Genomic DNA, 57,671 nt, shown 5'->3' with positions numbered 1-57,671 from the left:
TCTTTGATGATCGCAGGGTTCGTACACAAGAGGTCGTCACCGACGAGCTCGACGCGATCGCCTAGTCGAGCTGTAAGTTGTTCCCATCCGCTCCAATCGGATTCGGCAAGTCCATCCTCTAGAAGCCATACCGGATAGGTCGAAATAATCTCCTCGTACCGATCGATCATCTCGGTACTCGAGAGCGACTCGCCGGCAATTTTATAGAATCCATCACGGTAAAATTCACTGGATGCCGGATCGAGAGCGATAGCTACTCCATCGCGACCGGGTCGGTACCCTGCTTCGTTGATAGCCTGGACTAAAAGCGCAAGAACGTCTTCTGGGCGGTCGATCTGCGGGGCAAAGCCGCCTTCGTCGCCTAGGCCTGTTGCGAACCCCTTGCTAGCAAGCAATTGCTTAAGTTTGGTATATATCTCTGATCCTGCTCTAACCGCCTCGGCGATTGATGGTGCGCCAATCGGCGCTATCATGAATTCCTGAAAGTCGAGGTTGTTGGGTGCATGCACGCCTCCATTTACGACATTGAAGTGCGGCACTGGAAGTCTTGCGTTGACTCCGGCCGGTTGTAGATATTCCCAAAGTGCCAGCCCTTCGGAGTTAGCGAATGCCCGGGCGGCAGCGATGGAGACTCCGACAATCGCGTTGGCTCCCAATCGTGACTTATTCGTTGTTGCATCCAGGTCAATCAGCGCTTGGTCAACTTCGGCGAGGTTGGCGAACGCTCTAGCTGCCAATGCAGCGTTGATCTCGCCGTTCACATGTGCTACGGCATCAAGTACACCGCCTCCATTGAATCGACTTAAATCTCCATCGCGGGCTTCGACAGCCTCGCGCGAACCAGTCGAAGCCCCCGAAGGAACTCCTGCACGTGCTGAGGTTCCATCGCTCAAGGTGACAGTTGTCGCCAAAGTTGGTCGGCTACGAGAATCAAGTATTTGGACTGCTGAGACTTTGGATACCGTTTTTACCATCTGGATCTCCTTTAGGCTTTTGTGTCAAGCTAACATGTTTTGGCGAGTCTCTCCAATTTGTGGGTGTTAACTATCTCGAGCAAATGGTATAGCTTTGTCGAATTGCCTTTCGGATTCAGCAATCTCTGAACTACATATCGATCTATTTTCCATAATTCGGCGTGATTTATAGACTTTAAACCGATGCATGCAATCAAGCCTTCCCATCGAGATGCAGGAGATGTAAATGACTCTTTGAACAGGTTGGTTTTTCCATAAAAACGATTCTGGCGTATCTCTTTGGCAATCGATACTAAAAACAGGTGAGACGATCCGCGCTTCAAGGATAAAAAATACAAGGTACCATCGCGAGGCGTGTTAGGTCGTATCCACTGGGTCGAACGGATGGGAGCAGACCTCTTGCTCTCACATAAAGCTGCTCTCACATAAAAGCTACTCTCACATAAAATTTATTGGGGGGGCCAGACAAGCTGTTTATGACCCTTGCGATTGCAAGTTTGCCAATTGTCCAAATGGCTCGAATGAACTTCATCTTACTGATCACCTGAATGAATTTTATCTGTCGTGTCATTTGACGACTTGAACAACTTGTCACCATAGTTCATAAAGATTTATATAAGAATGTTGCTGCTACCAGGTAGTAAGCTAGCGGCAAGTATCCGGCTTTATCGAAGGTGAAATTGAATCGCATTGGCAAATATATTCGTTTCGGCCAAGGCGACCCTATGCCCGTCGGTTGATTTGGGACCTACCCCTATCTTGGCATCATTGCAGATTCGAGGGGGATCGGCTATCATTATAGATGTCGGATGATGCTCCGGCGGACCGTAGTCCGAACTGCTTTCATGGCTAATGGCTTCTACCTGTCAATTGACGGCTTTAAGGAGAAGACAATGAAAGCTGAGATTAGAACCAAGAGTTACTCGCGTTCGCGACGGGAAATTTTAGAAACTACATCTCTTCTAATCGATGGCCTCGATTCGTGTTTTGGAGCTACCGTAGCGCCTTCTAAGGTGGATCCAAAAATCTGTAGGTGCGGGAAATGACGACCTTCGGCCGACTGGATGCTCCAGTTGATAACATAGATCCCTCATCTGCCATGGCAAGACAAACCTGCAGCATCCTTTATTCGAAGCCCAAAGAGGCTATGGCTGACGGTGGTGAATCTGAGCCGAACTGTTTTCATGACCTCTTACTTGATCAGGTCTTTTCGTCAATAAATAAGGACCGAAACGACTATCAACTTCTACCCTTTTTTTATGATCACCTTCATGACGCAGATGAAATTCGTTTTCGGTACGAGGTGTGGCGCGACCTTGAGAACCAGGCTCTTACCAGCAGTATCAGAACGTTCGAAAGTCAGATGCTCGAGGTCCGCCAAAGGCTAGCTTGGTCCGCCAAGTCGTCCTTCGTGCAGCATCGTCGCGCCCTTCACTTAGATGCTGCCCATCGCTACTGCAACGCTGTAGCGAGTCTTGTTAGGGTGCTAAAGGAGACCGAGATCAACTCTGCCGCTTTGATGGGTTTTCGAGAATCTCTAAACGCTTATGCTTCATCGAGTCCTTTTGAGCAGCTCGCTAGCGCTACGAGTTTGCTGAAAGATCAACTCTCCCAAGTTCGCTATTGCATCAATCTCAAAGGACTTCATGTTCGAGTTGTCAAGTACGAGGGTGAAGAAGATTACGGCGCTGAGATCATAAAGACCTTCGAGAGATTTCAGCAAAGTACCGTCAAAGACTACCGCCGATCTATTTCAGACTGGCCCAATATGAATCACGTGGAGGCGATGATCGTCGACCGCGTGGCGCTTCTCTTTAGTGATCTTTTCTCATCCATTGAGTCATTCTGCGAACAAGAGAGCGATTTCCTAAATCAAACGGTCACTCTTTTTGAACGTGAGATTCAGTTCTATCTCTCCTATCTCGACTTTATTGCACCACTAAAAGCACAAGGCCTTTCATTTTGCATCCCGGAGATCCTAGAAACTTCGAAAGAGATTTCAGCGGTTGAGACCTTCGACCTCGCCCTGGCTCATAAATTGGAACTTCAGAGAATGGTGGTTGTGCGCAATGATTTACATCTCGAGGGTATTGAGAGAATTATTGTAGTCTCAGGTCCAAATCAAGGAGGAAAGACCACTTTTGCTAGGACTTTTGGGCAGATCCACTACTTAGCCAGCATCGGATGTCTGGTTCCCGGCCAACAAGCCCAACTATACCTCTATGATCAGCTATATACTCACTTTGGTAAAGAGGAGGACCCTACCTACCAAAGTGGAAAATTAGAGGAAGACCTAATTCGGATTCGTGCCGTTTTGAATCAAGCTACCTCAAACAGCATCATTATTATGAACGAGATCTTCGCTTCAACCACTGCTTTGGATGCTCTTGGTTTAGGTCTGAAAGTAATTGATAAGATCCAAAACCTCGATGCGCTGTGCGTAGTGGTTACCTTTATCGACGAATTGAGTCGAATAGGCCCTTGGGTCGTAAGTATGACAAGCACTGTCAATCCCACGAATCCTGCCGATCGCACTTTCAAAATAGTTCGACAGCCAGCAGATGGCCTTGCATACGCCTTAGCAATTGCACAGAAGCACCAACTAACCTACGATGACATTAGGGGGCGACTCAAGTCATGAAGGCACATTTGATGTTCCGCGATAAGGATTTCAATCTTCTCCAACCGCTACCCCCTAATGAGCACTACCTCGTACACGACCTCGACCTTGACACCCTTTTGGGAGCTATGGCTGGAGGTGATGAGTTCTTACTCAAAGTTTCACGAGTCGCGCTTTTGAATGGATTGACTAATCCCACAGAGATTGCCTATCGCCAGTCGGTCTTAGATGACTGCTCGTCTCATTCTGAGATTGTACGTCAAATCTATGAAATTGCAGTTAAAGCTCTTTTTGACAAGCACAAGATGTTCTGGTTTACGCGCCAGGACAGTCCAACTGGAATGATGGCGCAGTCCCCTCAAGTAATTGGCATGTTTATGGGTTACCTAAAACAGCTACGCAAAATTGTCGACGAGCACGGAGAAACCTTTAGCTCTGAAGGCTGGACTACCCTCTTTAGAGTACTAAAAGAAGAGCTCAGTGACGACTATTTTTCTGTAGTTGACGATAACCTCAACCAACTAAAATTTCGAGATGGTACCCTAATCAGTGCGAAACTAACCTTTGGGAACACAGGCATGGATTACGTATTGCGTGATTCGCGCAATACCAAACAATCCCTGAAGGAGCGCCTCGGAGTTGGAGGTAGAAAATCCTACTCTTTTGACATCAACTCGCGCGATGAAGCTGGTATGAATGCACTGAATGTTATCATGAGCAAGGGTATGAACTCAGCCGCAAACTCCTTGACGCAAGCGGCTGACCACCTTACCAATTTCTTTGCCATGCTCCGTACTGAGCTGGCATTCTTCGTGGCCGCCCTCAACTTGAAGGAGATATTATCGGCTAAGAATGAACCAACATGTAATGCCGTCGCCAAACCTTGGAGTCCGCCACTCCTAAATTTCATAGGGCTCTACGATGTCTGTCTTTCATTGCGCAGCCAAACGTCTGTCATCGGTAATGATGCTAACGCCGACGACAACTCCCTAGTTGTTATCACTGGAGCGAATTCCGGTGGTAAATCGACTTTCTTGCGTAGCGTTGGAGTTGCTTTGGTAATGATGCGCTCTGGAATGTTTGTTCCAGCCAAGTCATTTACTGCAAGCGTTTGCGAAGGCCTCTTTACACATTTCGTTAGAGAAGAAGACTCGTCCATGACAAGTGGAAAACTAGACGAGGAATTGGCCCGAATGAGCGAAGTGGTCGACGCAATCACGCCAAAGTGCATAGTTCTCCTCAATGAGTCGTTTTCAGCTACGAATGAGCGAGAGGGATCCGAAATTGCCTATCAAGTAATTAGGGCGTTGATCGATTCCGACGTGCGAACGATCGTCGTTACCCACCTAAGTGAATTGGCTTTGAGGTTTTACCAAAACGATGCGAGTTCAGCCTTATTTCTTCAAGCAGGACGGCAAGGTACGGCGGGGCGAAACTTTAAGCTAACACCGGGCGAACCACTTTCTACAAGCTACGGCGAGGACGTATACAACCGCATTGGTGGTTGGTAACATCCTGTTTTATTGCATTAGGCCAGCTCAGAAAGATAAGGAAGGAAGGAAGGAGCCTATAGATCCCATAGTAGTGCTAGACCAGGTTGGGCTGTTAGTTTGGCCTGCGCGTTTGCTTGCAGCTGCGCGTTTGGTTGAAACACCATCTAAATTAGTCTGACCAAGCTAAACTTGAAATGGAGAACAAAATCTATCGGCTTAGATCTCTTTTTCAGATCGATCGCTAGTTTTCAGATCGATCGCTAGGGAGATATTGGCGGTCAGCGCTAGATATCATATATGGCCTCCACCACTGCATAATTAGGTCTTGACCAAAGCCCAGCACCGTACAATTCAGTACAGTCCCAGACATAAATCACGATTATCACCGCAGTGCGATCACGCATATAGGAGCTACCTAATCTGAGCTATCGCGGTTGAGCTACCTAATCTGAGCTATCGCGGTTGAGCTACCTAATCTGAGCTATCGCGGTTGAGCTATCTAATCTGAGCTATCTAATTTGAGTTATCATCCCGTCATTGAGCTAGCAATGCCCTATATCACCACTAGCTCAACAACGAGAAATCATACGACCGAAACTTCTAGGTGCTTAATTCCATTGATAAAAGATGACGTCAATCTAGAGGGAGGAGATACAGGATGAAGATTAGGAATTCTTCCAAAGATCTCCTTGAAGATCAAGGTTATCTCTCGACGAGCTAGATGAGCTCCCAAACAATAGTGGGGGCCATATCCACCGAATCCAACATGCTTGTTATTCATCCGGTCAACCCTAAAGTCATAGGGATCCTCAAACTCTTCATGGTCCTTGTTGGCAGAACCATACATCAAAATAACTTTGTCATCCTTTGCCAAGGTGACGCCAGAGAGCTCATAGGGCTGCGTGAGGGTGCGACGCATGAAGATAACTGGAGAAGCAAATCGCACGATCTCTTCGATTGCACTTGGGGTAAAGCGATCAAAATCGCTCATCCAAAGCTCTTTTTGACGTGGATATTGAGAGAGCAGCTCCACTCCCCAGGTAATTGCATTTCGCGTCGTCTCATTCCCGGCCACTACTAAAAGAATAAAAAATGATGCGAGTTCATCTGGTGTCAGGGCCTCGCCATCGACCTCTGCATTGACCAGAGCAGAGGTAATATCGTCCATTGGGTCATCGATCCTCTCTTGTGCAAGGTTCTTCATCAATTCGGAGAGTTCAAAGCCTGCAGTGAGCAGCGTCATGCCAATATCTTCGCCCTCAGGTACGAATTCAGGATCGCCGACCCCCAAAATCACGTTCGATTTCTCCAAAACCTCCTGACGCTTCGAGAGTGGAATCCCCATCATCTCGCAGATAATCGTCAAGGGAAGTTGAGAGGCGACCTCAGCAACCAGGTCAAAGGTGCCAAGTTCTATCGCTTTATCTGCTAGTTGAGAGGCGACAGTTGCTATTTGAGCCTCGATAGCATCAAGTCTCCTAGGCGTAAAGGCTCTCAAAACAATTCGTCTCAGCCTGGCATGACGTGGATCATCAACATTGATCATTCCACCGAAATACTCGAGAAACGGGGTTGGAAGATCAGGGATACTCGTAGCACCCTTAGCTGAAGAAAATATATCTGGCCTTCTAGATGCCTCAACCACATCACGATAGGTTGAGACTGCATAATAACCAGGCCCTGCTGGCAAAAACCCGTAATCCATCTCCTCCATAAAGGCGACGGGACGTTCTCTACGTAGAGTTTCAAAGGCAGCCTCACGCACCTCGAGAGGTTCTCTCCAAAAGTCAAGATCTGATAGATTTATCTCATCGATCGAAAAGACAACCTTGGGTTTCACTTCTAGTTTCTCCTACACCATTGACAAAGTACAACAAGTACCGACAGATGAAATTAGAGATAGACCAAAAGCAATTGCTAACCCCATTATTGTCTAAGAAACCTTGGGAGATATCCTGCATATCTTAGATCCGAGACGGCTCAGTATTGCTTTCGATTATATCGCCATTAGGTGATGCTATCACAATTGTTTGACTCTAAACGAGAATTTACAACTATCCAAGATACACCTTCAACCCCAGCGATTGACAACTACTGAGATGCCAATTTAAAAGCCATGGTCCACTTGAAACACTTCGTAGCAGCTACAAAAACAAATGGCAATCAATTTCCAAGTCGGAAATCGAGAATCGGTTGAAATGATTCAAGGCAAATATTGAGAATCTCTCTGATGCTGTTTCATTTGATAGCGCGAGTGCTACTTCTTAGATAAGAAAGACCCTTACGCTCAATCTCTCTTCCTGCAAAGAGCAACAACTCCTCGCTACCCATGGGAGCAATTACCTGAAGTGAAACCGGAACTGGCATATCTATCTGACCGCCCTGAATACTTACTTTGGATCCGGTCACCTCAGAGGAAAAGTCAATCGACAAAGGAATTGCCAATGCTGGATTCCCCGAGAAATTAAAGGGAATTGTATTTGTGTTGAGAACCTTCGAATAAGCATTGGAAAGCTTTGGAATATCAAACGGTATAGTTGCATTTATCAAAAGATCATATCTTTCGAACTCCGTATCAAGGAGATGGGCAAAGCTATGCCTATAGCGAAGAGCCCGAACGTACTCAGAGTCGGCGATCTCATCCGCTCCGAGAAGTCGTGACCGAACCACTGGGTCAACCCGATGAAGTTCGTTGAACAGTTTTGAGTTCGAACGGGCGGCTTCGGAGACCAAGATGACAGAAGCCGCTTCATGTGCCAACCGAAGATCGAGTTCTTTCACCTCGCCCAACTCCCATCCGACTTCTCGAACGAGGCTTCGAAAGAGACTATTGAAGGACTCATCTTGAGAATTTGAAATCAACCCTACCCTTAGGGGCCGATCAGAAACGGCAAGGTCTGTGATTTTGGACAATAGGCCAAACCCATAGGCAAGGCCGTCCATATCGTTGGCGATCGGCCCAATGGAATCCAAGGAAGGCGCCAGAGGCCACACACCCTCATTGGACACTCTCGACCAGGTGGTCTTGAGCCCATATGCGCCACAGGCAGCACTTGGGATGCGAATACTACCGCCGCTATCGCTACCAAGAGCAATATTAGCAAAGCCGCCAGTTACCGCGACAACAGATCCACTAGATGATCCTCCTGGAATCAACGATGGATCGATAGGATTGGGCGGTGTTCCCCACCAATGATTGATTCCCGTCGTACCAAAGGCGAGTTCGGTTAAATTTGTCTTGCCAACGATGGTCAGACGCTCATCTCGAACACGGACCAAGCAATTTGCGTCCTTGGTCGCTTTGCGCGCCCTAGAGGCTACAAGGCGCGATCCTGCGGTAGTCACAACCCCTTGGAGATCAATAAGGTCCTTTATGGCGATAGTTATTCCGCCGAAGTCCTGCCCTCGATAGTCCCCAATCCTCCAGTTATAATTATCTGTCGCTGTGCCCACTCTACAAACTCCCAACGCCCACCTAGCCAATCCTTACACAGAATCGATCCCTACAAGCCTCATTAGGAAAACTCGGCCCGCCAAAATAGCCTGCTCTTCCATGTCACTTTGCCATAGACCTGCCAAACATTTGGCTTTTTTGCTTGTGGGTCGGTGATTCACAAGCAAAAATCCAAATGTTGCAACAACCCTCATTGCCACCAGAAATCACCCTGTTTCTAGTAATCACACTGTTTCTAGTAATCACACTGTTTCTAGTAATCACACTGTTTCTAGTAATCGCACTGGCAGCGCTACACATTATGCAACGCTTAATCCGATCTCTAATTTCAAATTTGATAAAATCGAACAGGGTGCGAACGCAGATCAAGCAAAGCCCGACGAAAAACTATCTGCGACTCCAAGGCCAACAAAATTTAAATTTGACCAAGAAGATTTTATGAATGCCAAATTATAAAAAATCGATCAGCCTGATTGGAAGGTTGCAACTCCGGGAACGTTACCAGTAATAGCCATCTTGTTGATTTCGCCAGATAATCCATTCACATATCCATTGATAAAAGAGGCTGAAACCGATGCAGTTATAGATAGAAATTGCCCTGGAGTTGTATATGGCGCCAAATGATCTGCTCCAATTAGGTGAAGATAGTACTTTGGCGAGGGCGCTCCTGCAAAGATCTGATCGGACGCACTGGGCAAGTTTATGGTATCTGCGGTACCTTGCACTACCAAAAGTGGAATCGACAAGCCCGAAGGGAAGTAGGTTCCTGGGAATGTCGGCAGCTCTGCACCGGAATAGATTATCGCGGCCTTTATTCGTGAATCACGGCAACATGTGTTGTATGCAGTTGCCAAAGCAACGTTACCACCATCGGATTGACCTGCCACCACGATCTTATTGGGATTTATCAGTTGATACAGTGGCGAAGTTTGAGTCTGATTCGACTGTAGCGCCCAATTAATGACCGCTGTCATATCCCCAGGTTCATTTAAAATGTCTGCTTCATCTGGACCGCCAGGAGAACTGGGGTCATTCAGTGGAAAATTCACTCCCACTACCACGAAACCCGAGGTCACTAGAGCCTCGATCAAGGGAGCATAGGCACTATAGTACTGATCGTACCCCGGCGCGAAGACGACAAGGGGCAGTGGGTCGCTCCCGCGATATGGAACGATATTAGAGCCCGATGATAGCGCCGGGTAATAGACTCCGAGTTGAAGCGTTCGAAGACCACAAGTTGTAAGAGCAGCGCCAGCAGGTGATGTTCCGTTCGGCACACACAACTTCGTGCCAGTTTCAGCGACAGCTACTTGATAACTTGCATAGGTGTATGCCGTTCTACCCCTAGCTGATCCCGGCGGTATAAATACCGAAGCGGGCCCGATAGTGGGCAGTACTGTTACCTTTGTGTGTGTAGATGTGTTAGATGCAAACTTAGTGATGCCATAGATTCCGCCGCCGACCAAAATCAAAAAGATCATAAGCGACCTAATCAGTCTGGCGCGTCTTCCAAGACGATAGGAGCTTTTATTTCCTTGACTATTTGAAGACAATTGCTATCTTACTTCCCGTGTGCAACTGCCTCAAATAAAGCCTCTTCGTGCTCCAATTCGGCGACTTGATCGATTCTACTTTGATGACGTCCACCTTCAAATGGGGTAGTCAGGAAGACGTCCAAAATAGCAACCGCATAGGCGGGGGCCACTACCCGAGCGCCCATAGAGATGACATTGGCATTGTTATGGGCTCTGGCCAACCGAGCTGTAAATTCATCCGGGCACAGAGCTGCACGAACACCATGAATCTTATTTGCGGCTATCTGCTCGCCTTGGCCACTTCCACCAAGGACTATGCCAAAGTCGACCTCGCCGCCACGAACTCGCCTAGCCACGCTGGCACAAATCTCTGGATAATCGATCGGATCAATCGAATGAGTACCCAAATCCTCAACCTTGTAATCCAGGCCCACGAGGTGATCTATCAAATCCTTCTTGAGCAAAAAGCCCGCATGGTCGCTTCCAATAGCTATCTTCACGACGTCACCCTCTACATCAACTTGTTTCGGCTCAAACCTATTTGAATAGCCTAATTTGGTAAAAATCTAACGAGATCACGACTTGACAGGCGAAATTATTTACCACAGAAAATCACCAATTCAGGCTCGAGCAGAAACGGCACACCCTTTACCCCGAATCAAATCATCACTATAAAAACTCTCCGCTATAAAATCAAAATCGGCTCTTTGTTTTCCTTAGTCAATCCTTAGCCATTTAGCTCAACTGATCCCTAAAATCGCCTTTGTGGATGCCTAGGAGAATCAAAAACTACAAAGCTCTCGAATCGCTTGGATTAAAGGCCATTTATCCTAATAGCCTTAGTCAAAGTTTTCCAAAGATAGCATTGCTTCCATGGGCGGCTCAACCAATAGAAAGAACGCCCGAGCAATGTCTATAGGCCGATTTGACTAAAGATAAGTACCTGGTCGATGAGCATCCTCAGTACCAGCAGGCAGTCCACGCCTTCGCATTTCTTCTAATTGGGATCTCGCTTGAGCTTGTTGAGCGAACAACATCGCTTGAATTCCATGGAAAAGTCCCTCAAGCCACCCTACGAGTTGAGCTTGGGCTAACCGCAACTCAGAGTCAGATGGTGCATCTACTTCAACGAATGGAAGTGAAAGTCGGTCCAATTCTGAGGCCAAATCAGGGGAAAGGCCACTTTTGAGTTCCACGATTGAAGTCGTATAGATATCTTTTAGACGTGCTCGAGTAGAATCGTCGAGACTAGATTGACGAACCTCTTCCAAAAGGGTCTTTATCATAGTTCCGATTCTTAGAACTTTAGATGGCGACGAAACGGTTTCAGTCTCACCCTCTGGGTCATTCTCGCCCTCTTGCGTAGCGGTCAACGGATCGCTGGACTCTGGCAAGAATAGAATCTGGTTTGGATGCTCAATTTGTTCTTCAGTCATTACCACACAATTTAGGCGAAATTTGAAAAAAACACCACGCTGATATCTCGACTCGCAAAAAGCAATCTCAACAAGAGGCTAACTTTGCAAGCGATCACCGATCTCTAAGCTCAAGTCAAGTAGCTAAAAGCCCAATGAGAGGAACATCCATCTCCTCCTTGGTGAGCGAACCATGACGACAGATAAGTTCCATTGGACCCGCATCTGTTGGATCATAAAATGCCACTGGCTCCCTTGAAACAAGGGCCAAGTCGCCAAGTCGCCCCAATACGGAGGCCCGCGATGAATCAAAGTGACCAAAGAGGCCTGACTCTATTACCTCTTGCTTGGTGAGCACCCAAGCCAAATCCCCATAGAGTTCACTTGCCTTCTCCTGGCACCTCTGTAGCGAGCCTGGCTGCAAATGCAGCCATCGAAAACGCCCTTCGCCACTCATTTGAGTCACATATTTATCAATTCCAGAGTCCAAGACAATGGGCGGCCCTACGACCTCCACTTGACCATGGTCAGCGGTTAGAACTAACGACGCTCCACTTGGCAAGAGGTCGATCAAAAGGCCTAAAAAATAGTCGACGACCCGGAGTTCAGCCTCGTAGTATCCACCAAAGCCATATTCGTGAGCTACGGAATCAAGGCCCTCGTAGTAACAATAGACAAATGGAGCACCTTCTGCGAGCAAGCCACCAACCTCCGCAATCATAGTTGATGGAAACCTAAACCCAATGGATTTGGAGTCGCCTAAATATGCTCGGGTAAATCCAGTGTTGGCGTAGGCCGACTTGGAGACGATCGACGCATCCAGACCAAAAAATGGCTCATTGGTTACCACAGTCCGTGGATCCGGTGAAAACCCTTCTGGAGCATTTCTACCAGTCCAGGTAAGAGAATTCAAGATTATACCAGGTTCCAGTCGCATGCGATATCCAACGATCCCATGTTGGATTGGTGAAAGGCCAGAAGCAATCGATGTGAGTGCCGTAGCGGTAGTAGTTGGTGCCACAGAAGAGATTGTCGTTCCCAGGAGTCTCGAGAAATTCGGCAGATCCTTGGCATATCGTTCTAATTGATGGCTCCCCAAACCATCCACCACAAACAGAACAGTCTGATTTGCCGATTGAATCGCCTTTGGGAACCAGTCGCTCGCATCTAGGTCCATCTCGGAGGCACTAGAGTCCAATTTTGAATATATACGATCCGGACTTGGCCACCTATCACCGTCACGGTTTTTAGCCAACGAGATGGCTATAGCGCCTACGACGTTAGATATACACGCGCCCGAGTACGTTGGAATTGGAGTCGACATCGTCTCCTGAACCATTTTCACCTGACCACGAAACTTCCCATAACCTGAACCTCCATATTATCACAACTTCGAAATCAAATAGATTCCCCCGGCCTCTTGGGTCTAGCGATGGTACCAGCTATCGCAAATCGGCACTGGTGAAAACGGTGGCTCCAGTGCTCCACTTTGTGACCGAGATAAACTTTGTGACCGAGATAATTAGAAAAAGCGTCAAACACCTAAAGAACGACTTCGACACCATCGAAGGCACCCTTTACGTGCAATCACAACTTTGGCCAGACGTAGGTACTTTGGATGGCCGACGCTACGATTGAATGCGTGAGAGTATCGACCCGAGGCGACTATGCATCAAGAGCATTACTGTCACTCGCATTACATTCAGATGAACCGGGGCCTACCTCGGTCCAAGAGGTTGCCAAACGAACTGGCCTACCTCAACCGTACTTAGAACAGATTTTGCTTGCACTCAAAGGTGCTGGCCTTGTGCGATCCAAACGAGGCGTCGGTGGCGGCTACATTTTGGCGCGCTCTCCAGAAACCATTACTCTAGGTCAAATAGTGAGTGCAGTGGACGGACCTATCGTAGCGGGAGACTTTGGTCTGCCTCATGAAAATGGCGCGTGCGAGCATGAGGGCCAATGCGTTCTCTTGAGCGTATGGGACGAAGTTGGCCAACATATGCGAGAGCACCTCAATTCTTTTACACTTGCAAATATGGTCAAGAGGGCTCGAGGCGAGAGCGTTGAATCTATCAAAACTCCAGATCACCATTTATCATAGAATCCCTGAATAAAAGCTGTAGAATCGCCTATAGAGCGTACTTACCAATTCGCGATCCAAATTAGGTAGGTCAACTTCATCCAAGATTCTCAGATAGGAGCCCAGTGTTAGATACAGGTTCAGATCCCCGGCCATTTTCTTACCCGTTCAAATGGGAGACTGACACAGTCCTATCTGATGGAGGAACGGTAGCCATTAGGCCCATCAAATCAGGAGATGCGCCACGAATCGAGGCAATGCACTCACGGCTTTCGCCCGAGACGATCTACTTTCGGTTTTTCACGCCACTTCCCCGGCTCAGCGAAGCAATGCTTTCAAGATTTGTCAACGTTGACTATATAGATCGAATGGCCCTTGTCGCCCTATTGGGGGACGACATAATTGCGGTCGCTAGATACGATAGGCTACCTGGCCACTCCACTGCTGAAGTCGCATTTTTAGTAGACGATGCACATCAAGGTCGTGGTTTAGCAACAATCATGTTGGAGTTCTTGGTTGAAGCTGCCAAGGAAGCAGGTATCCACACCTTCATCGCAGACACGCTACCTGAAAATTCACGGATGCTTAGAGTCTTTAGGGATGCAGGTTTCAAAGATACACGATCGTTCCAAGATGGTGTAATTAGAGTTCGATTTGAGATAAACCCAACCCTACAGTCGGTCAAGCGAATGCAAGCTCGCGAGCAGAGGGCCGTTGCTCGCTCGATAGCACGAATCTTAGCTCCTCGTTCGATTGCGGTCGTAGGCGCTTCGCGCGATCCCTATTCAGTGGGCAATGTAATTTTTCGAAACATTCTAGAAAGCAGCTTCGCGGGTCCGGTCTATCCTGTCAACACCTCGACCACCTACGTCTCCTCAGTCAAGGCATACTCTTGCATCTCAGAGATCCCCGACGAAATCGATCTCGCGATAGTGGTAATTCCTGCAAGTGAAATTCGCAGTTTCATTTCAGAGGCCGCCGACAAGCAAGTTGGCGGACTGGTCATCATCTCATCTGGCTTTTCCGACACCGACGAAGAAGGAGCGCTAGCAGAACGAGAGATCATTCGCGCAGCCCGTCGAAACGGGATGCGCGTGGTGGGTCCCGCTTCTATGGGAGTCGCAAATACAGATCCAGCAGTCTCACTAAATGCCACAGTTGCACCATTTGGGATAGAACCAGGTCGTGCGGCACTGATCTCACACTCGGGTGCTCTTGGCCTCGCGATAGTCGAAGAGGCTAGGCGGCGCGGAATTGGCCTATCGAGCTTTGTATCATCGGGGAACAGAGCAGACGTATCCGGCAACGACCTACTTCACTATTGGGAGCTAGATCCCAATACCGATGTCATACTTCTATATCTAGAGACCTTTGGAAATCCACGAACTTTCGCTCGTGTCGCCCGACGAGTAGCGCGCAATAAGCCGATAATCGCGGTAAAGGCGCGGAAATACACCGCAGGTAAAACGCCTTCTGCTAGGAACCTCTCAGAAAAAACACCTTCTGAAGGGCAGGCACTTTCCCCGTCTGGAAAGATCGTAAAATCGATCTCTGTCGACATTGCCGTGGATGCTCTAATGAAATATACCGGCGTCATAAGGGTCGATTCGCTGGAGCAACTCTTTGAATTAGGCCATGGGATGGTAGCCCAACCCCTTCCTAGGGGTCGGCGCGTGGCGATCTTGTCCAATCGAGGAGGACCAGCTCCACTAGCCCAAGACGCCTGTGAAAATGGCGGATTGGTTATGGCCAAACTAACATCAACTTCAAAAGAGGCATTGAGCGCACTAATCTCCAACAAACGAATCTCAAACCCTATTGAACTCGGCCCAGAAGTTGATCCAAGTACCTATGGGAAAGTTCTAGAGGTTCTCTTGAACGATGAAAACGTTGATTCGGTTCTCGTTCTCTATGTACCAACGATCACGGGTCGAATGACCGGGAAGAGCAATCTGAGAGAGGCCAGCTTCTTCTCCAATGGCAGGGGAACAACTGAACTTCCCGCAATTACAGCGGCAAAGGGGGTTGCAGCAGCAATATCCAAGGCAGCACAACAAGAAAATAGCTCCCAGCCAAAACCAGTTCTGGCCAACTTTCTAGCACTTCCTGGAATCGAAGTCGAACTTAGGCGCCACCCAAGAGAAATACCTAGCTTCGACTTCCCGGAGATGGCGGCAACCGTACTATCTCGAATGGCCGACCACTCCGCTTGGAAGTCACAGGACGATGGAGAGGTCCCCGAATTTAATGAGGTCGACGCAGACGGAGCAGCGCTGATAATTCGAAATTCGCTAGACAAGTCGCGAGTCCAAATGGAAGACGGCCAACCAGGTGGTCCAGCAACAGCCTGGATCGTTGGTCAAGAGGGGCTGCAGTTGTTAGAAAAATACGGCATCACAGCCAAGGATCACGTTGAGGTCATAGGGTATCTAAGCTTCGAGGTTGCTACTCAATTTGAAGTTTCAATAGTCCACGATCGACTCTTTGGTCCAATCCTTTCCATGGGAGTTGCAGGCGAGCTTTCAGAATATCTAGATTCAAAGGCATATGCCACATTGCCCTTATATACCTCAGATATAGAACCCTTTATCGACTCGATTCCCGCAATAGGGCTCATCAAAGGTAGCTCAAAAAGAATGGCACACGACTTGACATCAATCTATGACCTGATCGCTCGACTCGGATCACTCATCGATGACCATTATGCAATATCAAACCTGGAAGCTACTTTGGTCTCCACCCCCACTGGTGCCTATATAAAGGATGTAGAGATTCTTGTTAACGACTGGTCACCAATGGCTAGCGCACTGACCAGATCGTTAAATTGACCGGATTGACATGTACACTTCAAAGACCCACCAAGTAGTTCGCCTAATTCATCAAAGGTCCCTAGCGCTCTCTAGATGGATTACTTGGACCGGAGAAGGACCTCTCCTTCTCTCCTCTATCTCTCTTTTTCCCCGGCCCAACTCAAGGATCCGCCATGTCAATTTCGGCATCCCCAGACCGTCTTGAAAAGATGTCTAAGGAGACTAGATCGTCGATTTGGGACTTCGGATTCAACGGTAGCAAGTTAGCTTCTGAATCAGATTAAGTCTCTGGCTTTGGGCCATAGAGATTTGTATTGACTCGTCTAATGGCTCCTTGGGCGACGAGTCATAACCCAATCGAGATCTTTAAAAGTCATTATGTAGGTGTTTGGGTTCGTCATTGACGAACCCAAACACCTACCTGAACATCTATCCCACCTGATGAATCTACGACTATAGGAAAAAATTGAAATATAACCGCCATTGGTGGGCATCAGATCGATGGAAACGACACGATATAAGCGCCAACTTGAACCAAATCCCTCTGTCGCGACGATAAGGTGCGACGGATCGCATCGCAATAGCCCCTGGGTCCTAATACAACAAAATACAGATCCGCACTAGGAGCTCTATTACCAAGATTGACTAACCCTGTGGCAAATTGCTAGGAAAATAGTCAGAATGAGCAGTAAGCAAGGCTTTAGGCTTATTCCAATGACCTTCGACCACGGGGAACTGTAACTAGTAGCTAGTAGCTAGACAAGATCAACTTAATAAGGCTATGAATTTCTATTTGCCACGCTGAAGATTAACGAAATACCACCGTCACTGTTTCTAAAAGGTCCCAGTTGACCTTGCCGCCATCAAGAAGTCTTCGAATACGTAAAGTTATAGAAGTTAGTCACAAAAAAGGCGACACGCTTTCTCACCCTAACCTAGCTGTTCATAGCTTGGTTAGGCCCTTTGGTAACATTGCAAGAGTGCCAGGCTTAGATCTCATCATCCTAGAAGGTATGAGTTCTCCCAAGGAGTACACCACCCCTAACACCTAGAGATCACAGCCAAGTTCCCTATCTGCACAAGAAGCGCTACGATGCTCGGATGTAGCGACACGGTTCGCCCATCTACCTGCCCGATCACTTAGACGAAGACGGCCTTGTAGGCATTTGATATTGAGCTATTCATGGATCAACATCGCTAAAAGACGGTTGGGGCATTGTGAATCTGCACATAGCCATCTGTGCTTAGAGCAAAAAAATGACGCTACGACCAAAAACCGGTTGGCACTTAAGCTCAACAACACTTAGGCCATTATGGTGAACTTCGCATCCACATGTTGGACATTGTTTTAGCGAATTAGAACACTCAATGTGAATATGCAAAGGCTCACCGTCATTATCTTCGAGGCCTATAACATTAATATCGTCTAGGCCAAACAAGATCTTGGCAATTGCTTTATAGCCTTTTTCCACAGGGCTCTCCAATGGAGTCTTGTTCAATCCTATTCTGACAGAACCCCTATGTCGCATCGTAAGCGATTTCATAAAAATGGAACTTCAACCTCTAGCCACAGTTAAATGCGAGTTGTCGTTAATGTGAGTTGGTTTATGCACTTAAAGCGATAGTATCGACGCAATGTTATTTAGAAATTTAGGCAATAGCGCTCTAGAGGTATCGCGGATATGTTTGGGTTGTATGGCCTTTGCGGATCCCACAAGAGGAAATCAACCATGGACCCTCGGCGAAGAGGAAGCTCGTCCAATCCTAAAGCGTGCCATTGAAGCTGGCATAAACTTCTTCGACACTGCCAACATCTATTCAGATGGCGCCAGCGAAGAGTTAACCGGTCGCCTTATCAAAGAGTTCGCCAAGCGCGAAGAGGTAGTCATCGCCACAAAGGTGGGTCGACGAATAAAAGACGGCCCAAACAATAGCGGCCTCTCTAGAAAAGCAATAATGACCGAAATAGACAAAAGTCTCAAGCGACTAGGTACCGACTATGTGGATCTCTACCAAATCCATCGAGCAGATCCAACCACCCCCATAGAAGAGACTCTCGAAGCGCTCACCGATATCGTAAAAGCGGGTAAAGCTCGGTATTTAGGAGCCTCTTCTATGTATGCGTGGGAATTCTCAAAGATGCTAAATCTAGCGGAGGCAAATGGGTGGACTAAGTTTATATCGATGCAAAACCACTACAATCTCCTTTATCGAGAGGAAGAACGGGAGATGCATCCCCTATGCGACCAGAGTGGTATTGGGGTCATTCCATGGAGTCCTCTCGGTGGAGGACGCCTTGCTCGAGGGTGGGATGAGAGCACAAGGCGGGGCCAGCTAGAGGCCATATCGGCTCGTCATAGCCGCGATGTGACCATGAAATTGTCGATGAAGTCGGAAAGATCTCACTCGAACGAGAGATCTCACGGGCGCAGGTGGCAACGGCATGGATCCTATCCAAGGAAATTATCACAGCACCAATCATTGGCGTTACATCTATGGCACAATTGGGCGAAGCGATTGACGCGACATCGATAAGCCTGACCCATACCGAGATAGAAAGACTACAGGCACCATATCTGCCACATCCGGTCGCTGGAATTTAAATCAGAATTACAACAGTTCAACGATTAGCCAAACCAAAGAGTCGATAACTTACTGATTGGATTCGATTCGACAAATGTACTTGTATTCAAGCCTATGTTGAAACATATAGCGCTATCTACAAGGAACAGACAGCACCACAACCGCACAGAAGCAATCGAGCTCCTTTGGGCACTCACCAACCCGCAGTTCTAATAGACCATGGTGAGCAAATCCACGATAACCACCAAGTAAATTGACCCTATATGACTCATGTATGGCTGGTTGGCTCATGGAATGGCTGGCTAATGTCGAATCTTCCATTTTTCGCTAAGCAATCACAAAAATCCAACCATTGGCAACATTTCTACAGAGAATTCACAAAATGCGCCAGTAGTGATTCCAAAGGTGACCAAAATCGCATCTTGGACTGGTCCAAAGAAGGGATCAATTGATTTTAAAAGACTCCAAATTGAGTTAAAGAAAACTTTCTCAGATGGGATTTCACTGGCCATCTCGGGTTCGCCATCTAATCGTAGACGTTAAATAAAAGTCCATCTCATGCCAGCCAAAAAGCTAGCCTGAGATGGACAAATATCTAAAACCTACCCGCCTTTAATTAAGTTAGGCGCGGTGGTTGATAGCTACATATTTTAGGTCTAGGTACTCTTCGATTCCTTCGAAGCCACCCTCGCGACCAAAACCTGAACTCTTTACGCCACCAAATGGCGCGCCGGCGTTGGATACCATTCCCTGATTGAGGCCAACCATTCCAGTTTGAAGGGACTCCGAGACACGTAATGCACGAGAGACGTTAGATGTAAAGATGTAAGCAACGAGCCCATATTCAGTTGAATTAGCTAAACGAACGGCCTCTTCCTCGTTAGCAAAGGTAACTATTGGTGCCACTGGACCAAAGATTTCATTAGTAGAGATAGCTGCGTTTGAAGGTACGTCTACAAGAACTGTAGGCTTGTAAAAGTATCCATCTCCCGCAACAGCCTCACCACCCGTCAAAACCTTAGCTCCTAGAGCAATAGCGTCTCCTACTAGTCTCTGAACTTTAGCAATGGCATCGAGATCGATAAGAGGACCAACGTTACTGTCCGCCTCGGTCCCTCGTCCAAGCTTGAGAGCACCCATGCGACTAGCAAGCTTCTGCGCGAATTCGTCGGCGACCGACGCGGCCACTAAAAACCTATTCGCCGAGGTGCACGCCTCGCCCATATTGCGCATCTTGGCAATCATCGCCTGATCCACCGCAAGGTCGATATTTGCATCGTCAAAGACGATAAATGGTGCATTCCCGCCTAGCTCCATTGAGACTCGCAAGAGCTTGTTGGCGCTTCGCCCAGCCAACATCCGACCTACATCAGTTGAACCGGTAAAGGACAACTTACGCAGTCTTGGATCTTCTAACAAGACGTCGGTAACCGCGGCTGGATCGCTCGTGGGAATCACATTCAAGACGCCACTGGGTAGTCCTGCCTCGACCATGATCGACATGAGAGCAAGAGAACAAAGCGGCGTTTGCTCAGCCGGCTTTAGAATAACAGTACACCCCGCCGCGAGAGCTGGGCCGATCTTCCTGGTTCCCATAGCAAGGGGAAAATTCCAAGGGGTGATCATATAGGCCACGCCCACCGGTTGCTTGAGCGTCAATACTCGCGAATTACCATCTGGCGCAACGTAATAGCGTCCGTCGATACGGACTGCCTCCTCTGAAAACCAACGAAAGAAGTCGGCAGCATATGCAACCTCACCTCTGGCTTCAGGAAGGGGCTTTCCCATCTCAAGAGTCATCAAAAGAGCCAACTCTTCTTGTTTCTGCATGATCAGTTCATAGGCTCGGCGTATTATCTCAGCCCGATAGCGAGGAGCCGTCTGTGACCATTCGCCAAAGGCGGAATGCGCAGCATCTAAGGCTGATAGAGCGTCGCTAGGTGTGGCGTCAGCAACCTTGGCAATCGTCGCTCCCGTTGCAGGATCTTCAACGTCAAAAGTAGCATTTCCTTTAGCTTCGATCCATTCGCCACCAATATAGAGCCGCTTCTCTATAGATGCAAGTACTTTACTTTCCTCATCACGCATGTAAAACGTCCTCTTTCACAAAATTCATATGCTCTAAAGTTACCCCAATAAGGTACCCAAAAACAAGACCTTATCAACAACAGGTCGGAGTTTTCGGTTGTAGGAAAACACAACAAAACCCTAAATAGTTAGAGGAAGTCTAACTATTGGCACCAAGTCCAAAACAATCTAGAACTAAAATAAAAGACCTCTCGACTCCTAGGGGTAATTAAGAGGTGATATCCTTTGTCGAGAATCTCGCCCACGCTATCGAAAACGCAAGAGCCATCCACCCTAGCTGCTCCAAGAAGTCCTTATAGATCCCGCTAAAGATGACTGGGTTCCTAAACAGATCCGTCCCCGCACCCCAATAGTTGGGAAGCATTATAGGAGCAAAGTGAATCAGCTGCGGAATCGTATTGAGGATCTCGACAATTACAACAAATCCAAACGAGATTGCAGATGCACCAATTGCGGAGTCAGTAAGAGTAGACGCCATAACTCCAATGGCAACGACCGAAAAAACTGAGATACCCTCAAAAAACCCCAATCCAAGCACTCGGATAATCCCTTGACTAAGAGGAATCTGCGAACCAGAGAGGGTTGTTACGGCTCCTATTGGGAACAATAGTGCACCCACTATCAGACCAATTACAACCATAAAGAGGCTCGCCAATAGTGCGTACGTCAAAATTGCCGAAGACTTGATAATAAGGATGCGAGAACGACGAATTGGAGAGATGAGAAGATACCTAAGCGTCCCAGATGCCGCTTCGCTAGCAAAAGCTTCACCAGCAACTATTGAGATTATCAGGGGTATGATCACAAACTGCGAGGTGGTAATTGCGGTAATCGAGAGAAATACGCCGTTATGGGTGATTTGATCGATAAATGGATTCGGTCCATTTCCACCATTGCCGACACCAAAGGTAGCAACGACTAGCCCTAAAATAATTGGAATTGCGGCCAATACGATAAAGCTTATTAACGTACGTCGACGGAATAATATAAAGCGAAGTTCTTCAATAAACATCAGAAGTTACCCCCGTCAGGTGCACAAATGCCTCTTCGAGGGTTGATTTATCCTCGGCGATTCTAAATAGACCATAGTTTTCTTGAACTAAATCTTTCACGATCTGTTCGATTGGGATTTCACCGCGCGAAACCGAAAAGAGGCCCCCACTCACATCTTGAAATTCGAAGGAGTATTTTGCCAAGAGCAGAGCCTTTGCCTCTTCTACCTCCCGAACTCCAATTACCAACTTCGTAGGAAGTTGGCTCTGCAGCTCGCTCAATTCGCCCTGAAATAACAATTCTCCGTGTTGAATCACTCCAACGTGGCTACAGAGCTGCTCTATCTCAGAGAGAATGTGTGAGGAGATAAAGACAGTAGTTCCCGAGCTTGAGAGTTCCATAATCAGATCACGCATCTCGACGATGCCTTGAGGATCCATCCCATTTGTAGGTTCATCTAAGATCAGTAGTCGTCTAGGAAATAAAAGCGCATTTGCAAGTGCCAGGCGCTGTTTCATGCCTAGGCTCAGCGCCTTGGAGCGCCGTTGAGCCACCTTGGACAAGCCGACTCGATCTAAAGCAGCTGCGATATCAGTCTCAAGGGCAGCCAGCTCTGGAGAAGCTTTTGCTGCGGCTTTACGGATTGCTTTAGAGTTGTTCGCCATGCGCTCTAAGTATCTACTCGGCGATAACGACGGATATAGACCGGGTCCTTCTACCACTGCTCCTAGATGAGGAAGGACTTGATCTAAGTATTTTGGCATCGACCTCCCCAAAACCTTCATCTCTCCTGAAGTAGGGAAGATCAAACCAAGAAGCATTCGAATCGTAGTTGTCTTGCCAGATCCATTTGGCCCCAAAAATCCATAAATTGAACCCTCGGGCACGACAAGATCTAATGAATTAACCACCTTACGCCCACCATACTCTTTGGTAAGGGCTGTGGTTTGAATCAAATATTCCAAAAGAAAACCTAACTGAACAAAGCGCTACCCCTATCAAGGAAGAGGTAGCGCATTACAAACGTCCGTATTTACAAATCAGAAAGCCAAAATTTCAAATGATAAAGTTCTGATTCCTTATCGATTCAAGTAAAAATGACAAATATCGCATTGAAATCTCATTAGGTAAGGTTCAAAGTCGAACAGAACCCTCAAAAATTCATAAGCTCAACTATCTAGACATGCGCCATGCTTTAGCCTAGGTCGTTCAACAGCACCGAACCTGGCACTGCTCCAAAGGCTACCGTTCCATTTTGAGAGATGAACGCAGAGCCAAAGTTCAACGTGATCAGATATCCGCTACCCAACGAAGTCGTCTTAGGAACCCCTATTGCCTTTAGCATTGCCAAGGCTTTAGATGTTGAAGTACCAGTGGACGAAGCTGAGCCAGCGGGCCCACTCAAAACAACTACCTCAGAAAAGCCACTGCCGATAACCCTATGGGTTAGAGAAGGCGCTTTAGTACCAGGAGCTGTTGAAGAGATCATCGGGGGATGTGTCATACTTGTACCACCAAGAACTGTCGTCTTAAGAGTCGTGCCCGGTGCTGGCGAATAACTAAAGACGGAACTTGCCGGCTTTTGATAAGAAAGCGACTGATACGCCAAAGAAAAGACCGTCGAAGAAGAGGACGAATCGATATAGACACCCAAGGTATCCCCGGTAGTGGCATCGATTGAGAATCTTACATCTTTTATCAACGAATTTGGATCATTGCTATGAACGGTCAAAGTGTAGGTAGCTTGACCTGCAACGTATGACGAACTATCTACCGAAGTGGTGGATCCTGCAGGCAAAGAAGCGAGAATTTTGGAGGCAATAGCTGCTGGAGTGACCACATTTGATTTGGCAAGAGCCGAAGTTGGAGAGGTCGGTTGGCTTTGTCCGCTAACGATCTTGGTCGCACTATTGTTGGTCGAGTTGTAGAGCCATGTCACGCCATTAGTCGAATATAGATCCGACTCTCCAGTTGCATTTGGGATTTGAACCCTCAAGCTTCCAGTTCCATTAACCCAGTAGTTCGCCGACACCGAGGAGGTGAGCGCTTGGGTCAAAAGCGTGGTAAGTGGATTCGAAGACGCCTTGCCACCTAAAGCTGATATCGCTTGGGAAGGGATCCCGCTATTGCCAGTCTCAATTATCGAGCCCGAATAGATAGGTGCCTTTGCACTTAGTGCCTTGGTGATCAAGGCTGATGCGCTAATCGGAGAAAGGTTGGGTACAGATGCAGAGACTACACCGGGATAAAAACCAGCTACTGCTACTACTCCGACTCCCAAAACTGAAGGTATAGCCAGACGAGAGATGTAACGCCGTCGATTTCGATCTCGAAAGGAGCTATTGGCCTTTGAGCCATCATTTGTAGTATTGCCGGTATTCAAATTCATCTTGAAACCATCCATTTCGTCTCTTGTATATCGTTTAACGCAAAATCACTGTTTTATATTCATTTTATTACATCAGAAATATTAACTTTGGCTGAATGTTTGATGACTCTCAGTTCATAGAGCCCAGCTTGACCTACCTCACAGAATAGACAACTACCGCTCCAATGACCAACCTTTCCTTGTCAACCAATTTAAGCTTCTAGATGGCGGGGAGCATGACCGAAACGACGATCCTATGATTGAAAATTAGAAATGCTGGATTAGGGATTGCAAGCCTTCAAGTGGTCTCGCCAAGTAACTACAGAAAACACTCAATTTCACCAAAGATTAGACCAAACAAGACAACATGCAATGCGCCATGTTTTCAAAGTAAACTTGGACTTGATCTGGGAAAATCCACAACCAAAGTCATCAAATTCGAGAATAGGTACACGCGAGATCTCGATGTTCTAGATCAAGTGACCCGCATCTTCCAGGTCCGTCCCGTCTTTCAGGGCCAACTAACCAAATGGTCGCAGCCTTACGTGATCTCTCATAGGCACAGAGTGATTCGTTATAGCGAAAAAACACCAGCCTTGGGGCGATCACACAGAGTGCTCAAGGCGAAATAAAGCAGTACCTCATCTTCTAGCGTCGTCATCTAATCGGCACTTAATCTAATCGGCACTTACCAAACGCCTAACTAACTAGTTTGTACTAACCATGTCGTAATTACCCAGAATCTACCCGGCAGCAGGACTGGTTCCAGGCAATGGCAAGATTTGGCATCCAGATCCACAATCTCCAGATCGATACTCTATTGCGCAAGCTAACCTTGGATTCAAGACTTCCTAATCACCATTCAAAGGTCTTCAGATTCAAAAGTTCACAAGAGCCGGTTCGCTGACACTATCAGGACAAATTGATTGTTAGAGAAAGCAAATGAAAAGATCGATCTCGCATTTGATAGATTCAAGATATCGAATAAGGCCAACAGGCCCATCTGCCTCAACATCCGATCAGCGATCATAAATCACACCAATACTCTTGCGCCTTTGCAACCACCGTGACCCGATGGGTTGCCCTACCCAAGTCGACACACCGAGAAGATTCATGCGTCGTCTAGTTGGCCAATTGGCACTCTAGATCTCTAGCTACTTGAGGCTACGCTCAAATTGATGAGCTGGATAGCAAAAGATAAGCAAGGTCGAGACGCCAGCAATACAACTTGGGAGCCACTCTCGCGCAGATAATGAGAATGTACTCTCGTCCTAATAGGCAAATATGATCATCCGCCTATAGCCCAGCTGAACTAAATTGCCTAAATCTCTAAGACGCCTAAGAGAAAAACAACCAACAATGGACTCTCTGGCACTTGCATAATGGCCAACTTTATGGCATAATTGAAAGTTCTAGGTTTTATGCCAGCTGAAGTAGCCGCAACAGATTCGGAGAGTGCATCGGTTCAATCGTTAGATAAATAGTATCGTTTACGAAATTAGTCGCTAATAAAGTTTGTTCCATAAAACAGGTGAAACTAAGGATACGGTGGTCGCGCATCTGCTACTTTAGGTCAACCAGATTGTCCAAACAGTTAAAGGCGGCACTTCGATTATGACGAACTCATTTGTAGAACTTAGTTTCATTCCAATGAAAGTGCGGCCAAATTTTGGCAAAATCTACGAGACGTCAAGCAAAGGCGATAAAACGTCGAAGTGAAGTTTGGCGCAAAGTTTGTGTACGTGACATAGCTACATTAAGATAGAATGTAGCGTTCAAAATTTATTAAGGCATTTAAAATTATGACGAAGACGACAGTGACGACACGCAAGAAAGTTGAGAAGGAAAAAGTAGACCCGGCATTAAAGGCTCCTCGCAAGAGGCGATCGAAAAATGACGCAGCGACGGTTGATGCGATATTAAATATCTCAGGTTTAGGCGCAGATGCAGTACGTCTTTTCCTAGATGACTTAGCACGTCACCCTCTACCCTCTCCAGCAGAACAAGTGGAACTAGCTAAGCGCGTACGTGCCGGAGATGAGACGGCTAAGTCTGAGATGGTGGCCGCAAACCTTCGCCTAGTAGTCCACTGGGCACGCCGATATCAAGATCGCGGAGTCGAACTCTCAGACCTAATTCAAGAAGGCACCTTCGGACTGATTCGTGCTGTCGAAAAATTTGACTGGAGAAGAGGCTTCAAATTCTCTACCTATGCCACCTGGTGGGTTAGGCAATCCCTGCAGCGTGCAGTTCATAACCACGGCCAAGCCATTCGCCTTCCAATGGAGGCCGCAGAGAGATCACGTCGAGTTGATAATGTAACTCGAGAGCTGCAAAATGAGAACCAACGTAATCCAACGGAGTTAGAGATAGCAAAGAGTGCGAATCTTTCACCTGCCCAATTGGCAGATGTGAGGCATGCAGCTAGAGTTGTAGCCTCTCTTGATCAAGCAGTTGGCCCCGAAGGAGAGACAAGCCTCGGCGACCTGGTAATCGGTAGCGAAAACACGTTTGAGGATGAGGTAGACGAAGCGCTCACGCGCGATCAACTTCGAAAGGCACTCGAAGAGCTAGATCCCCTAGAGCGTGCCGTAGTTATTCTGCGATTCGGCCTTGATGGCAACAGACCTGCTTCATTAGAAGCGACTGCCAAACATCTTGGAATTGGACCTCGACGAGCGCGTCGTCTCGAAGCCGCGGCTTTAGATCGACTCGCTGAGCATCCCGGCCTCAAAGCTCCAGCTGCTTAAGATAATCAGACAAAAAATTCTAAAACACCACTACCGATGGCATTCTACTTAGTTGCGGAGTCTCATTAGCAGTGGTGTTTTATTTTATGGATCCATACTTTATTGATCTCTGCTTTATCTAGCTTTACCGGCGAAAATTGCGCCAATTCACCAATTGCAAAAATCATCTGGGACAAAATTCAAAGGTCGCTACAATGCCAGATGAAACAGTCAACCCCACGGGTCCTTCAAAGATCCCAGGCCGACGAGCTAGCCGAGGCGTTAGCCATAGATGATGGCGTAGATCGAGGTGACAAAAGTACTACCTAAACTCAAGAATAATAGAGTAATTAAGGTCCGATTATCCCCGACAAAGATGATCTGAGATCTCCAAGGTCAATGCTCCCCGCCAAAAAAGGATTAGTCCAACTTAGATCTATTACCGATGGCTGTGGCTGATCAAATTAGCGCAATCGAGCCATATAATCGGATGAATGCCAGTTCGAAACGACAAGATCCAGATCAATGTGAAATCAACATCTATGGACGCAGAACTTTTTAGCGATCCTTCATGGGACCCCTCGATCAAGCGCCCTGGAGTGGTTCTAATCCATGAGATCTTTGGACTAAACGAAGATATCCGAAGGATTGCGGGAGAGATCGTCGCTGAGGGATACGTCGTACTTGCGGTAGATCTCTTTTCAAACCAGACTAAGGCCATATGCATGGCTCGGATCTTCTCTAAAATGCTGACAAGCTCGACAGACCATTTCGCCATCGACCAATTGAAGCAAGCCTTGACCGACCTAGCCAAGCTTGAATATGTAGATGAAGCCCGCCTTGGCGCGGTTGGCTTTTGCCTTGGTGGATCCTTGGCGCTGGCATGGTCCACATCAGACAACAGACTTAGGGCGATAGCCCCGTTCTACAGCTTCAATCCAAGGCCAAAAGAGGCGCTTAGCCGCGCTTGTCCGATAGTAGGATCCTTCCCCGCTTCAGATGTAACTGCCAAGTCTGGGCGTGCACTGGAGGCGACTTTGGCGCAATATGAAATTGCACACGATATCAAGATCTATCAAGGGGCCAAACACTCCTTTTTCAACTCGCCATCCTCCAAGAACTACAACGCACAAGCTACTGAGGATTCTTGGTCACGGCTACTGGTCTTCTTCGCCCAACACTTAGCTTCTAAAACAAACGAGTAATTGAGACGAAGGCGCACTAGGCTTCCACCAGTCCACAACTTTTAGACGGTCCCGACAACTTGTTGCGGTCCTTGATTTATTTTAGGTGATACCCCTTGGGCTGCCCAAGCGATGGTGAAATTCGAAGATGCTCAAATTCAGTCGCCCTGAAGAAGGCGAGCTGTAGCAACGGGCCACTTTGTAGATCTCTCATATCCGATAAAACAATTTAACCATTGTGCAACGAGGCTTTAACTATTTAAAGATAGATTCATCTCCAGATAGTTAGGTTCTTAAAAAACTATATAAAGGGCAACCCAACCATGAAAAAACCAAAAGTCATACGGACAATTACACTCTCACTCTCACTCGGTGCTTTGATTGGCGCAATCGACTCTCCGCTAAACATCTCTAAGGTCTCTACCCCGGTTTCATATTCAACGCCTGGAATGGTCGGCTTTGGAGCCGTGCCTTCGGCGCCAATGCCCCAAATCACGCCAACCTCGGTCGTAATTGGAGCAGCGACAACCCATAGCGGCGCTGGAGATTGGTACGCAACTGCAAATGGACAGGTAATTACGACCGGCGATGCCAATAGTTACGGCGATCTCTCACAGACCGCTTTGAATTCGCCTATAATCGCATTTGTGCCAACTCCAGATCAGAGAGGTTACTGGATGGCGGCCTCAGATGGAGCAGTCTATGCCTTTGGGGATGCCAAGAACTACGGCGATCTCTCACAGACCAAACTAAATGGACCAATAGTCGCCATGCTTTCGACACCGTCAGGCGGAGGATACTGGCTAGTAGCAACCGATGGAGGGGTCTTTACCTTTGGTGATGCCCGCTTTTATGGCTCCATGGGAGGGCAACATCTAAATGCTGCCGTAGTAGGAGCCGGCGCGACTCCATCAGGACTCGGTTACTGGCTTGCTGCAAGCGATGGGGGGGTCTTTACCTTTGGGGATGCTCCATTTTATGGCTCCATGGGCGGACAGAGTCTAAATGCTCAGGTTATGGCTATGGCCCCTACCTCTGATGGCAAAGGCTATTGGTTGGTGGCCAACGATGGAGGGGTCTTTACCTTTGGGGATGCCCGCTTTTATGGCTCACTTGGATCAGCTCTACCTAATACACCAATCAGTTCGATCATTCCTTCTCCAAACAATCTCGGCTACTGGCTACTGTCACCTGACTCCTTCAAATACAGCTTTTCCATCATCGCAAATGAAAGAACCTTCAGTAACTCTTCCGCAATCGTGGCAGCAGCTCAATCTCAAGTAGGACCAGTCACTAGTGGAGGATTTTGCAACCCTTATGGACCTTGTGAAGAGTGGTGCGCCTTATTTAGCTCCTGGGTCTGGAATCGAGGTGGCGTACCCAGCGTGTCAGATGGCTTTACTGGCGACCTCTATAATTGGGCTGCCACCCACACGAATGTTATTAGCGGCACCTCCACGCCAGCCGCTGGAGACATAGCATTCTACGGAACAAGTCCAGCCAATACCGCAACGTCGGTCCACGCTGGCGTTGTTGTCCAAGTATGGCCCGATGGATCTATTATTACCGTAGAAGGCGACTCAGGGCCAGGCCCGGATGGATACCTTGGAGTCACGATCAATGGTCCATTTCAAGCTGGTCGTTCCACAGAGGTGGATGGCGACCCTATCTATGGCTATGGCGAGCCCCAATAACCTCAGACATAAGACTATAAAGAGTTGAAAGACGCATCAAAGGGTCGCAGATGACCGGTTAGTGCATTTGCCATCCTCCACTGAATCTCAGCCACGGATATATATATATATATATATATATCAAAAAAACCAACTGTCAACGGCCATTTGGAATGGATGAATATGAACACGAAAAATACATATCGGATGACCGCCTAGCGTGACGGCCCACTCTCGGTTCCCCTGGACCCTAGAGTGGGCACGCAAAATCCCTCTGGCTATCACTTCTTGAGAAAAAAGAAGAATGAAAGCCATTATCTCGCGCCATTATGGATTTACACACGGTCCTAATGCCGAGGCTGGGCCCCAAATAAAAGATAACAAAGAATCCATGGAAATCATTGAAGCTTTGGTTGGTTTTGGATATAAAACTAAACCTTCGCAAGTTCGTTGGGGTTTTCCCAATGACCGCCCGAGAAGTTTTCAGGGCAATCTGGCCGAGCATCGTAAATGTTGCTTTATCCATCTTGGCACTTGAGAAGGACAGCTGATCACGATGGTCTCCCGTAAAGCAAGAATCTGGCCCTCACCGGCTAATGGCGATACTTTTAACGCAAAAGATAACAGTATCGTTTACTTCTGACACCTTCAGTGTTATACAACTTCTTGACTAGAAAGTTGGCATACTGTGTTACAATCCTAGAAATCCGTGTTCATAACTTCAAATTTAGGGTTCAAGAAGTTCTGCACGTTTCATTCAATTCTTGCAAACACCCAAAAGTTGTTATCACAGGAACAACAGATCGGTTTTAGGGTCTTGCTGACCCACATTAGTGTTAGGAGCGTCATTTTTACTCATTATAGATCTGAGTCAGCTAACTTTTTTAATTGATAACTCTCGGTTAGACCATATATGAATCGACTAAAACCGTTACATTCACATGATACCCTAGAATCGGCTGAAAAAAAGACTGAAATATAGTAGAAATGGCGAAAGCAGTAGAGGTAGCCAGGTAGCCAGGTGCATATTAGAAAAGCAAGGCGAAATGCCCGCACTTCCTTTGGTATCCGCATTTTTTAAGACACCAAAGAAAGTTAATCAGACGAAAAATCAGTTGGTCCGAATATTTCGGCGAGGTAGTCCAAAAATTATGGAATCAACGTTCAAAGATAACAGAAAAGTCATCCAAGGGCCCAAAAAAAACGAGCGACTTAAATGCCATTCTCCCCTATGGCAAGGGTGGGAAGAGACCAATATCTAGACCTCTACGAGTCCCCTTGGTCAATGCAATAAACTTAAGTAGCAACTGGAACCCTCTAGAATCTACTTTACAAGTCACAAAAAGCCGACTAATATGGTCAACAATATATATTGTAAGTCATGACCTCAAATTACAAGGGCTTTGAAACCCGCCAAATTCATGCTGGAGCAACGTCAGATCCAACAACAGGAGCACGTGCCGTTCCGATCTATCAGACCACGTCTTATGAATTTAGAGACTCCGATCACGCCGCTGCGCTCTTTGGACTGACAGAAGTCGGCAATATCTACACGCGAATCATGAACCCAACGCAGGCAGTTATGGAGGAGCGCATAGCCAGCCTCGAAGGTGGCGTAGCCGCATTAGCAACCTCTTCGGGACAAGCAGCTGAAACCTTGGCTATCTTGAACTTGGCCGGTGCTAACGACCACATAGTAGCCTCATCGTCACTATATGGTGGCACCTACTCCCTGTTTCGTTACACCTTCGAAAAGCTAGGCATCTCGGTAAGCTTTGTATCCAATCCTGACGATCTCAAGGAGTGGGAAGCTCTAATTCAGCCAAACACCAAAGCACTCTATGGCGAAATGATCGGCAACCCACGCGGTGATGTCCTTGACGTCCCTGGAATAGCCGGCGTAGCACATCGGAATTCTTTGCCACTGATCGTCGACAACACACTTGCCTCACCATACCTAGCCCGTCCACTAGAGCATGGAGCCGACATCGTAGTTCACTCGGCAACTAAATTCATTGGCGGCCACGGCACCTCTGTCGCTGGCGTCATCGTCGATGGCGGAACATTCAACTTCGGTGAGAGCCCACGTCACCCTGGATTTTCCGAGCCAGACCCATCCTATCATGGCCTCAAATTCTGGGAGGCACTAGGTCCAGGCGCCTATGCAGCTAAAGCTCGCCTCCAAGGCCTTCGAGACCTCGGGGCAGCTATCTCTCCATTCAATGCATTTCTAATCATCCAAGGCCTTGAGACCCTTTCGCTGCGAATGGAACGACATGTTCAAAATGCACAGGCAGTTGCAGAGTTCCTAGAGTCGCGATCAGAGGTAGGCTGGGTCAACTATCCAGGCCTAAAGTCCTCAAAGTGGAACGCACGAGCAAGCCAACTTCTACCTCGTGGGGCAGGAGCAGTCCTAAGCTTTGGGATAGAAGGCGGCCTAAAAGCCGGAAAGACATTCGTAGACTCGCTTGAACTTCACACAAACCTTGCTAACGTAGGAGATGTGCGTTCACTCGTTATACATCCGGCATCGACAACACATTCGCAACTAACTCCCCAGGAACAACTGGCCTCGGGCGTAAGTGAGGATCTGATTCGTATCTCAGTCGGACTAGAGAGTATTGACGATATCATCGCCGACCTTGAAGCCGGATTCCGGGCTGCAAAGTAGAAGTGGCTGACCATGGCGAACCGACCGAGCTGCACGGTCTCATAAGCAGGCAAATTCATTTACCTGAATCTGATCCCGGTCACAAGCGGTTCGCCACCCTATTTTCTGACACTCCCCTCCACCTCGAATACGGAGGGGAGCTCAGGGGTACTATTGTCGCCTATGAGACATGGGGAGAGCTAAAGGCTGACAAGTCAAATGCGATTCTTGTTTTACATGCCTTAACTGGTGACTCTCATGCCGTAGGAAATGCGGGTCCAGGTCACCCTACACCGGGTTGGTGGGATGGCCAGATAGGACCAGGCATGGCTATTGATACCAACCGCTACTACGTGGTCTGCCCAAATGTTCTTGGCGGATGCCAAGGAACTACTGGCCCATCCTCAATCGATTCTTCCTCCATGTTGCCCTTTGGCTCACGCTTTCCCAAAATTACAATTCGTGACCAAGCAAGGCTCGAAATAGAACTCTCACGTTACCTTGGAATTGAGAGATGGCAGGCGGTCATCGGGGGCTCCATGGGAGGGATGAGGGCACTTGAACACGCCGTCTTAGAGCCCGATTCAACTGAAAGATTGATAGTACTAGCTACAACCGCATCGGCATCCGCCGAGCAGATTGCCCTTTGCTCAATCCAAATCGAAGCTATCGAATTAGACTCTAACTTTCATGGCGGCGACTATTACAGCGTGGGTGACGGCCAAGGACCAACCGCAGGGATGATGATCGCTAGAAAATTGGCGATGTTGAGTTATCGAAGCGATTTAGAATTTGGCGATCGGTTTGGTCGCACATTGGTAAAAGGCAAGGAACCTCTAGACCCACGTGCATTTGAGGTTGAAAGCTACCTCCATTACCACGGTGAGAAGCTCAATCGACGCTTCGACCCAAATACCTATATAGCCCTGTCACGAGCTATGAACAGCCACGATCTTGGACGTGATCGTGGGGGTGTAGACCGAGCATTGGGTCAAATCAAAGCCCGGACTTTCGTGGCTGGCATCGAATCGGATCGCCTCTATCCCCTCTATCAACAAAAAGAGATTGCCAGCTCCATAAGGGCAACCGAATCATTTGTCGGTATCGAATCATCCTATGGACACGATGGTTTTCTGATTGAAGAGAGCGCAGTCGCCACTTTCATAAACAAGGCGCTGGCCTAGTTCAATCCATCCTGGCCTAGTTCAATCTTTTAGGAAGATCCCCCTGGATAGTTTTTAGAAATGACAAATCTCATCTCGATTCGCCCATAACTCAATCTCTAATGAAAATCCAGAGTCGACCACACACCCATCTTCAACCAGTGAGGCCTTCGAACGCTCCAGAGTTGGAGCCATTTTGGTCTAGCGTTTCCAAAAAAGGCGCGCTCGACTCTTAGAAAGATCGTTACTAGCTGCATCGCTAATAGTTGTATGGTTATTAGACATAGAGCTACTGGGCCAAAGCCTAACTAGCAAAACCAACCGGGCAAAGCTCCATGGTAGATCCTTAGGTCGATCTAGAAGTGCTCTGGGAGTAAATAGAACACGCTCACCTTAACCACTAAGGAGTGCCATTGAGGAAGATCCCTCAATTGAAATAGTCGATTGTCCCTTCGACAATGGTCATTTGACTGATCAGTTCCTGCAAATCGAGAGGTGCTGGAGCACTAAATCGAACTTCCTCATTAGTTCGAGGATGCAAAAAACTCAGTTCGTAGGCGTGTAAAAAGACTCGAGGGCCAAAGTCGTACTTTGATCCATAGACCACATCCCCCACGATCGGAAATCCATGAGAAGATAGGTGAACCCGAATCTGATGGGTCCGCCCAGTCTCCAGCGAACAGTCCACCAAAGAGTAGATCTCATCACCTAGGCTTAGGATGGCCAAACGGCTATAGTGAGTCCGTGCCCACTTACCTTGGGCACTAACAGACATGATTCCGAAACCACGAGTTGACTTTCCAATTGGCCCTTCCAAAAGTGCACTCGGAGGTAGTATTACTCCGTGTACCAGGGCCAGATAACGGCGTTCAACGCTGTGGTTGCTGAGTTGACCAACGAGCAGGTCATAGGCTAAAGCCGAACGAGCCACCACCATCAACCCTGTTGTGGGACGATCAAGGCGATGCACAATTCCTGGCCGCAAAGGAGAACCTATACCAACAATCTCTGGATATCTAAATAACAATCCAGAGGCGAGAGTCCCTGAGGGATTTCCAACTCCAGGATGGACAACTAAGTTAGCAGGCTTATCGATAACTATGATGTCCTCATCTGCATAGATCACATCGAAGTCAACGCTCCCATCAGCCTCAATAGGGATATCCTCGACGCCCTCTAGTAATGTGGCTGGAAAGGTAATTACGTTGGCGCTAGAAAGCTTTGTAGAGCGAGACGTTGCCAACTTGCCGTCGATTCCAACTTGACCGTTGTCAATAGTTGAACCCGCGAGCGCCCTTGAGCAACCCGTAAGGGTCGACAACGCCCGATCAAGCCTCAGTCCTACACACGACTCCGGCACATCATAAGATACCAAGGTGTCGTCGTCACTAGGTTCATCGATTCGGATCACATTGCTCAAATTTACCTGCAGTCTTCTAGTCCGAACTTCTTTCTACTTCGAACAAAAAAGTTGAAGCAGAAACAGTACCTATAAGCCTAGCGACCTTAACGATTTGATGACGATGATACCTGTCGCTGACGAGAACCAACCATAATAACAATCAGTCCCACCACTACACCCATATCAGCCAGGTTGAATGTCTGCCAAAATCCTGAATGGATAAAGTCAATTACCGCGCCCCCATTGTGACGAAAGAGGCGATCCACCACATTGCCCAAGGCACCCCCCAAGACGAGGCCAATTCCTAGGGCAATCGTCCTACGTGAAGTACGCCATAGGGCGAAGATTAAGCCTGCTGATACGATAAGGCCAAAGATAGTGATGATTGCCGAAGAGCCCGAGGCGATGCCAAAAGCAAACCCAGAGTTATAGATCAACTCGAAGCCAACATGTCCAAATAAGAAACGAGGATGACCCATTAAATTACTCTGAGCCCAGGTCTTTGATATCTGATCTAGAACTATCCAGATTCCCGCGACAAGCAATCCAAGAAATCGGAGCCTCAAAAGTCGAGCCGTCAATAATCTTCCTTTACAAAAAGTCAAAGGGTCTATCTGAGTCTACAAGGCAGGAAGATAAAACCCGCCTCTTCATCTTTAGGTAGGCACCTACCAAAAGATGATAGCTAGGATCAACGCCTTATTATCGATCCACTCTTGCAGTGAACACAAAGTCGCGCATACGGCAGAGCCCTTAGACGAATTCTCGGAATCTCACTATGGCAGTTCGCACACTTACCATAGGCGGCCTTAGCAATCTTTTCAATCGCCTCGTCAATCTCAGAGACCGTTGCCATATGCGAGGCAAGCAATGCTAGATCGCGCTCGCGCTCCATAGTCGAATTGCCACCTTCACCAGACTCTTCATCGAATTGAACGTCGCCGGGCTCGGACTCTCTTGCTAAGGTTGCAGCCTCTTCTTTGAACATCTCAGCCTGTGTGAGATAGACCGACTTCTCTGCCTCAAGGAGAATTACTTGAGCTGCCATGAAATCTTCGTGGCTCAAAGAATCATACTCGTCGTCGCTAAGAGCATCGATCTCTTCTTTGGTCAATGTTGCCATCACAGCCTCCTGATTGCCTTTGACATCTCCTCGGTCGTCCATTATTGAATCGGCCGATATGGCGTTACTTTTTATACCTGCGGGTCGTTTATTCATTGGTGAAACTACCTTAGCAACATTCTTTTTTTCTGTCATCAACCTTCAAATCTTGTAAACCTAAGATCACATTCGCCGTTAGAGATCAAACGACGAGCCTTTCAAACTTATGCCCGTATACAGATTGAGTCAATTTTTCGAGATCGACTCATAATCGACTGACACAATATCTGCAAACTTCCAATTGGCTGCTAAATCGACGATGGCAAAACAAAGAAATCATGCGAATTAGCCTCGGGATGCTGGAGTTAACCATCCACCTTCAAACCATTACGAAGACAAAATACCTTATCACTTTTCTAGTGCTCTAATGTTTTCGAAGATTATACACTATCCGAGAATTACCTAGGCCCTGTAGCTCACCGCCAGCTTGTATCCCAATCGCATTGCTCTAGACGGATTCGATTGCCACTAAAACCGCCTAATTTGGTTAAATGGCCTTTAATCACCCAAACGAGAACAACGATAAAACGCAATATCCAAAGTTGACCCCTGGATTACGTCTTCCACAAATTGAAGAATCGATTCTCGACTTCTGGAAGATAGACGACACATTTAAAGCGTCGATAGAAAATCGTCGCCAAGGTGACAAAGAGTTCGTCTTTTATGACGGCCCCCCATTCGCCAATGGCCTCCCACATTACGGCCATCTATTGACCGGATTCGTAAAAGATGCTGTCCCACGATATCAGACGATGAAAGGGTTTCGAGTCGAGAGGCGCTTCGGATGGGACTGCCACGGTCTGCCCGCAGAGATGGCGACAGAAAAAGAGCTGGGAGTCACCGGACGAAATGAAGTCATCAACTTTGGAATAGACAAGTTCAATGACCATTGTCGAGGTCTAGTTCAGCGCACTACTGACGAGTGGCATCGATACGTCAGTAGGCAAGCACGATGGGTCGATTTCGTAAACGACTACAAGACGATGGATATCGACTTTATGGAATCGGTGATTTGGGCATTCGCAAAACTTCATCGCCAAGGACTGATATATGAAGGCAGAAGAGTTCTGCCTTACTGCTGGGAGTGTGAAACCCCTCTATCCAACTTTGAAACTCGACAGGACGACTCCTATCGACCCAGAGTCGATCCTTCGGTTACTGTTGGTTTTCGCCTCATAGAGGATGCAAATGAGACCAATCCCCTTCTTGGTGGAGAGATCGAGATTTGGGCGTGGACGACGACGCCCTGGACCCTGCCGTCCAATCTTGGAATAGCACTGGGCTCTGAGATCTCCTACAGCGTCTTTGACCACCCCCTAAGGGGTCGTAAGGTCCTTCTGGCAGCCGCTTGCGCTTCAAACTATGCCCAAGAGCTTGAAGGAGCAACCTACCTAGGTGAAGTTCTGGGCCGTGAAGTCGAAGGGCGCAGATTCAAGCCGATCTTTGACTACTTTAGCGATGCTCCCAATGCATTCTTAGTAATGGTCGGAGACTTTGTAGCCACAGAAGAAGGTACTGGCGCAGTCCAAATGGCTCCTGGCTTTGGCGAGGATGACCAGAAGTTGTGTGAGAGTTACGGAATCGAAGTCGTCTGCCCAGTCGACTCAAGAGCTCGATTCATAGATCCGGTCGTGGACTATGTAGGACTTCAGGTCTTTGAAGCAAACCCAGAGATCGTAAAATACCTAACCGAACACCAATTCTTGATCTCCCTTTTGAACTATGAACACTCCTACCCGCACTGCTGGCGTACCGATACCCCACTTATATACAAGGCTGAAAGCTCATGGTTCGTAAGCGTTTCAGCTATCAAAGATCGCCTGCTCGCCAAAAATCAAATGATCAACTGGACGCCAAGCCACATAAAAGATGGATCGTTCGGGAAGTGGCTCGAAGGATCGCGAGACTGGACGCTCACGCGAAATCGATTCTGGGGTGCTCCGATTCCAATCTGGAAGAGCGACAACCCCCAATACCCCCGTGTCGACGTCTATGGCTCATTGGATGAACTTGAGGCAGACTTTGGAGTTAGGCCCAAGGATCTTCATAGGCCCTATATAGATGAGCTTACGCGACCAAACCCAGACGATCCCAGCGGACAATCCAAAATGGTCCGAGTTACTGACGTTCTAGATTGTTGGTTTGAATCTGGGTCAATGCCATATGCGCAATTGCACTATCCCTTTGAAAATCGCGAAAACTTCGAAGAACACTTCCCTGCTGACTTTATTGTGGAATACATTGGCCAAACTAGGGGCTGGTTCTACACCCTCCATGTCCTTGGCGTTGCCCTTTTTGATCGACCGCCATTTAAAAACTGTATGGCCCACGGCATCCTATTGGGACAAGATGGACGAAAGCTCTCAAAGAGATTGGGCAACTACCCCGACCCATGGGAAGTCTTCGAAGAAATTGGCGCCGATGCCATGCGTTGGTTCCTTCTGTCGTCACCGGTTCTAAGGGGACAAGACGCTATTGTCGATCGCGAATCGATAGTTGACGCTCTAAAGCGAGTCATAAACCCAATCTGGAACGCTTATTACTTCCTAAGCCTCTATGGCAACGCAGATGGAATCAAAGGTACCCTAGATTCCTCGTCCACGAATCTAATCGATAGATATATCCTCGCAAAGACGTCGGCATTGATTGAGTCCACTACCAATGCTCTCGATGAATACGACCTATACGGTGCTGCAACTGGGATAGAAGACTACCTAGAGGCTCTTACGAACTGGTATATCCGTCGCTCAAGAGATCGGTTCTGGCGCGAGACTCCTAAAAAGGTCACCGACGACCAAGATAAGTTAGATGCATACAATACCCTCCACACCGCCTTGGTCTACCTATGCAAAATAGTGGCGCCAATGCTTCCTATGGTCTCGGAATATGTCTATAAAGGTCTCACAGATGAGAGAAGTGTTCACCTAGTTGACTGGCCCACAACACAAGGACTACCCTTAGATAACGACCTAGTTTCGCAGATGGATCTAGTGCGTGAAGCCTGTTCGCAGGCCCACTCGATTAGAAAAGCACGAGGGCTCAGGGCCCGCCTCCCTCTAGCCAGCCTGACGATAGCCACTAAAGGCGCCCTTAGTCTGACACCATTTATCGACCTAATCGCCTCAGAGACCAACGTAAAAGAGGTGATACTCCTCGAAGATACGTCCGTCCTAGCTAAAGAGACCCTTGCGATAGTACCCCGCAAGCTAGGACCTCGCCTTGGTGGAGCAACTCAAACGGTAATTGACGCGGCAAAAACAAACAACTGGATAAAAACACCGGAGGGAATGGTCACAGCTGGTGGCTATGAGCTTCTAGAAGGCGAATTCCAACTCACAGTGGATGTGATCTCAAAAGAGGCGTCTCGGCCCCTCTTTGAACAGACCGGGGTAGTGGTACTTGACATTGAGCCCGGAGAAGAATTGATCGCTGAAGGTGTAGCCCGAGACTTCGTTCGCCAGGTTCAAAATCTTCGAAAAGAAGCTGATCTAAACATAACAGACCGCATTAATATTACGGTATCCGTAAGGGAAGATGCTAACTTAATTGGAGCACTAAGAAAGTGGATCGACTACATCCTTACTCAAACCTTAGCAGACTCGCTCTCTATGGATGAAGCAAGTACATCCAGCGAAAACTGGACAATTGAGGTAGAAAAGGCCTAGCCCAGGAAAAACCTGACCAGGAGTTGTAGCAAATTAACTGCTTACAAAGAACCATGATTGTCGACCATATTCAATTGCCGTGGTAAAGGCATTAATTACAGATAGCTATTGCTTACAGCTACCAGTACAACTATCTATGAGGGCGATTTAGAATAATAATTCGCCCTCATAGATCTTTTTACTTCGCACATAATAGATAGCACTGAGCACACAACTATCTGGTTATAGTAGCCGCAATAAGATGAAATCCCTAGTCGGGTAGGCATGCTAGCCGATGAATCCATTGACAATACGACCGGAAGTTCTATCGCTACCTAGTGCTAAATATAGCCAAATCGAATATCTCAAGATCCGATGAATTCGACCAAATAGCTAGATCGCCCTTATAAGACGTCATCAACAATCCTCGTAAGGGCGATCTTAAAAGGACCAATATTCGATATATCTCCACTTATTGGAATCAACATTACAAGTTTTTAGCAGCTTCTAAGAATGCAACTCCAGCTCAAAAAGACCAGTTTAACTGATCCCTTCGGACGCTTAATGGGTGATTTAATGAGAAGTAGACCTCGATTCAATTGAGTCAGTCTAAGGCCATCCTGAAACCTATAGATCCCGAAATGACCTCTCATTCAATTCCAACACCTGGCTTATTTAGCGGAATTGATCCCATCGAACCATAAAACGTTGCATCTCCAAAAGAGAAGATGCCTCCATCGGCTGCAACTAACCAATAGCCTTTTCCATCTGGTGTGGAGGCGATTCCAACTATTGGTTGGTTTAGATTATGGTTAGCCAGTGAACCATAAAACGTTGCATCTCCAAAAGAGAAGATGCCTCCATCGGCTGCAACTAACCAATAGCCTTTTCCATCAGGTGTGGAGGCGATTCCAACTATTGGTTGGTTTAGATGGCTATTAGCCAACGAGCCGTAGAATGCCGCTGATCCGTAGTCAAAGACTCCCCCGTCTCCAGCTGTGAATCTATATCCCTCCGAGATCGCAGATGGAGATAGAGCCGGGGTCAAAGTGGACGGAGATAGCGCCGAAGTTGTAGCCGAAAGCTCATTTGAGCTTTGAGAGAAGCCCGCTTGGTTAAGTGCCTTTACGTAAAAATAATACGTTGTTGCTTCTTTTAGGTTTGTTATCACATAGGAAGTTCCCACAATCGGAGATGAATTGACCGCGACGGCTGACTCCGATCCCGCAGAGGTACCTTCGTAGATGTAATATCCACTCACCACGGAGCCACCGTCGTTAGCTGGAGGATTCCAATTAAGAGTTACAGATGCTGGCGACGAGCTAGGAGATGGCGCTGTCGGCGAGCCCAACGAGGAGGTAGCTGAAGTTAGAGTTGGGGGAGTTGGCACTGTTATGGCAGCAACTATTGGTTGGTATTGAAATGAACCTATAGAACAATAACTAGATCCACCAGTTGGACGAGGAAATCCTCGCTGATCACTTGAAGGTATCACAGCACCGCTTGGAACAAAGCTAGTTGAAGTTGCAGGCGGACCACAAAGTCCACTTGAAACCGGCACAACATCATAAGCAGGCGAACCTGGCACAATGGCCATCGTTAGAGTTGGTCCAGAGTTATCGACCAGAGATCCAAGGTTGGGAGCAGTGGTACTTAGCGAAAATGTCGAGGTAAATCCACATGAGCTATCGCTTGAAAGGTTGTAGCCGAAGTCAAAAAAACTACTAGTCGCACTTTTTTCAGCACAGTTGGCCGTAATTGCAGCAGTTGCGGGCGGTGATCCAGTGGTGGACGCTGCACCGGAGGTGGAATTAGCGAGAATATCCCCAGCAAGTGTGGTTTTTGCAGCGGATGAATCATAGATTGCTCCACCTCCTCTAGTTGGGGCGCTGTTACCAGAGAAGGTCGAATTCGTTACAGTTGCTGAATTGTCATTATAGAATCCGCCGCCCGACTTCTTTGCCAAATCACCGGAGAATGTCGTATTGGTCAGGGTAACCGAACCCGCACTATAGAATCCGCCGCCCGACTTCTTTGCCAAATTACCGGAGAATGTCGTATTCGTCAGGGTAACCGAACCCGCATTATAGAATCCGCCGCCAGACCAGGCACTATTATTAGAGATTTCGTCATCATTCAATTGGCCGCCAACATAACTGAATATTCCACCCCCAAGGCTATGACCTCCCTTGGCGCTATTGTTCTCTATCTGATCCATAGATGACTTAAAAGTGCCAAACCAGTTGCAGATAGCCCCGCCGTAACCAGATTTACCACCGCCGTTTTTACCAACACGATTATTCGATATAATGTCGTAACTAGAGTTCACTGTGCCTTTGAGGATATAGATTCCACCGCCTTGTCCCCGTGCACCGGAGACATTATGGGTGATTGAATCGTTGGACAGACTAATTTTGGCCGAACTCGAACCATTTATGGCCAATCCACCACCACCGCTGAGCGCCCCTGGTGTTGCGTTGTAGCTAAATATATCATTGGTTGCAACCAGGCTCTTACTGCCAGAAAAATAGAGTCCGCCACCCTCGCCATCTTGTCCGCGAGCATGGTTGTGTGAGATCTTATCGCCTATAAGTTTTGCCTTTCCATCGATAGAAATTCCACCTCCCAAACCGCCCTTGGAGGATTTGGCTCGATTGTAGGAAATCACATCATTTGTCGCCAGTAATATACCCGATGCGCCACTGTAGATTCCACCGCCACCGAGAGAGCTATGTAAAGCCACATTGTGCGAGATAGTGTCATTGAAAAGAGTTAGATTACCTTTGTTGTAGATTCCCCCACCGCCATTGTGAGACGGATGAGTCTTGTGGATACCATTGCCATATTGAATGGTCAAACCCGATATTGAAACAGTCGTATTCTTTTTTATTCTAAACACAGGGCCTAGAACCCTTTTATTCTTTGCAGTTCCACCTACAAAAGTTGTCGAGGAACCCGCCCCAAGAATCTTTATATCTTTACCTATGACGATAGTTCCACTTGCTGATGTATTATAGTTCCCTGCCAAAACATCAATAGTATCATCGGCATTGGACTGCGCTATTGCGTATGCAATAGTCAAACATGGAGATGCGAAAGTACAACCACCTTTATCAGTTCCACTCGTAGATACGTACCTTGTGGTAGAAGAAGAACCAGCATAAGCAGGTCCAGGTCCGGCTATCAAAATCCCAACCATGCCAAAAAGACAAACGATTGACAGCGCTATATCTCGCGTACGCCTCAAACCTCGAGTACCCAAAAGGGACCACATTCTTCTATTGTTACCATACCTATTGGCACGATGCTCATTGGCACTATCGGATGACAATACTTTGAAGGGCCAAAGACGTAAGTTGCAACTATTAAACATATCTGGTGCGACCCTTCATTTAAATACACAATCCCAGAGGTAACTTCTAAAAACTTCAAGAGCAGTATTTGATTCCCCAACAAATAACCACGCTATCACATGCTACGCATACACCTGGCGGATAAGCTGTCCTTAAATACGTAAATCAAAATTCCATAATAAGGATCAAGGCGAGCCCATCGACCTATTCAAAACCATCTACTTCTAAGCATCTTTTGGGCTCGGCAAAAAATTCAAAGTTCAATCTATAAAAAACAAAGATCGTCACCCTTGGTAGTCACTCGAAAATACCACGGCTCACCAGATCTCTTTTAACTACACTTTGACTCATGCCCGCCACAAACCAGTCGAGTGTGAATCAGAGTGGCTATTCATAGTCCTCCACATCGGTCTTGGTGACCTCAGTGTCTCAAAAATGATGGGCTTCAATAAGGCAGTACCCGTTATAAGCGATCGTGCATCAACCAACACAAACTCAGTAATCTCAGAAGACCAAAAACCAACGACCAACGACTCCAGAAGAAGAGAGATGGCAACAGAAAGAGAGATGGAGCCAGAAAAAGAGAGATGGAGCCAGAAAAAGAGAGATGGCAACAGACTACGTAGAAGTAAAACAAAATATCAGACGTTCCGATAGTACCAATTTATCAATTTGGCCTTCAATAGCTTTTGAGGCAGGAGCGAACCGAACAATACTTTGCGCAGCTTAGGCCTCATGAGCTAATTTCTGTCCCAGCTATCGCATATATTCATCGGGATTGTGGGTTACCATCCATTGACTTCATTTCTTCTTTGAATTATTTTGTGAAGGCGAGAACAGCTGTAGCGATTCGCCATCTAAAACTGCATTGAAAACATCCAATCAAAAGGTATCCTGGACGCCACTAACTATTAATCTAAATGCTAAAGTCCTCTTGCACCCGGCACAAGCGAAGTCGTATAAAGCCATCGCTTCATCGCTTATTTGGGCTCCACCGACCACCTATGACATCGCCACGACTAAAAAAGCTCATTTCACCCTCACCGCTCGGAAGAAGGAGCCTATCTCGACTGTCAAGTGGCTTTAAAATAAAAGACCCATTGGCACCTAGGAAGAGTATCAACCTAAGTACCAATGGATCCATCCAAAGCTACAAAAACTATCCGTTGAACTCCGACGGAGACTCTGTTGACTCCGGAAGCTGAGGGTTCTCGCCCTCTTCGCTGTATAAATCAGCAAATGAGTTCTCAACCGCGTCAAGCGCACTGTGAAGGGCTAGACGAACCGTAGAACGGGCTTCAGAGGCTACAGCGCCCAAACGCTTAATATCGCTCTTGAGCTCATCCCTACGCCTCTTGTGATCCGAGACGTCCATCTCGAGTCGTGTCAATTCGGCATCCCGCATCTCAGCTACCTCTTGCGCAACCTTTGTACGCATCATGTCGGACTCTTGGCGAGCCCTAAACAAGGTATCCTCAGCGGTGAATTTAGCCTTTTCGATGATCTCGTCCGCCGATTGTTCGGCATGGAGGAAGATCGACAAGATTCGATCTCCGGCAGGAATAGAAGAGGCTGGTGGTACCTGTGCCGGTATCGGCTCGACTTGGAATGAGCCACCACCTTGAGTTGCCTCAGCTTGGGCTAATCGAACCTTCAATCGCTCGACCTCTTGTTCAGATCGAAGCAGTTTGGAAGTTAAATCTCTGATCTCTTTTTCACGACTTTCAGCACCGGCTGCAACCTGCTCTAAAAAAGCATCGACATCGTCTGGGTTGTAACCTCGCATCTTCTCGCGAAATTGCGCTTCTCTTATCGCCTTTGCGTCAAAGTCCATCCTTTAAAGGGTAGCAACTTACAAAACTACAAGGATGGTTTTTTCAAACAAATTCAAAGGATTGCGGTCATATGTACCCTTTGGCAGCACGATCACACCCCAATGAGAGAATCGACGATCCTCTTTGATGTACTCTTGCCCCTCAAAGTAGCTCTAGAGCGCAAATTTGGGCAACTCGACCCTAGGGGCCCGGGTTGACGATCCTCATCAAAATCTGTATTACCAAAAGGATGATCAGTGGAGATAGATCCAGAGCCGCCGAGCCAAAAGCTACCGGAGGAATAATCCGACGAAGAGGTAGATATACCGGATCTGTGGCTCTTCTGAGATAGATGTTGACCCTATACAAGGGGCTTCCTGGCTGTGTTGGAAAGAAACTCAAGAGAATCTGTCCAATTATTATTAGAACATAGACCTCGAGGCCTCGGTAAAGAATTTCCTGTAGGATCCTCAATGCTCTACTCCTAAAATACTCCGCGTTCGGACAGATTTGCGCGTTCCTCTTGAGAAACAGTAACGTTGCTCGGACTCAATAAAAATACGCCATCGGCTACTCGCTCCATCTTACCCTGCAAAGCATAGGTAACTCCAGAACAAAAGTCAATCATACGTCTTGGCAGGTCGCTCTCTACGTTTTGAAGGTTCAAAATAACAGGAAGGCCATCTCGCATAAGATCGGCCACCTCAGTGGCATCCCTAAATCTCTTGGGGTAGACGATATGAACTGTAGGCTTTACCTGATTTATAATTGGACGTATAGTTGGAATTCCGCTTGCCATCTTACCTCTATCTGGTAGATCCACTGGTTGCCTCGATCTCGCCTCATTTTTGAGGGCGACATCCGAATCTATGCCAAAGGGATTTCGTCCCCCATGTGCAGCATTTTCTGGTGCCTTGGCGTGAACCTGGGAAGGCGCCTGCCTTGGAGGTCGTTCCGGATTATCTTGGTAAACCTGAACGTTGGGACCCCTTGGATAGGTTTCTTCTCTGAGCTCGGAACCATTTCGAACCCCATAAGGGGGATCATATTCCGGATCAAATTCTTCAGGCGAATCGGTGAGACCCAGCCATTCAAGTACTTTCCTCATAGCGGGAGCCATTATCTCTCCATACTTTTCATCTATGTTCCAACTTGCAAACTGATTGGAGTTTTACTACCCAAATCAAAACGATTTACGATCTTTAATTCTAAAAGCGAGCGATTCATCCTAGAGGATGATCTCAAAATACCTAACATTCTATGAACGTTCGTAGTTGTTCATATTGTCAGTTCTTGCCTTGAACTATCTCCCGATCCCCAAAGATCGCTCGACCCACCCTTACAATCGTAGACCCTTCTGAGACCGCCGCCTCAAAATCATCTGTCATTCCCATTGAAAATTCCGAAAGATCCAAAGATCTACCAAGTTGATAAAGATCCCTAAAGATCAAAATGCGCTCTGGCATAGAGACAACCGGGGTTATTGTCATTAGACCGACTACATTCAAAGAAAGCGATAATCCCTTCTTTAGGGCCTGTTCAACCTCCGATACAGCAAATCCCGACCGTTGCTGCAACTTCGAGTAATCAACTTGCAAAAAAAGCTTTGATTTTGAGTCATTAGCAGCCAATAGTTCGAGCTCTTTTATCCTCGAAACACTGTGCCATACCCCAACGACACCAGCAAGACTGGGAATTCTACGACTTTGTATCGCACCTATCATATGCCAGTTGAGAACGGAATTTGAAAGAACGGTGGCCTTTTCCAAAAGTTCATTAGGGTAATTTTCTCCAAAATCAACTATTCCCAATTTATTGACCTTTGAAATCACATCAACGTCAATTCGCTTTGAAACAGCCACGACACTAACGTGAGACCCACCAGCACGAAGGACCCTGTCTTTTACCTTTTGGTAGTTTTCATAGATAAGTTCAGATCTGTCTTCCAAAGGTGCCATCTCCTAGTTCGATATGCAGATCAACTCGAGAATTATCCCTACTTCCACAGTTATGAATCCGAGCCTACGACAAACAAGGCCATTCTAGAGGCAAGATCTCCACCTCTATATGAAAAATACCTCTCATCACAGATCGTGCAAGGCGGCCGCGTACTTTGCAGAAGGACGCCACTTTTTTGAAAGAGATGCGAAATTGATCCATAGATGTCAAGCGCAACAGCTCCGCCCTCAAGCGGGACGCTGGCATTGGTTCCAACCTTTTGGGAGAAGATATCGGCGTCACCGCTGGAGAATTCATAACAACAAATCCCCGCATGAGGACCAACCACGCCAATCAGTTCACCAGATCCGGCTGCCCTTAAGCGATCGATAGCCCCTTGAATAATGCCGCCATAGATTCCACGCCAGCCCGCATGAATAGCGACATAGCACAATGAGGAAGAATCAAAGATAACAACAGGGGCACAATCTGCCACCAAGATTATTGGGACGGAGCGGGGTTCATCAACAAAAATCGCATCTCCCTCTAGAGGTTCTCTCAGTTGCCCCTTGCCAATTTCACCGTCTTGAGAAAGCTCTGCACTATCTCTTATGATGCTGGAGTGGGTCTGACGTAGTAAAGCTCGACTTTGGTATCTGCCGCCTGCCGCGACAATCAGCTTTTCGGCCACTTCGCTATTCCTAGCGTTGCCATCGCTTCGATTCGAGAAAAAGGCGGACCTTCCATCTGCATGGCGATAAAGAAGCTCCATCAAAAGACCCCAATCAATATATGAAGAACGCCTAATGTCACTAGCGGTACCTTCCTTCACGCAAACAAGGACAAGACCAAACAGTTAGATAATGCCCAAATAGAAACCAAGAGCAAATAGCACTATCGCTGTCGCTGTCGCTGTCGGGCATATCTCAGGTCCATCTGCCAAAATACTCGATCGAAAGGTTCGATTCGATCCCTCGGCTAGACGATTGCTAAAAAGCAAAAAACAAAAACATCCGATAGACCGATTGGATCACATGCCTACCCAGGTGACTTTTGAGTCTTGTCTTGTCCTAGTATCCTCTCCCGGTATCGTTAAGTACTGCTCTGGATCATCCTCGTCGTAAAACCTTATCCATCGTTGGCGAAATATCTCCACCTTGAATTCAAAACTCGATTTCTTGGTCTGATCTCTTAGCTCAGCATTGTCCTAATTATTAAGATGTAAATAAATTACTTAGACGGCAATGCGCGTTAGTGAGGCCATCGATCAAAACAACGGTAAAAACAGACCAGAGAGATCTACCTAAAAGTAAAATTTAATCCCATTTGGGGAAGGTCTTCAAGTTAGAGGTTCTTTAAAAAAGACGGAACGTCGATATCTCCATTGTCATCCTCGTCAAAGTTAGCTTTATGATTGGAGCCATTGCTTGACTTCTTAGATACTAACGAATCGTGATCGCCATTCAACCCTTCAGTTGCGCCGCCACGAACACTCGCGCTATTAGCCTCGTTATTAAACTTATCGATTGAAGAAATATCGATTTTCTTCATAATCGATTCGACTGTTTGGCTCTTAGCGTCATTGAGTCCAAAACCGGTGGCGATAACGGTAACCCTTATCGAATCCCCGAGACTCTCATCAATCACATTTCCAAAGATGATATTAGCATCTTCATGCGCCAACTCTTGGACGACTTGCGCCGCACGATTCACCTCTAGAACCTTGATATCGTGACTTCCCGCGATATTTATCAGAACACCCCGAGCACCTTCCATTGAAGATTCAAGGAGATGCGAGGTAGTTGCTAGCTTGACGGCCGTGACTGCTCGATCCTCACCCGTAGCGGTGGCCACGCCCATGATCGCAGTTCCGGCATTTTCCATTATCTTTCGAAGATCGGCAAAGTCAGTATTGACCAATCCTGGCTTGGTTATAAGATCGGTGATACCTTGAACGCCCTGCATCAACACTTCATCTGCCATCTTGAAGCCATCCTCAAGAGTGGTCCGATCGGTTGCAGCTGAGATAATCCTATCGTTCGGTATCACAATAAGGGTATCGACCTCTTCGCGAAGGCGTAGAATACCCGCCTCTGCCTGTCTTGAGCGATTACGTCCTTCAAATGCAAACGGACGTGTAACAACGCCGATGGTAAGCGCTCCTAGGGATCTTGCAATCTGTGCTACTACAGGTGCGCCACCAGTACCAGTACCGCCGCCTTCTCCAGCTGCTATGAAGACCATGTCCGCCCCTCGGAGCGCCTCTTCAATCTCCTCACGGTGATCTTCAGCGGCCAATTTGCCAACCTCTGGATCACTGCCTGCACCCAAACCTCTGGTTGTGTCCTTACCGATCTGCAACTGAATATCTGCATCCGAGCCAACCAATGCCTGTGCATCCGTGTTGATAACTATAAATTCAACTCCACGAAGCCCAGCGTCGATCATTCGATTGACGGCATTACTACCGCCACCACCGATACCCACCACTCGAATCATCGCCACATAATTATGCGAATCGACATTGATCATCGATATTCACCCCATCAGAAATCTCTTAGACAATTGCACCGAGTCTTTGAATCAAACCAGGTCCCCCCAACATAGCCACGTAGAACGTGCCATCTCGTAAGTTCATGCCTAGATGTAATCTCCAACTTTTACGGCTCGACACATAGCGGCCGATATCGCAAGTCCGTGCGGATTATTCTAGCGGTTTTAACTCTCCACCAACCGATAGAACACTAAAGGAATTAAGCATTCTTGGAAGTACTTCTCTGCACGCACTAATAACGCTGAGTATGTAATTCTCTCAGTACTTTGAGGAACTTTCAAGAGATAATTATTTATAAAATAGCGACTAGCGACTTTGGTAATTGCGCCATCTAATTGCCGGCGGCCCAACCATCGCATCAATATGATCGTATTTCCATGATTTCGTATCCATTGTAATTGGGTGGACTAAGTGAGCACTCAAAGCGCAAATCAGAACATTCTCTAGCTACGACATGGATACTTAATAAATTTCAAGAAACAATCAACCTAGCGCCGAAGTCGAAAAGTCCATCCAGCCACCAGATCGCCAACTCTGGATGTTCTATCGATGCGACTAAAAGTGACCGTCATGATCAATTCATCAACATCGGCCCAAGAGATCTTTCAAAGCCACAATTCAATTGCATATCAATCAAATAATTACACATAATAATGATATCTACCATGCACAATTTAAAAATCCTCAAAAGCTATTTATGGGGTTTCTTTTATCGCAACATACTCAAACAACCTCAAATAAGGACCTTCTCATTTTCCGTCTTTCACAACTCCTAGGAGCAAAATCCCAATTCACCGCCCCTAGATCAATTACCACAAAAATAAATAGCCCCTTTTCGCAGCGAATCGATCCAAACCACAAACCGCAATTACACGCCAAAACCATTCCAAAATAATCAAGACAACATCGCACTCTCCCGAAGGTAAACAATTCGCTTAAATTCAAATTCCAAGCTCATCGCTTGGGAAAAGGAATATCTTGAAGGGTCAATCAAACGACGAGCCCTTATGACAGTTTCAGAGTTAGATAAGTCCAGAGCTCCCCAAAAGGCACCTCTGCCCTTTTGACTTGGCCACTATCAACGAATCAGCCCCGGCAAAATCAACGACACAAAGGGCCGTTCTTCACCCAACCCGTCGCCGAATAAGATGCAAAACCCAGAGAAAATAGACCAGAAAGAGAGTAACCCAGAGTCAATAGGCGATAGGCCACTTTCGATCCATCTATTGCGCTTGCCCATTCAAACTTCACACAGCAGAATCACATAGTTAACTTTTGGTAACTTTTGGCATAAGCGACCTGACCAAGATTACCCTGGCCCTCTAGGAAGAAGATGGCGGTATCAACGACGGATGAGAGATATCGGTCAAGTCCAAGATGCTTCCTGGGGCAAGTGGAGTCGCCTTCTCTAAAAGTCCAAGTTCAGCAACGGTAGCACTGATCTTATCTTGATTGGAGATGTAGACAAATGTATGGTTTGAATCCTCAAACCCCACACCTGTTCCCGGAAAGACGAAATATTCAATCGGCAGATTCAATAGACCACCAAGGTGCCCCTCGATATATGCAATCCTTGAAAATGCTGGTTTCACCATCGAAACCGAGGTGTATGTGGCGCAGTTAAAGTCCACTATCACTCCGCCATAGGGGTCGGTTGCCTTACAGATTGCTGGCATGGCGACTGGGGGCGTAACGCCCGGGAGGACTTGTCCTCTTTGACCTATCACTATGCGATGAATGGAGAGTGAGTCTGTGGCTACGACAAAAGTTGCCTGGGCAGAGGTGACTAGCACATCCAAAGTATTTGGAAACTTCTTCTCAACTAAGGCCGAATTGATCTTTGGATTTTTGAGCAATAAAGCTTGGATCGTACTTGTGGGGACAGAAAAATAGCTAATGTGAAGATACTTCGAGACGATCCCGCTGACAAAAGAAGAACTTGCCAAAGTGCCTTTTATGACAATATTCGTCTTTGTAATCTTAAAGATAGAAAGAGAGGAGATGACCCCCAAGTAGCCTAGGCCAAAGAGGCCAAGTGAAGCCAGAGCGAGAGCAACTCTGCGCCGGAGAAATCGCTTCGCAATCTGGTTCCTTCGACGCTTTATCCGCGGGTCAATTCCACTCTTATCATCCAATTTTATAAAAAACGCTTTCTAGTCAAAAAGTACTATGGAGATTCGACCGAATCGGTCGTGGAACGATCCATCGACAAAACAAAGATAACACGCCACCCATATCCAGCAACCATAGAGTTCGGAAAATCTAAGGCGAGATCGTCACCAAAGAGAGCTCCAACCTAGTGAGATTTGACGGTGTTTAACCCTTCCAATCCGTAGGTCTCGTCGAATCCTAAAAATCGAATCTCGCTATGAAGTCGTATCGAGAACTTAGCATCGACAATATCACGAACTTTAGCCATAAGAGTTATGACGTCAAGGGCCGAAGCTCCGGGCTCTGCCTGAATAAAATTCGCATGCTTTTGTGAAACACTGGCACCGCGATAGGTAAATCCCTTTAGGCCCGCTTGTTCAATGAGGCTACCGGCGCTTATTGAAGGAGGATTAACGAAGACACTTCCAGCATTTTGCCCACCTGGCTGATTGTTCCGACGCCATGTCACAATCTCGCTAATTCTGGCTTTGGACAGCTGCGGATCCCCCTCCACCATTCGAATCGTCGCACCTAAAACTACCGCTGTGGGTGACAGTCCCGAACTTCGATATCCAAATCCGCATTGACTAACGCTCAAACTTTTGTAGCCCAAAGGCTCATTTGGATCATAGATCTCGATCGATTCAACCGAATCCGCCATAGTCGAACCATGGCCACCTGCATTCATACGAATAGCACCACCAATCGACCCTGGCACCCCTACTGCCCACTCAAAGCCACTCAACCCGATGCCGCCCGACCGTCGAGCAAGAATGGGTAAATGCACAGAAGATCCTGCCCTAGCGGACAAACCTTCAAAGTCAATGCGGTCAAAGTCACCCCCTAAGCAAAGTGCAACCCCAGAAAAACCAGAGTCAGAGACCAACAAATTCGAACCATTACCGATCACAAAAATCGGTATCTCACCCTCATTTCTGATCAGCTCATAGAAGGTCAAAAGGTGCTCTTTAGTCCCAATAGTTACACCAATTGCAGTAGAGCCGCCCACTCGATAAGTAGTACGAGAAGCTAGAGATGGATCAGACCAGATCGACAAACCAGCCAGCGCTAGGGCATCTCTCAAACCATTGAAATTCCAGTGGTGATCCATCAGCCTCTTTGTGCTCCATCCCGTCGCAGCCCTGCACGATCGATCATCTCTTGGGCCAAAGATGTGATGTCTCCCGCGCCAAGTGTTAAAAAGATATCGCCCTCTGAAATAAGGGCCAAGGAAAAGTCAGCCATATCGCTGCGACTAGGGTGATACAAAACCTCAACATTCGGATGGTTGGTATTCATATGTACAGCAATCAGCTCACCAGATACTCCAGGAATTTGATCCTCACCTGCGGAATATACGTCGCCTATAATGACTAAGTCACCGCCGGCTAACGCGTCTCCAAATTCGTCAGCCAATCTCGCAGTCCGGCTGTAACGATGTGGCTGAAAAGCCACAACTATGCGACTATGTGGCCATTGAGCCCTCGTAGCCTCAATCACCGCACGAATCTCTGAAGGCAAATGGGCATAGTCATCGATAAATTGAACTCCTCGAACCTCCCCTTTTCGCTGATATCTGCGAGAAACCCCGGTAAATTCCAAAAGCGAATTAGCCGCCACTTCAATCCCGACACCTAATGAAACCGCCATTGCGATCGCTCCAGCAGCGTTCAATGCGTTATGCATCCCCGGTACCACTAATTCAACCCTCTGGGACACTGAACCTCTCTGGTTCAGGTCAAAGTGCGTCTGATACTCCCCAAAAGAGACATTAGAGATACAGAAGTCATCGGTCTCGCGGACTCCAAAGGTTTTAACGCCCTCTATCGAAAGAAGGTCACCTACATCTCCAAGATAGGAGCCAATCAACTTAGGCCCCTCGGCGTTCTTGACAAATCTAAAGAAGTGGTCTTTTAGGTCTTCATAGCCGTTGTAATTTTCAATATGGTCGGGTTCTAAGTTTCCAACAACTACACCATAAGCACCTAGCGCCATAAAGCTCTTATCGCTCTCGTCGGCCTCGATCACAAAATAGTCCCCGGCACCCTTAGCTGCAGAGGTTCCCGTCTCGTTCAGTTCGCCACCGATAATGTAAGATGGAGAAAGGCCCCCAGCCAACAGGCAAAGCGTCAGCATCGATGTAGTTGTGGTTTTACCATGTGTTCCCGCCACGCCAATCACCTTGCTATCGCCTAGGAGAATCGGGAAAAACTCAGATCTATCCAAAACGGGTATTCCCTTTTGAAGTGCCGCCAGCACCTCTGGATTACTCTGTCGAATCGCAGATGAGATAACTACCACTTGTGCATCTCTAACGTTTGAGGATTGGTGGCCTAGATACAGTTCGACCCCATAGCCCCTGAGCCGCTCAAAGGAGGACGACGCCTTCAAATCTGAGCCACTAACTTCTACACCACGCTCAGATAGAACCATAGCTATTGCTGACATTCCAGCTCCGCCAATGCCAACTATATGGACTCGTTCCGGCATAACAAGGTCTTTCATGGCGACTCCTTTCATGGAAGTATCCCTAGAGATCTATGCGGACAAACCTTTATTAAAGAGCATAATCAATGGCTCTTTTCGCGATCCGTATTGCAGCATCGCCAACTTCGTCGTCACTTGGCTTATTGGGAAAACTTTGGTGAAAAACTTTGGTTGGCGAGCTGATCAATTTCTCGATCATGTCGCCAAGAAGTGCCGGGGAAAAGTCGCCTTCTCTTACAAAGACTGCCTCGCTTCTCTCGCAATACCAACGAGCATTCTTTGTCTGGTGGTCGCCTGGGGAGTTCGGAAGCGGAATCAAAATAGCTGGCACTCCAAAGTAGTCGAGCTCAGCCACCGTATTCGAACCTGCGCGCGAGATCACAAGATCCGCATTTCCCATATATGAATAGAGCTCGTCACTATAGTTTTCAAAGACGACCTGCGCCGATGACACCTTTGATACTTCTGTGAGTTCTTGTCGAACCTCCCCGAAGTCACGCTCTCCTGTAATAACAAAAAAGCCCACCTTTGGGAAGCGATTTGGGAAGTTAGATAAGGTAGCAATAATTGCATCATTTATTCTTCTTGAACCTAGCGAACCGCCAAAGATAACAACAAAGCTATCTATCTCATCAACCTCGAAGCCCGCTTTCGAAAAGAGATCCCGCCTTGCCTCTTTGGAGACATCGACAGCCATTATCTCTCTTCTTAGAGGGACTCCCGAGCGGTTCGCAAAACCATTGGGATCGATCTTGCCCCGATGGATCTTTGACTCTTCAAAACTTAAAAAGATCTCCTTGGCTAGTTTGGAGATCAACCGGTTGGCTCGCCCCATAACAGAGTTTGTCTCCACTACTAAAACCGGAATCCCCAAGCTATAACTAGCCAGTGCAACAACGACTGAGATGTAGCCCCCAAAGACGATGGCGACCTTCGGCCTCTGCACCTTGAGCAAAGCCCTTATCGCAAAAGATGCAGATACAAGGGAGGCAACGCCTCGTACTTTGGATAGTACTGTTGAGCTAGCGGTAATTCCCCTTACATCAAGTCTTTCTCTACCATAGGGCAATTGCGAAAAAATAGCATCCTCGACCGGCCTACTAGAGGTCACAAAACAGATTTCGCTCGCCGAAATCGATCTATCCTCAAGACACTGCGCTACTGCCACCGCTGGATAGATATGACCGCCGGTGCCTGCCGCACCTATGACAACCTTCATATCGTACCTACTTTTTAACTTTAAGACTTCGAGTTGCAACTCTCGAGAATCGAGTTTGAAAATTTCACCATCTTTGGACCATCATCGCACGCACCAAGCGACGCTATGGCCGCCTCGTTGCGCGCTCGGACATCTATTCAATAGATGCATCCGGCGCACACTACAGCCAGCGACGATTTCCTTTTGAAGAATAACCCTAGCGCCTAATGCCTTGGCGGGCTTGCGCCCTGAGTTAGGTTTTCGCATCCATGGTCGTAATGTAATCGATCACTCAACGGTTCATCCACTAAGATTTAATGGCGACAATAAAGGCCAAACCAATGCGTCCAAGTCCGCTCAAATAAGATCCAAAGGCCTCAGCTTTACCCAGGCCAATTAATCAAGGGCATTCAAAGACCTTTGTTAGCAACACTGTTAGCAACACTGTTAGCAACACTGTTAGCAACATAAAATATGAATACGTACTAACGAGATAGCAATCACATGCCCTAGCGCTAAGGCAAATCAAAAACAAAGTGTGATTACTCGCTCAACAAGAAAGTCCAAATTCCAAGGTTGATAGCAATGGGACAATTTTCACCTTCAAAGTCACCTTCAAAGTCACCTTCAAAAATCAAGCCCTAGCACTGTTTGAATCTTCTAATCGCAGTAGCACAATTGCCTCAACAGATAGGGTCAACTAGCATATCCACCTCATATGCATGACCCAACTCGCTCTATGGGAGGATTCGTTGCCAAGCTTTTTAATCTCTGCCGATCAGCTCTGTCGATCGTCTCTTGCCGCTAAGAAATCGACGCGATAGCTGATATAGAGACCTGAGGAAGAGAAACGACGATGATCTTCCATCCAACAGCTTTCTCCTTGGCAGTTCGATTGAAGCTACAGGTCTATTGAGACTGTAGTCACATGGACAAGCAACCCTCAAGGAGTCACTTTCTTACTCGCAGACAGCCTTACTCGCAGACAGCCAAGAACCACCTGCCGAAACCCCTACCATGTAAATCAAAGCCAGATCAAAGCCAGATCAAAGCCAGATCAAAGCCAGATCAAAGCCAGATCAAAGCCAGATCAAAGCCAGATCAAAGCCAGATCAACGCACAGACTATTTCGGCAAAAGGTTTTATACTAAAAATAAATTCACCCTTCACTAGCGAGATCCAACCTCTCAACGATTAAAATAACCCTTATAAAATACCAAGTTCAAAACGCGACAATACTAAGATATTAATCACAGCCATGAAAAACTTTAAATGATTTCTAGTTGCCCCTATAGATAAGTCACTGGAATCAAATCTTCAACTTTAATAAACCATGGTAATTATTTGCAATGACCGCCATTTAGTCAGCCAAAAAGTAGCAACATATTCATTTACTGCCATCTTTATCAATTCAAGATGGGTCATCAAACCACCTATCTCCTAACCAATCACCGCAAATTATAGGACTCATTACGCGACAATTATCAAGAGCCATCGACCAAGTCAAAGACGACCAATTGTCGATGGCTGCTCAACAGCAGCTAATTACATCTCTATGAAATACAAATCGCGACCACTTCGAGGAGCACTTCGAGGAGCACTCTCACGACCACAGGGAGAAGGCACCGGTTATGAGGTCTTGATGATCCAAATGATGATTGGGGAAGCCAAAAAAGCCAAGGCCGTCCCAAAATAGCAAAATCACAGATCCAAGGCGATGATGACCTTCAGAATTGGAATACCGCTTGTTATGGACTGGAGCGTTCCGGAGACTAGTGTCATCACACTAATGGTAAACTCCAAATATTACGATAAGTCGGCGCTATTGTTCCTGATAATTTTCGACCGTAACTACTTTTTTTTGATTTCGCTATCGCCCAAAACCTGCCATTAACTTCATTACCATCCGCATCGAATCGAAGCAGTAACAACCCAAAGTTACTTAATAAACAAACCCGAAGGGCAAGAATTTGAATCAACATTTGATTCAAAATCGATTAGAAAAGCGTAGTTAGTCGCAAAAAGGAAAGTCCCAAGGGGAACTAGCTTCACTCCTGGCATAAAAAATACCACGGATCTTGCGCTACTTTTTCAATAAAAGGTGCCACCTTTTCCGGCAACATTGGCCTGGCAATAAGATATCCCTGCACGTT

General features: G+C 47.2%; 37 protein-coding genes and 1 pseudogene (2 of these 38 running past the window's edge). 12 read left to right on the top strand and 26 right to left on the bottom strand.

Annotated features, from left to right (window positions below):
- On the bottom strand, positions 1 to 974 hold the 5' portion of the coding sequence (gene eno / locus AXFE_RS00655) for a phosphopyruvate hydratase (RefSeq protein WP_052603968.1). The gene continues 289 nt to the left of window position 1, outside the view; only the first 974 of its 1,263 coding nucleotides appear in the window; it begins with the start codon at positions 972 to 974; its stop codon lies beyond the left edge, outside the window.
- An 893-nt stretch (positions 975 to 1,867) separates the two neighbouring features.
- On the opposite strand from eno, the gene AXFE_RS19775 reads away from it, so the two are divergent.
- From AXFE_RS19775 to AXFE_RS00635, 3 genes are read left to right on the top strand one after another with little or no spacing between them, the layout of a single operon-like run.
- Positions 1,868 to 2,020, top strand: coding sequence for a hypothetical protein (locus AXFE_RS19775; protein ID WP_160291673.1), 153 nt, complete (start codon positions 1,868 to 1,870; stop codon positions 2,018 to 2,020).
- A complete protein-coding gene (locus AXFE_RS00640; RefSeq protein WP_152625763.1) occupies positions 2,017 to 3,615 on the top strand; it encodes a MutS-related protein in 1,599 nt (532 codons plus the stop codon). The genes AXFE_RS19775 and AXFE_RS00640 overlap by 4 nt, the downstream gene beginning before the upstream one ends.
- 11 nt (positions 3,616 to 3,626) lie before the next feature.
- Positions 3,627 to 5,105 carry a MutS-related protein gene (locus AXFE_RS00635; protein WP_200891142.1) on the top strand — a complete coding sequence of 493 codons (1,479 nt, stop codon included), beginning with the start codon at positions 3,627 to 3,629 and terminating at the stop codon, positions 5,103 to 5,105.
- Positions 5,106 to 5,670: 565 nt separating this feature from the next.
- Here the strand turns inward: AXFE_RS00635 and AXFE_RS00630 are convergent.
- From AXFE_RS00630 to AXFE_RS00600, 6 genes are all read right to left on the bottom strand, one after another.
- Positions 5,671 to 6,927, bottom strand: coding sequence for a cytochrome P450 (locus AXFE_RS00630; RefSeq protein WP_052603964.1), 1,257 nt, complete (start codon positions 6,925 to 6,927; stop codon positions 5,671 to 5,673).
- A 398-nt stretch (positions 6,928 to 7,325) separates the two neighbouring features.
- Entirely contained in the window at positions 7,326 to 8,540 is a 1,215-nt protein-coding gene (locus AXFE_RS00625; protein WP_052603963.1) for an amidase, read from the bottom strand.
- A gap of 465 nt (positions 8,541 to 9,005) precedes the next feature.
- Complete coding sequence (locus AXFE_RS00615; RefSeq protein WP_052603961.1) at positions 9,006 to 10,094, bottom strand: alpha/beta hydrolase family protein; 1,089 nt, start codon at positions 10,092 to 10,094, stop codon at positions 9,006 to 9,008.
- Between the two features lie 8 nt (positions 10,095 to 10,102).
- Positions 10,103 to 10,576, bottom strand: a complete 474-nt coding sequence (gene rpiB / locus AXFE_RS00610) for a ribose 5-phosphate isomerase B (RefSeq protein ID WP_052603960.1) — start codon at positions 10,574 to 10,576, stop codon at positions 10,103 to 10,105.
- 429 nt (positions 10,577 to 11,005) lie between these two features.
- Entirely contained in the window at positions 11,006 to 11,512 is a 507-nt protein-coding gene (locus AXFE_RS00605; protein ID WP_052603959.1) for a bacterial proteasome activator family protein, read from the bottom strand.
- Between the two features lie 115 nt (positions 11,513 to 11,627).
- Positions 11,628 to 12,830, bottom strand: a complete 1,203-nt coding sequence (locus AXFE_RS00600; protein ID WP_235347494.1) for an alkaline phosphatase family protein — start codon at positions 12,828 to 12,830, stop codon at positions 11,628 to 11,630.
- Between the two features lie 279 nt (positions 12,831 to 13,109).
- On the opposite strand from AXFE_RS00600, the gene AXFE_RS00595 reads away from it, so the two are divergent.
- The 3 genes and pseudogenes from AXFE_RS00595 to AXFE_RS21190 all read left to right on the top strand — a co-directional run bounded on the left by AXFE_RS00595 (position 13,110) and on the right by AXFE_RS21190 (position 18,987).
- A complete protein-coding gene (locus AXFE_RS00595) occupies positions 13,110 to 13,595 on the top strand; it encodes an RrF2 family transcriptional regulator (RefSeq protein ID WP_235347492.1) in 486 nt (161 codons plus the stop codon).
- 104 nt (positions 13,596 to 13,699) lie between these two features.
- Positions 13,700 to 16,402, top strand: a complete 2,703-nt coding sequence (locus AXFE_RS00590; protein WP_052603957.1) for a bifunctional acetate--CoA ligase family protein/GNAT family N-acetyltransferase — start codon at positions 13,700 to 13,702, stop codon at positions 16,400 to 16,402.
- A gap of 1,617 nt (positions 16,403 to 18,019) precedes the next feature.
- Positions 18,020 to 18,987: pseudogene (locus AXFE_RS21190) on the top strand (aldo/keto reductase).
- Between the two features lie 601 nt (positions 18,988 to 19,588).
- Here AXFE_RS21190 and AXFE_RS00575 read toward each other — a convergent pair.
- From AXFE_RS00575 to AXFE_RS00560, 4 genes are all read right to left on the bottom strand, one after another.
- A complete protein-coding gene (locus AXFE_RS00575; RefSeq protein WP_052603955.1) occupies positions 19,589 to 21,055 on the bottom strand; it encodes an NAD-dependent succinate-semialdehyde dehydrogenase in 1,467 nt (488 codons plus the stop codon).
- A gap of 208 nt (positions 21,056 to 21,263) precedes the next feature.
- Positions 21,264 to 22,067, bottom strand: a complete 804-nt coding sequence (locus AXFE_RS00570) for an ABC transporter permease (RefSeq protein WP_052603954.1) — start codon at positions 22,065 to 22,067, stop codon at positions 21,264 to 21,266.
- Positions 22,057 to 23,013, bottom strand: coding sequence for an ABC transporter ATP-binding protein (locus AXFE_RS00565; protein WP_052603953.1), 957 nt, complete (start codon positions 23,011 to 23,013; stop codon positions 22,057 to 22,059). Before AXFE_RS00565 ends, AXFE_RS00570 begins: the two co-directional genes overlap by 11 nt.
- A 230-nt stretch (positions 23,014 to 23,243) precedes the next feature.
- Positions 23,244 to 24,437 carry a hypothetical protein gene (locus tag AXFE_RS00560; protein ID WP_152625762.1) on the bottom strand — a complete coding sequence of 398 codons (1,194 nt, stop codon included), beginning with the start codon at positions 24,435 to 24,437 and terminating at the stop codon, positions 23,244 to 23,246.
- 1,781 nt (positions 24,438 to 26,218) lie between these two features.
- Between AXFE_RS00560 and AXFE_RS00550 the strand changes: the two genes are divergently transcribed.
- The 5 genes from AXFE_RS00550 (at position 26,219) to metX (ending at position 33,836) form a co-directional block, all read left to right on the top strand.
- Positions 26,219 to 27,166, top strand: coding sequence for a sigma-70 family RNA polymerase sigma factor (locus AXFE_RS00550; protein WP_052603950.1), 948 nt, complete (start codon positions 26,219 to 26,221; stop codon positions 27,164 to 27,166).
- Between the two features lie 521 nt (positions 27,167 to 27,687).
- Positions 27,688 to 28,350 (top strand): dienelactone hydrolase family protein, encoded by a 663-nt coding sequence (locus AXFE_RS00540; RefSeq protein ID WP_152625770.1) that lies wholly within the window; start codon positions 27,688 to 27,690, stop codon positions 28,348 to 28,350.
- A gap of 302 nt (positions 28,351 to 28,652) precedes the next feature.
- Complete coding sequence (locus AXFE_RS00535; protein WP_052603947.1) at positions 28,653 to 30,023, top strand: CHAP domain-containing protein; 1,371 nt, start codon at positions 28,653 to 28,655, stop codon at positions 30,021 to 30,023.
- A 1,360-nt stretch (positions 30,024 to 31,383) separates the two neighbouring features.
- Positions 31,384 to 32,673: a bifunctional o-acetylhomoserine/o-acetylserine sulfhydrylase gene (locus tag AXFE_RS00520; protein WP_052603944.1), complete on the top strand. Its 1,290-nt coding sequence runs from the start codon at positions 31,384 to 31,386 to the stop codon at positions 32,671 to 32,673.
- Positions 32,674 to 32,702: 29 nt separating this feature from the next.
- On the top strand, positions 32,703 to 33,836 hold the full coding sequence (gene metX / locus AXFE_RS00515; RefSeq protein WP_052603987.1) for a homoserine O-acetyltransferase MetX: 1,134 nt from the start codon (positions 32,703 to 32,705) through the stop codon (positions 33,834 to 33,836).
- Positions 33,837 to 34,242: 406 nt separating this feature from the next.
- Here metX and AXFE_RS00510 read toward each other — a convergent pair whose 3' ends face one another.
- The 3 genes from AXFE_RS00510 to AXFE_RS00500 all read right to left on the bottom strand — a co-directional run bounded on the left by AXFE_RS00510 (position 34,243) and on the right by AXFE_RS00500 (position 36,475).
- Positions 34,243 to 35,226 carry an RluA family pseudouridine synthase gene (locus AXFE_RS00510; protein ID WP_235347493.1) on the bottom strand — a complete coding sequence of 328 codons (984 nt, stop codon included), beginning with the start codon at positions 35,224 to 35,226 and terminating at the stop codon, positions 34,243 to 34,245.
- Positions 35,227 to 35,321: 95 nt separating this feature from the next.
- The gene (locus AXFE_RS00505) at positions 35,322 to 35,798 is read right to left on the bottom strand and encodes a signal peptidase II (protein ID WP_052603942.1); all 477 of its coding nucleotides are present in this window, start codon (positions 35,796 to 35,798) and stop codon (positions 35,322 to 35,324) included.
- 110 nt (positions 35,799 to 35,908) lie between these two features.
- Positions 35,909 to 36,475 carry a TraR/DksA family transcriptional regulator gene (locus AXFE_RS00500; protein WP_052603941.1) on the bottom strand — a complete coding sequence of 189 codons (567 nt, stop codon included), beginning with the start codon at positions 36,473 to 36,475 and terminating at the stop codon, positions 35,909 to 35,911.
- A 395-nt stretch (positions 36,476 to 36,870) separates the two neighbouring features.
- On the opposite strand from AXFE_RS00500, the gene ileS reads away from it, so the two are divergent.
- The gene (ileS, locus tag AXFE_RS00495; protein ID WP_052603940.1) at positions 36,871 to 40,044 is read left to right on the top strand and encodes an isoleucine--tRNA ligase; all 3,174 of its coding nucleotides are present in this window, start codon (positions 36,871 to 36,873) and stop codon (positions 40,042 to 40,044) included.
- Between the two features lie 628 nt (positions 40,045 to 40,672).
- On the opposite strand, the gene AXFE_RS00490 is transcribed toward ileS, so the two are convergent.
- The 12 genes from AXFE_RS00490 to AXFE_RS00425 all read right to left on the bottom strand — a co-directional run.
- A complete protein-coding gene (locus AXFE_RS00490; RefSeq protein ID WP_160291672.1) occupies positions 40,673 to 43,270 on the bottom strand; it encodes a fibronectin type III domain-containing protein in 2,598 nt (865 codons plus the stop codon).
- 1,265 nt (positions 43,271 to 44,535) lie between these two features.
- Positions 44,536 to 45,210, bottom strand: a complete 675-nt coding sequence (locus tag AXFE_RS00480) for a DivIVA domain-containing protein (protein WP_052603937.1) — start codon at positions 45,208 to 45,210, stop codon at positions 44,536 to 44,538.
- Positions 45,211 to 45,391: 181 nt separating this feature from the next.
- Complete coding sequence (locus AXFE_RS00475) at positions 45,392 to 45,664, bottom strand: YggT family protein (RefSeq protein ID WP_052603936.1); 273 nt, start codon at positions 45,662 to 45,664, stop codon at positions 45,392 to 45,394.
- A 10-nt stretch (positions 45,665 to 45,674) separates the two neighbouring features.
- The gene (locus AXFE_RS00470; protein WP_235347491.1) at positions 45,675 to 46,298 is read right to left on the bottom strand and encodes a cell division protein SepF; all 624 of its coding nucleotides are present in this window, start codon (positions 46,296 to 46,298) and stop codon (positions 45,675 to 45,677) included.
- A gap of 178 nt (positions 46,299 to 46,476) precedes the next feature.
- Entirely contained in the window at positions 46,477 to 47,139 is a 663-nt protein-coding gene (locus AXFE_RS00465) for an alanine racemase (protein WP_160291671.1), read from the bottom strand.
- Positions 47,140 to 47,198: 59 nt separating this feature from the next.
- Positions 47,199 to 47,960 (bottom strand): polyphenol oxidase family protein, encoded by a 762-nt coding sequence (locus tag AXFE_RS00460; protein WP_152625760.1) that lies wholly within the window; start codon positions 47,958 to 47,960, stop codon positions 47,199 to 47,201.
- A 512-nt stretch (positions 47,961 to 48,472) separates the two neighbouring features.
- Positions 48,473 to 49,660 (bottom strand): cell division protein FtsZ, encoded by a 1,188-nt coding sequence (gene ftsZ, locus AXFE_RS00455; protein WP_052603932.1) that lies wholly within the window; start codon positions 49,658 to 49,660, stop codon positions 48,473 to 48,475.
- A gap of 1,344 nt (positions 49,661 to 51,004) precedes the next feature.
- Positions 51,005 to 51,817 carry an FtsQ-type POTRA domain-containing protein gene (locus tag AXFE_RS00450; RefSeq protein ID WP_052603931.1) on the bottom strand — a complete coding sequence of 271 codons (813 nt, stop codon included), beginning with the start codon at positions 51,815 to 51,817 and terminating at the stop codon, positions 51,005 to 51,007.
- Between the two features lie 161 nt (positions 51,818 to 51,978).
- Positions 51,979 to 52,944 carry a UDP-N-acetylmuramate dehydrogenase gene (gene murB, locus AXFE_RS00445; protein WP_052603930.1) on the bottom strand — a complete coding sequence of 322 codons (966 nt, stop codon included), beginning with the start codon at positions 52,942 to 52,944 and terminating at the stop codon, positions 51,979 to 51,981.
- Positions 52,944 to 54,338 (bottom strand): UDP-N-acetylmuramate--L-alanine ligase, encoded by a 1,395-nt coding sequence (gene murC, locus AXFE_RS00440; RefSeq protein ID WP_052603929.1) that lies wholly within the window; start codon positions 54,336 to 54,338, stop codon positions 52,944 to 52,946. The genes murB and murC overlap by 1 nt, the downstream gene beginning before the upstream one ends.
- 52 nt (positions 54,339 to 54,390) lie before the next feature.
- Positions 54,391 to 55,539: a UDP-N-acetylglucosamine--N-acetylmuramyl-(pentapeptide) pyrophosphoryl-undecaprenol N-acetylglucosamine transferase gene (locus tag AXFE_RS00435; protein ID WP_152625759.1), complete on the bottom strand. Its 1,149-nt coding sequence runs from the start codon at positions 55,537 to 55,539 to the stop codon at positions 54,391 to 54,393.
- 2,027 nt (positions 55,540 to 57,566) lie between these two features.
- Positions 57,567 to 57,671: the end of a bifunctional diguanylate cyclase/phosphodiesterase gene (locus AXFE_RS00425; RefSeq protein WP_052603926.1), read on the bottom strand. It continues 2,886 nt past the right edge of the window; the window shows 105 of its 2,991 coding nt (coding positions 2,887-2,991); its start codon lies beyond the right edge, outside the window; the stop codon is at positions 57,567 to 57,569.

The sequence above is a fragment of the Acidithrix ferrooxidans genome, assembly GCF_000949295.1.
Lineage (GTDB): Bacteria > Actinomycetota > Acidimicrobiia > Acidimicrobiales > Acidimicrobiaceae > Acidithrix > Acidithrix ferrooxidans.
The sequence above is the reverse complement of the archived record's forward strand: the minus strand, read 5'-3'. Positions and strand labels throughout refer to the sequence as shown.

Coding starts and splice junctions, on each gene's coding strand:
- AXFE_RS19775 (WP_160291673.1), top strand. CDS start 1,868: ATGAAAGCTGAGATTAGAACCAAGAGTTACTCGCGTTCGCGACGGGAA.
- AXFE_RS00500 (WP_052603941.1), bottom strand. CDS start 36,475: ATGACAGAAAAAAAGAATGTTGCTAAGGTAGTTTCACCAATGAATAAA.
- ftsZ (WP_052603932.1), bottom strand. CDS start 49,660: ATGATCAATGTCGATTCGCATAATTATGTGGCGATGATTCGAGTGGTG.
- AXFE_RS00520 (WP_052603944.1), top strand. CDS start 31,384: ATGACCTCAAATTACAAGGGCTTTGAAACCCGCCAAATTCATGCTGGA.
- AXFE_RS00570 (WP_052603954.1), bottom strand. CDS start 22,067: ATGTTTATTGAAGAACTTCGCTTTATATTATTCCGTCGACGTACGTTA.
- murC (WP_052603929.1), bottom strand. CDS start 54,338: ATGAAAGACCTTGTTATGCCGGAACGAGTCCATATAGTTGGCATTGGC.
- AXFE_RS00560 (WP_152625762.1), bottom strand. CDS start 24,437: ATGAATTTGAATACCGGCAATACTACAAATGATGGCTCAAAGGCCAAT.
- AXFE_RS00480 (WP_052603937.1), bottom strand. CDS start 45,210: ATGGACTTTGACGCAAAGGCGATAAGAGAAGCGCAATTTCGCGAGAAG.
- AXFE_RS00535 (WP_052603947.1), top strand. CDS start 28,653: ATGAAAAAACCAAAAGTCATACGGACAATTACACTCTCACTCTCACTC.
- AXFE_RS00635 (WP_200891142.1), top strand. CDS start 3,627: ATGTTCCGCGATAAGGATTTCAATCTTCTCCAACCGCTACCCCCTAAT.
- AXFE_RS00600 (WP_235347494.1), bottom strand. CDS start 12,830: ATGGTTCAGGAGACGATGTCGACTCCAATTCCAACGTACTCGGGCGCG.
- AXFE_RS00575 (WP_052603955.1), bottom strand. CDS start 21,055: ATGCGTGATGAGGAAAGTAAAGTACTTGCATCTATAGAGAAGCGGCTC.
- AXFE_RS00470 (WP_235347491.1), bottom strand. CDS start 46,298: ATGAGGAAAGTACTTGAATGGCTGGGTCTCACCGATTCGCCTGAAGAA.
- ileS (WP_052603940.1), top strand. CDS start 36,871: ATGGCCTTTAATCACCCAAACGAGAACAACGATAAAACGCAATATCCA.
- AXFE_RS00550 (WP_052603950.1), top strand. CDS start 26,219: ATGACGAAGACGACAGTGACGACACGCAAGAAAGTTGAGAAGGAAAAA.
- murB (WP_052603930.1), bottom strand. CDS start 52,944: ATGGATCACCACTGGAATTTCAATGGTTTGAGAGATGCCCTAGCGCTG.
- AXFE_RS00435 (WP_152625759.1), bottom strand. CDS start 55,539: ATGAAGGTTGTCATAGGTGCGGCAGGCACCGGCGGTCATATCTATCCA.
- AXFE_RS00640 (WP_152625763.1), top strand. CDS start 2,017: ATGACGACCTTCGGCCGACTGGATGCTCCAGTTGATAACATAGATCCC.
- AXFE_RS00540 (WP_152625770.1), top strand. CDS start 27,688: ATGGACGCAGAACTTTTTAGCGATCCTTCATGGGACCCCTCGATCAAG.
- AXFE_RS00595 (WP_235347492.1), top strand. CDS start 13,110: ATGGCCGACGCTACGATTGAATGCGTGAGAGTATCGACCCGAGGCGAC.
- AXFE_RS00605 (WP_052603959.1), bottom strand. CDS start 11,512: ATGACTGAAGAACAAATTGAGCATCCAAACCAGATTCTATTCTTGCCA.